General features: G+C 64.1%; 54 protein-coding genes and 1 pseudogene (1 of these 55 only partly in view). 36 read left to right on the plus strand and 19 right to left on the minus strand.

Annotation, left to right across the window (positions count from 1 at the left end):
• Positions 1–311: pseudogene (locus UP10_RS10430) on the minus strand (IS110 family transposase); the annotation flags it as partial.
• 257 nt (positions 312–568) lie between these two features.
• On the opposite strand from UP10_RS10430, the gene cnbZ reads away from it, so the two are divergent.
• The 8 genes from cnbZ to hemC all read left to right on the plus strand — a co-directional run bounded on the left by cnbZ (position 569) and on the right by hemC (position 8,089).
• Positions 569–1,318, plus strand: coding sequence for a 2-amino-5-chloromuconate deaminase CnbZ (gene cnbZ / locus UP10_RS10435; protein WP_044587269.1), 750 nt, complete (start codon positions 569–571; stop codon positions 1,316–1,318).
• A gap of 102 nt (positions 1,319–1,420) precedes the next feature.
• Positions 1,421–3,019 (plus strand): flavin monoamine oxidase family protein, encoded by a 1,599-nt coding sequence (locus tag UP10_RS10440; protein WP_044587270.1) that lies wholly within the window; start codon positions 1,421–1,423, stop codon positions 3,017–3,019.
• Complete coding sequence (locus UP10_RS10445; protein WP_044587458.1) at positions 3,019–3,423, plus strand: c-type cytochrome; 405 nt, start codon at positions 3,019–3,021, stop codon at positions 3,421–3,423. Before UP10_RS10440 ends, UP10_RS10445 begins: the two co-directional genes overlap by 1 nt.
• Before the next feature lie 101 nt (positions 3,424–3,524).
• The gene (locus tag UP10_RS10450; protein WP_044587271.1) at positions 3,525–4,025 is read left to right on the plus strand and encodes a RidA family protein; all 501 of its coding nucleotides are present in this window, start codon (positions 3,525–3,527) and stop codon (positions 4,023–4,025) included.
• A 117-nt stretch (positions 4,026–4,142) separates the two neighbouring features.
• Positions 4,143–5,564: a M20/M25/M40 family metallo-hydrolase gene (locus tag UP10_RS10455; protein ID WP_044587272.1), complete on the plus strand. Its 1,422-nt coding sequence runs from the start codon at positions 4,143–4,145 to the stop codon at positions 5,562–5,564.
• A 3-nt stretch (positions 5,565–5,567) separates the two neighbouring features.
• Positions 5,568–6,386, plus strand: coding sequence for an aspartate dehydrogenase (locus UP10_RS10460; protein ID WP_044587273.1), 819 nt, complete (start codon positions 5,568–5,570; stop codon positions 6,384–6,386).
• A gap of 5 nt (positions 6,387–6,391) precedes the next feature.
• A complete protein-coding gene (gene pncA / locus UP10_RS10465; protein ID WP_044587274.1) occupies positions 6,392–7,012 on the plus strand; it encodes a bifunctional nicotinamidase/pyrazinamidase in 621 nt (206 codons plus the stop codon).
• Between the two features lie 90 nt (positions 7,013–7,102).
• Entirely contained in the window at positions 7,103–8,089 is a 987-nt protein-coding gene (hemC, locus tag UP10_RS10470) for a hydroxymethylbilane synthase (protein WP_082077059.1), read from the plus strand.
• Positions 8,090–8,096: 7 nt separating this feature from the next.
• Here hemC and UP10_RS10475 read toward each other — a convergent pair whose 3' ends face one another.
• The 3 genes from UP10_RS10475 to UP10_RS10485 are packed head-to-tail and all read right to left on the minus strand — an operon-like array spanning position 8,097 to position 10,642.
• Positions 8,097–8,786 carry a DUF1045 domain-containing protein gene (locus UP10_RS10475; RefSeq protein ID WP_044587276.1) on the minus strand — a complete coding sequence of 230 codons (690 nt, stop codon included), beginning with the start codon at positions 8,784–8,786 and terminating at the stop codon, positions 8,097–8,099.
• A 21-nt stretch (positions 8,787–8,807) separates the two neighbouring features.
• Positions 8,808–9,980, minus strand: coding sequence for an alpha-D-ribose 1-methylphosphonate 5-triphosphate diphosphatase (locus UP10_RS10480; protein WP_044587277.1), 1,173 nt, complete (start codon positions 9,978–9,980; stop codon positions 8,808–8,810).
• Positions 9,977–10,642 (minus strand): LbetaH domain-containing protein, encoded by a 666-nt coding sequence (locus UP10_RS10485; RefSeq protein ID WP_044587278.1) that lies wholly within the window; start codon positions 10,640–10,642, stop codon positions 9,977–9,979. Before UP10_RS10485 ends, UP10_RS10480 begins: the two co-directional genes overlap by 4 nt.
• Before the next feature lie 184 nt (positions 10,643–10,826).
• On the opposite strand from UP10_RS10485, the gene phnC reads away from it, so the two are divergent.
• The 4 genes from phnC to phnE (UP10_RS10505) all read left to right on the plus strand — a co-directional run bounded on the left by phnC (position 10,827) and on the right by phnE (UP10_RS10505) (position 14,462).
• Positions 10,827–11,642 (plus strand): phosphonate ABC transporter ATP-binding protein, encoded by an 816-nt coding sequence (gene phnC, locus UP10_RS10490; protein WP_044587279.1) that lies wholly within the window; start codon positions 10,827–10,829, stop codon positions 11,640–11,642.
• 78 nt (positions 11,643–11,720) lie between these two features.
• Entirely contained in the window at positions 11,721–12,650 is a 930-nt protein-coding gene (gene phnD / locus UP10_RS10495; protein ID WP_044587280.1) for a phosphonate ABC transporter substrate-binding protein, read from the plus strand.
• 82 nt (positions 12,651–12,732) lie between these two features.
• Entirely contained in the window at positions 12,733–13,617 is an 885-nt protein-coding gene (gene phnE / locus UP10_RS10500; protein ID WP_044587281.1) for a phosphonate ABC transporter, permease protein PhnE, read from the plus strand.
• A complete protein-coding gene (gene phnE / locus UP10_RS10505; protein ID WP_044587282.1) occupies positions 13,614–14,462 on the plus strand; it encodes a phosphonate ABC transporter, permease protein PhnE in 849 nt (282 codons plus the stop codon). The genes phnE (UP10_RS10500) and phnE (UP10_RS10505) overlap by 4 nt, the downstream gene beginning before the upstream one ends.
• Positions 14,463–14,615: 153 nt before the next feature.
• On the opposite strand, the gene phnF is transcribed toward phnE (UP10_RS10505), so the two are convergent.
• Positions 14,616–15,341 (minus strand): phosphonate metabolism transcriptional regulator PhnF, encoded by a 726-nt coding sequence (gene phnF / locus UP10_RS10510; protein ID WP_044587283.1) that lies wholly within the window; start codon positions 15,339–15,341, stop codon positions 14,616–14,618.
• A gap of 105 nt (positions 15,342–15,446) precedes the next feature.
• Here phnF and phnG point away from each other — a divergent pair, with 105 nt between their 5' ends.
• Genes phnG through UP10_RS10555 form a run of 9 tightly spaced genes read left to right on the plus strand, consistent with a single transcriptional unit; the run spans position 15,447 to position 22,384 of the window.
• The gene (gene phnG, locus UP10_RS10515) at positions 15,447–15,908 is read left to right on the plus strand and encodes a phosphonate C-P lyase system protein PhnG (protein ID WP_044587284.1); all 462 of its coding nucleotides are present in this window, start codon (positions 15,447–15,449) and stop codon (positions 15,906–15,908) included.
• A 4-nt stretch (positions 15,909–15,912) separates the two neighbouring features.
• Entirely contained in the window at positions 15,913–16,521 is a 609-nt protein-coding gene (phnH, locus tag UP10_RS10520) for a phosphonate C-P lyase system protein PhnH (RefSeq protein ID WP_044587285.1), read from the plus strand.
• A 3-nt stretch (positions 16,522–16,524) separates the two neighbouring features.
• Positions 16,525–17,628 (plus strand): carbon-phosphorus lyase complex subunit, encoded by a 1,104-nt coding sequence (locus UP10_RS10525; RefSeq protein ID WP_044587286.1) that lies wholly within the window; start codon positions 16,525–16,527, stop codon positions 17,626–17,628.
• Positions 17,625–18,509 carry an alpha-D-ribose 1-methylphosphonate 5-phosphate C-P-lyase PhnJ gene (locus tag UP10_RS10530; RefSeq protein WP_044587287.1) on the plus strand — a complete coding sequence of 295 codons (885 nt, stop codon included), beginning with the start codon at positions 17,625–17,627 and terminating at the stop codon, positions 18,507–18,509. Before UP10_RS10525 ends, UP10_RS10530 begins: the two co-directional genes overlap by 4 nt.
• Positions 18,502–19,299: a phosphonate C-P lyase system protein PhnK gene (gene phnK, locus UP10_RS10535; RefSeq protein WP_044587288.1), complete on the plus strand. Its 798-nt coding sequence runs from the start codon at positions 18,502–18,504 to the stop codon at positions 19,297–19,299. The genes UP10_RS10530 and phnK overlap by 8 nt, the downstream gene beginning before the upstream one ends.
• An 8-nt stretch (positions 19,300–19,307) precedes the next feature.
• Positions 19,308–20,006, plus strand: a complete 699-nt coding sequence (phnL, locus tag UP10_RS10540; protein WP_044587289.1) for a phosphonate C-P lyase system protein PhnL — start codon at positions 19,308–19,310, stop codon at positions 20,004–20,006.
• 13 nt (positions 20,007–20,019) lie between these two features.
• On the plus strand, positions 20,020–21,174 hold the full coding sequence (locus tag UP10_RS10545) for an alpha-D-ribose 1-methylphosphonate 5-triphosphate diphosphatase (RefSeq protein ID WP_044587290.1): 1,155 nt from the start codon (positions 20,020–20,022) through the stop codon (positions 21,172–21,174).
• Complete coding sequence (phnN, locus tag UP10_RS10550) at positions 21,171–21,767, plus strand: phosphonate metabolism protein/1,5-bisphosphokinase (PRPP-forming) PhnN (protein WP_044587291.1); 597 nt, start codon at positions 21,171–21,173, stop codon at positions 21,765–21,767. Before UP10_RS10545 ends, phnN begins: the two co-directional genes overlap by 4 nt.
• Before the next feature lie 5 nt (positions 21,768–21,772).
• Entirely contained in the window at positions 21,773–22,384 is a 612-nt protein-coding gene (locus UP10_RS10555; protein ID WP_044587459.1) for a pyridoxamine 5'-phosphate oxidase family protein, read from the plus strand.
• 7 nt (positions 22,385–22,391) lie between these two features.
• Here the strand turns inward: UP10_RS10555 and UP10_RS10560 are convergent, their stop codons facing one another.
• Positions 22,392–22,997, minus strand: a complete 606-nt coding sequence (locus tag UP10_RS10560) for a TetR/AcrR family transcriptional regulator (RefSeq protein ID WP_044587292.1) — start codon at positions 22,995–22,997, stop codon at positions 22,392–22,394.
• 202 nt (positions 22,998–23,199) lie between these two features.
• Here UP10_RS10560 and UP10_RS10565 point away from each other — a divergent pair, with 202 nt between their 5' ends.
• Complete coding sequence (locus tag UP10_RS10565) at positions 23,200–24,444, plus strand: efflux RND transporter periplasmic adaptor subunit (RefSeq protein ID WP_044587293.1); 1,245 nt, start codon at positions 23,200–23,202, stop codon at positions 24,442–24,444.
• Positions 24,445–24,472: 28 nt separating this feature from the next.
• Positions 24,473–27,655, plus strand: a complete 3,183-nt coding sequence (locus UP10_RS10570; protein ID WP_044587294.1) for an efflux RND transporter permease subunit — start codon at positions 24,473–24,475, stop codon at positions 27,653–27,655.
• Between the two features lie 133 nt (positions 27,656–27,788).
• Here UP10_RS10570 and UP10_RS10575 read toward each other — a convergent pair whose 3' ends face one another.
• The 4 genes from UP10_RS10575 to UP10_RS10590 form a co-directional block, all read right to left on the minus strand.
• A complete protein-coding gene (locus UP10_RS10575) occupies positions 27,789–28,007 on the minus strand; it encodes a hypothetical protein (protein ID WP_044587295.1) in 219 nt (72 codons plus the stop codon).
• A 269-nt stretch (positions 28,008–28,276) separates the two neighbouring features.
• A complete protein-coding gene (locus UP10_RS10580) occupies positions 28,277–29,077 on the minus strand; it encodes an SDR family NAD(P)-dependent oxidoreductase (protein ID WP_044587296.1) in 801 nt (266 codons plus the stop codon).
• Between the two features lies 1 nt (position 29,078).
• Complete coding sequence (locus UP10_RS10585) at positions 29,079–29,633, minus strand: carboxymuconolactone decarboxylase family protein (protein ID WP_044587297.1); 555 nt, start codon at positions 29,631–29,633, stop codon at positions 29,079–29,081.
• 45 nt (positions 29,634–29,678) lie between these two features.
• Positions 29,679–30,629, minus strand: a complete 951-nt coding sequence (locus tag UP10_RS10590; protein WP_044587298.1) for a hotdog family protein — start codon at positions 30,627–30,629, stop codon at positions 29,679–29,681.
• Positions 30,630–30,832: 203 nt separating this feature from the next.
• Here UP10_RS10590 and UP10_RS10595 point away from each other — a divergent pair, with 203 nt between their 5' ends.
• The 4 genes from UP10_RS10595 to UP10_RS10610 all read left to right on the plus strand — a co-directional run bounded on the left by UP10_RS10595 (position 30,833) and on the right by UP10_RS10610 (position 37,681).
• On the plus strand, positions 30,833–34,303 hold the full coding sequence (locus UP10_RS10595) for an indolepyruvate ferredoxin oxidoreductase family protein (protein ID WP_044587299.1): 3,471 nt from the start codon (positions 30,833–30,835) through the stop codon (positions 34,301–34,303).
• A 136-nt stretch (positions 34,304–34,439) separates the two neighbouring features.
• A complete protein-coding gene (locus tag UP10_RS10600) occupies positions 34,440–34,871 on the plus strand; it encodes a hypothetical protein (protein ID WP_044587300.1) in 432 nt (143 codons plus the stop codon).
• A gap of 242 nt (positions 34,872–35,113) precedes the next feature.
• Positions 35,114–36,694 carry an alkaline phosphatase D family protein gene (locus tag UP10_RS10605; RefSeq protein ID WP_044587301.1) on the plus strand — a complete coding sequence of 527 codons (1,581 nt, stop codon included), beginning with the start codon at positions 35,114–35,116 and terminating at the stop codon, positions 36,692–36,694.
• A gap of 168 nt (positions 36,695–36,862) precedes the next feature.
• A complete protein-coding gene (locus tag UP10_RS10610) occupies positions 36,863–37,681 on the plus strand; it encodes an aldo/keto reductase (RefSeq protein ID WP_044587302.1) in 819 nt (272 codons plus the stop codon).
• 170 nt (positions 37,682–37,851) lie between these two features.
• Here the strand turns inward: UP10_RS10610 and UP10_RS42880 are convergent, their stop codons facing one another.
• The 3 genes from UP10_RS42880 to UP10_RS10625 form a co-directional block, all read right to left on the minus strand.
• Entirely contained in the window at positions 37,852–38,070 is a 219-nt protein-coding gene (locus UP10_RS42880) for a hypothetical protein (protein WP_082077048.1), read from the minus strand.
• 123 nt (positions 38,071–38,193) lie between these two features.
• Positions 38,194–39,432, minus strand: coding sequence for an aminotransferase-like domain-containing protein (locus UP10_RS10620; protein ID WP_044587304.1), 1,239 nt, complete (start codon positions 39,430–39,432; stop codon positions 38,194–38,196).
• A 73-nt stretch (positions 39,433–39,505) separates the two neighbouring features.
• Positions 39,506–40,048: a DUF3124 domain-containing protein gene (locus UP10_RS10625; protein WP_044587305.1), complete on the minus strand. Its 543-nt coding sequence runs from the start codon at positions 40,046–40,048 to the stop codon at positions 39,506–39,508.
• A gap of 58 nt (positions 40,049–40,106) precedes the next feature.
• Here UP10_RS10625 and UP10_RS10630 point away from each other — a divergent pair, with 58 nt between their 5' ends.
• The 4 genes from UP10_RS10630 (at position 40,107) to UP10_RS10645 (ending at position 45,493) form a co-directional block, all read left to right on the plus strand.
• Positions 40,107–41,834: a cation:proton antiporter gene (locus UP10_RS10630; RefSeq protein ID WP_044587306.1), complete on the plus strand. Its 1,728-nt coding sequence runs from the start codon at positions 40,107–40,109 to the stop codon at positions 41,832–41,834.
• Between the two features lie 130 nt (positions 41,835–41,964).
• Complete coding sequence (gene ribB, locus UP10_RS10635; RefSeq protein WP_044587307.1) at positions 41,965–43,041, plus strand: 3,4-dihydroxy-2-butanone-4-phosphate synthase; 1,077 nt, start codon at positions 41,965–41,967, stop codon at positions 43,039–43,041.
• 192 nt (positions 43,042–43,233) lie between these two features.
• Positions 43,234–44,448: an acyl-CoA dehydrogenase gene (locus UP10_RS10640; RefSeq protein ID WP_044587308.1), complete on the plus strand. Its 1,215-nt coding sequence runs from the start codon at positions 43,234–43,236 to the stop codon at positions 44,446–44,448.
• Between the two features lie 127 nt (positions 44,449–44,575).
• The gene (locus UP10_RS10645; protein WP_044587309.1) at positions 44,576–45,493 is read left to right on the plus strand and encodes an MBL fold metallo-hydrolase; all 918 of its coding nucleotides are present in this window, start codon (positions 44,576–44,578) and stop codon (positions 45,491–45,493) included.
• 111 nt (positions 45,494–45,604) lie between these two features.
• On the opposite strand, the gene UP10_RS10650 is transcribed toward UP10_RS10645, so the two are convergent.
• Positions 45,605–46,459 (minus strand): DUF1499 domain-containing protein, encoded by an 855-nt coding sequence (locus tag UP10_RS10650; RefSeq protein WP_044538287.1) that lies wholly within the window; start codon positions 46,457–46,459, stop codon positions 45,605–45,607.
• Between the two features lie 279 nt (positions 46,460–46,738).
• Positions 46,739–48,367 carry a fatty-acid--CoA ligase gene (locus UP10_RS10655; RefSeq protein ID WP_044587310.1) on the minus strand — a complete coding sequence of 543 codons (1,629 nt, stop codon included), beginning with the start codon at positions 48,365–48,367 and terminating at the stop codon, positions 46,739–46,741.
• Between the two features lie 76 nt (positions 48,368–48,443).
• On the opposite strand from UP10_RS10655, the gene UP10_RS10660 reads away from it, so the two are divergent.
• Complete coding sequence (locus UP10_RS10660) at positions 48,444–49,445, plus strand: extensin family protein (protein ID WP_044587460.1); 1,002 nt, start codon at positions 48,444–48,446, stop codon at positions 49,443–49,445.
• A gap of 122 nt (positions 49,446–49,567) precedes the next feature.
• Here UP10_RS10660 and UP10_RS10665 read toward each other — a convergent pair whose 3' ends face one another.
• Positions 49,568–50,263, minus strand: a complete 696-nt coding sequence (locus tag UP10_RS10665) for a L,D-transpeptidase (RefSeq protein ID WP_044538289.1) — start codon at positions 50,261–50,263, stop codon at positions 49,568–49,570.
• A gap of 358 nt (positions 50,264–50,621) precedes the next feature.
• Between UP10_RS10665 and UP10_RS10670 the strand changes: the two genes are divergently transcribed.
• Positions 50,622–51,599 carry a magnesium transporter CorA family protein gene (locus UP10_RS10670; protein WP_044587461.1) on the plus strand — a complete coding sequence of 326 codons (978 nt, stop codon included), beginning with the start codon at positions 50,622–50,624 and terminating at the stop codon, positions 51,597–51,599.
• Positions 51,600–51,784: 185 nt separating this feature from the next.
• Positions 51,785–52,006 (plus strand): hypothetical protein, encoded by a 222-nt coding sequence (locus tag UP10_RS10675; RefSeq protein ID WP_044587311.1) that lies wholly within the window; start codon positions 51,785–51,787, stop codon positions 52,004–52,006.
• A gap of 119 nt (positions 52,007–52,125) precedes the next feature.
• On the opposite strand, the gene UP10_RS10680 is transcribed toward UP10_RS10675, so the two are convergent.
• Together UP10_RS10680 and pdxH are read right to left on the minus strand one after the other, a co-directional pair.
• On the minus strand, positions 52,126–52,878 hold the full coding sequence (locus UP10_RS10680; RefSeq protein WP_044587312.1) for an SDR family NAD(P)-dependent oxidoreductase: 753 nt from the start codon (positions 52,876–52,878) through the stop codon (positions 52,126–52,128).
• Positions 52,879–52,945: 67 nt separating this feature from the next.
• Complete coding sequence (pdxH, locus tag UP10_RS10685) at positions 52,946–53,587, minus strand: pyridoxamine 5'-phosphate oxidase (protein WP_044587313.1); 642 nt, start codon at positions 53,585–53,587, stop codon at positions 52,946–52,948.
• Positions 53,588–53,692: 105 nt separating this feature from the next.
• Here pdxH and UP10_RS10690 point away from each other — a divergent pair, with 105 nt between their 5' ends.
• Positions 53,693–54,103: an RT0821/Lpp0805 family surface protein gene (locus UP10_RS10690; RefSeq protein ID WP_197086779.1), complete on the plus strand. Its 411-nt coding sequence runs from the start codon at positions 53,693–53,695 to the stop codon at positions 54,101–54,103.
• Positions 54,104–54,243: 140 nt separating this feature from the next.
• Positions 54,244–55,197, plus strand: coding sequence for a DnaJ C-terminal domain-containing protein (locus UP10_RS10695; protein WP_044587315.1), 954 nt, complete (start codon positions 54,244–54,246; stop codon positions 55,195–55,197).
• A gap of 377 nt (positions 55,198–55,574) precedes the next feature.
• Here UP10_RS10695 and UP10_RS10700 read toward each other — a convergent pair whose 3' ends face one another.
• Positions 55,575–55,833 carry the 3' end of an anti-sigma factor family protein gene (locus tag UP10_RS10700; RefSeq protein ID WP_044587316.1) on the minus strand. Its footprint extends 506 nt past the window's final position, so the window shows 259 of its 765 coding nt (coding positions 507–765); the start codon falls outside the window, past its right edge; it ends in the stop codon at positions 55,575–55,577.

The following is a 55,833-nucleotide window of genomic DNA, read 5'->3' on the forward strand; positions in this document are numbered from 1 at the left end:
GGCCGGCCCATCGCTTCACACAGCCCTTCCGCATCCCGCCCGTCGTTCTTGTTCCGCATCACGTAGGGCTTCACCAGCTGTGGGGCCATCAGCTTCACCTCATGGCCGAGCTTGCGGAGCTCCCGCGCCCAATATTGCGAAGCCCCGCAAGCCTCCATCCCGATCACGGTCGCCGGCAGTTTGCCGAAGAACTCCAACACCCGGTTGCGCGAAAGCTTCTTGCGCAGCACCGGCCGCTCCGACGCATCAACCCCATGCAGCACAAAAATATGCTTCGACGTATCCATTCCAATTCGGATAATCTCTCCCACGGACGGCTCCTTTGTCTGAGATTTGCAACAACCTCATTCTGGCACACTGATGCCGTAGGGGGCCGTCCACACCATCAACCACCGATGTCAATTGTTGCGTACTGTTGGAACGACGAGTCCTGACCACAACACCTGCTGCGGAGTATGGGTCCCGGCCTTCGCCGGGACGACGGATGGTGGCTGCGCCCTGTTTGACATCTTCGCGACGACCGCCTCCACTATCGCGACGCCATTCCCCGCTCACATCAAGAGGCGACATGACCAGCACCGTCGAAGCAGCCGACAGCGGCTATCGTTTCATGCCCGGCGTCAGCCAGTATTCCTGCGGCGTCAGTGCGCTTCCCGGTTTTGCTATCGAGCGCGTCAGGTTCTTTGAACCGGTGCCGCTGAAGGCGGGCTTCGCCAAAATTGCCGAGATACTCACGGCCGCGGGGCGTCCGCTCACGGCTTTCGGCGCCTGCGAATTGCGCTCGCCGGCGCCGTTTACCGAGGAAGGTTTCAAGGCGTTCAACGACATCTACATCAAGACATTGATCGAATGGGGCGTGATGCGGGACGGCATCAATCCGGTGGCGCGCAGCAATGTCTGTCCGAAGATCGATCCGCCCAAGGAGCCGTGCTTTCACGCCTTCTCGTACACGGTGCCGGCGAAGGACGCGCCCACAAGCTTCGTCGTGGCCGGCAGCGGAGAATCGGTTGAGGGCAAGGCCAATTACCGCGACCACATCGTAGCATTCGGCGACACTAGCCCGGCCGGCATGCTGGCCAAGGCGAAATCGGTGCTGGACGAGATGGAACGCCGGATGAGCGCATTCGGCGGGACGTGGAAGGACACCACCGCAGTGCAACTCTACACCGTGTACGACGCCTATCCGGTGCTCGAAAGCGAACTCGGTCGCCGCGGCGTGTTCCGCAACGGCCTGACCTGGCATTTCGACCGGCCGCCGGTGGTCGGGCTCGACTACGAGATGGATTGCCGGCGCGTGCATCGCGAGCGTGTGGTCTGATGCATCAAAAACGCGTGTGGGTGCACGCGGAAGCGTGCGGCCTTTCTTGACAGCGGTCGCGTCAACCGTTTCCCTCTCCAAGCGATCAATGAGGCTGGGTGGATGCCGGTGCAGAACGGACCTGTGATCAAGCGGCGAGACCTGCTCGCGCTGATCGGTACCATCGCCGGAAGTTCGGCGATGTATCATGCGATGACGAGCCTCGGCTTCGCATCCGAATCCGCCTACAAGGGGCCGCTCAAGCTCGCGGGCGATCCGAAAGGCGCCTCCGTGCTGATCCTCGGCGCGGGGCTTGCGGGCATGACGGCGGCGCTGGAACTGCGCAAGGCCGGCTACAAGGTCCAGATCCTCGAATTCAACAGCCGCCCCGGGGGCCGCAACTGGACGATCCGCGGCGGCGACAGTTTTACCGAGCTCGGCGGCTTCAAGCAAAATTGCGAGTTCGAGCAGGGGCTCTACCTCAATCCGGGCCCGTGGCGGATTCCCTACCACCATCGCGCGCTGCTCGATTATTGCCGGCGGCTCAATGTAACGCTGGAACCCTTCATCCAGCTCAACCACAATGCCTATCTGCACGCGGGCCGCGCGTTCGACGGCAAACCGCAGCGCATCCGCAGCATCAAGGCGGATTTCCAGGGCCAGGTGTCGGAGCTGCTCGCCAAGGTCACCCAGCAAGGCAAGCTCGACGAAACGGTGACCAAGGAAGATCAGGAAATCCTGTTGCAGTCGCTGCGGGCCTGGGGCGCGCTCGATCGCGACTACAAATACAATGCCAATCTCGGCTCCGCCGAGTTCCGCGGCTATAGCCGCGATCCCGGCGGCGGGCTGACCGCCGATCCGCTACCGAGCGATCCGATCCCGCTGTCGGCGATCCTGCGGTCGCAGGTGTGGCGCTATCTGCAGGCTTTTTCCCGCTACAATGTCCAGACCACCATGTTCCAGCCGGTTGGCGGCATGGACATGATCGGCAAGGCCTTTGCACGCGAGGTCGGCGATCTCATCCGCTATAACGCCAAGGTGACACAGATCCAGCAGAATGGGTCCGGCGTCACCGTGAGCTATGTCGACACGACCAATCCATCCGCTGTGCAGCAGGCCACCGCCGACTGGTGTGTCTGCACCATCCCGCTGCCGATCCTGAGCCAGTTGCCGCTGGACGTCAGCGCGCCGATGCGGAATGCGATCGAGTCCTTGCCCTATGCCGCCTCGGTGAAGATCGGGCTGCAATTCAAGCGCCGCTTCTGGGAGGAGGACGAGGCGATCTATGGCGGGATCAGCTTCACCGACCTGCCGATCCGGCAGATTGCCTATCCGAACTACGGCTTCAACCGCGCTGGCCGCGGTATTCTGCTCGGCGCCTACCTGTTCGAGGGCGCCAATGCCTACGAATTCACGGCGATGACGCCGGCCGAGCGCGTCGCCAGTGCCGTCGAGTTCGGTGCCAAGATCCATCCGCAATACAAAGCGGAGTTCGAGACCGGCGTTGCGGTGGCCTGGCATCGCGTGCCGTTTACGCTCGGCTGCGCCGGCGAATGGACCGAGGCCGGGCGCACGCAGCATTACCGCAATCTCTGCCAAATCGATGGCCGCATCGTGCTGGCGGGCGAGCATGCCTCCGATTTGCCGGCGTGGCAGGAGGGCGCGATCCTGTCCTCGCTCGACGCCATCACGCGGCTGCACGAACGCGTGGTGAAGACATGATGATGCGAGCCAGCATATCGGCGGTTGCCGCACTGACGCTGCTGTCAGCGACCGCAGCGACCGGACAGGACAATGCGAGCCGACGCACCTTCAGTTCCGGCTACCGCTTCGTGGAAATGACCGGTGAGGAACTGTTCGCCAATGTCTGCCAGGGCTGCCACATGCCTGACGCGACTGGGGCGACCGGGGCGGGGACGTATCCATCGCTGGCCGGCAACAAGACCCTCGAGGCCGGCAGCTACCCGATCTTCCTCATCGTCAACGGCCGCCGCGGCATGCCGGCGTTCGGCGACATGATGAACGATGGCCAGGTCGCCGCCGTTGTGAATTATGTGCGGACGCATTTTGGCAACGATTTTCAGGACGCGGTGACGGCCAAGGATGTCCAGGACGCCCGCCACTAGATGTGGCATTTTCGGTCATTCCGGGTTCGCGCTACGCGCGCCCCGGAATGACGAGCGAACGAAGGGTGTCACACTCGCTGTGATCAAGTAATGGGGGAATCATGAAGCTCGCAAACATCGTACTGGGGGCCGTGCTGTCGGCCGCGACGACGGCCGCCGCTGCGGACGTGATCCGCCATCCGATCCCGAACTCGACATTTCCGATCGCGCAGGCCGTGACCGTCACCGGCAACGCCACCACCGTTTATGTTAGCGGCCAGGTGCCGCCTGTTATCAACAAGGATGCCGATCCGGCGAGCCCGCAGGCCTATGGCGACACCAAGACCCAGACCGTCGGCGCGCTGTCCCGCATCAAGGGCATCCTGGAAGGTCAGGGGCTCGGCATGGGCGACGTCGTCAAGATGCAGGTGTTCCTGGTTCACAACGCGTCGGCGCCGATGGATTTCAAGGCCTTCATGGAGGGCTACACCCAGTTCTTCGGCGGCAGCCAGCCGAACCTGCCGGCGCGCTCGGTGGTCGGGGTCGCCGCGCTCGCCAATCCCGGATTCCTGGTCGAGATCGAGGTGGTCGCGGCAAAGGATGCGAATAAGGATGCCAAATAGCGGGTGTGAAACAGCGGAGCTTGTGCGCGCAAATTGAAGGTCTCGCCGTCTTGCCAAAGCAGGTGCCGCCTGTTCTGAATTCGATCGGACGAAGTCATGGAATTTCGGGAGAGCAGGATGTCGCACAAAGCCCGAAGGACGTATCGATCGCTGCTGCTGTCGGCGGTGTTTGGTCCGGTGCTGCTGGCCACGGGCGCTGCGGCGGAGGGGCTGACCGAGCAGCAGCAGTTCGCGCGTAGCATCTATCAGGAGCTCGTCGAGATCAACACGACCACCGCGACCGGCGATACGCAGAAGGCGGCGGAGGCGATGGGAGCCCGATTGCGCGCGGCCGGCTTCTCCGACGAAGACGTCCACGTGTTCTCGCCGGCGCCGCACAAGGGCGATCTGGTGGCACGGCTGCACGGCTCCGGCGCGCGCAAGCCGATCCTGCTGGTCGCCCATATCGACGTCGTGCCGGCTCTCCGCGAGGACTGGTCGTTCGATCCGTTCAAGCTCACCGAGCAGGACGGCTATTTCTACGGCCGCGGCTCCAGCGACGACAAATTCATGGCCGCCTCCTTCGTCACCAACCTGATCCGCTACAAGAAGGAGGGCTACAAGCCCGATCGCGACATCATCGTGGCGCTGGAGACCGACGAGGAGACCGGTGATTCCAATGCCGTCGGCATCCAGTGGCTGATCAAGAACCACCGTGATCTGATCGACGCCGAGTTCGCCTTGAACGAAGGCGGCGGTGTCGGCCTGAAGAACGGCAAGGCGATCCGCAACAGCGTGCAAACCAGCGAGAAGGTCTCGACCGGCTACAAGCTCACGGTGAAGGACCGCGGCGGCCACTCGTCGCTGCCGCGCAAGGACAATGCGATCTACCGCCTCGCCGAAGGTCTGGTGCGCCTCTCCAACTACGACTTCCCGCTCAATCTCAACGAGACGACGCGGATCTATTTCGCCAAGACCGCCGAGATCGAAAGCAAGCAGAACGCCGACGATATCCGCGCCATCCTGGCGCCGCAGCCGGATCCGGCGGCGCTGGCGCGGTTATCCGCGAATCCCGGCTACAACGCCCAGCTCCGCACCACCTGCGTCGCGACCATGCTGCAAGGCGGCCACGCGCTCAACGCGCTGCCGCAGGTTGCGACCGCGGGGGTGAATTGCCGGGTCCTGCCCGGCGAGTCGATCGAGGGTGTTCAGGCCCAGATCGAGCGCGTGCTCGCCGACAAGCAGATCGAGGTGAGCGGGGGCTCGGCCAAGCCAAGCCCGCCGTCGCCGCTGAACGAGGAGATCATGGGATCGATCGAAAAGCTGTCGAAGGAATTCTGGCCCGATGCCGCGGTCGTCCCGGTCATGAGCACCGGCGCGACCGACGGCCTGTTTCTGCGCAATGCCGGGATTCCGACCTATGGCCATTCCGGGCTCGGCTCCGACGTCGATGACAACAGGAACCATGGCAAGGACGAGCGCGTGCTGGTGAAGTCGTTCTACGAAGGGCAGGAGTACCTCTATCGCCTGGTCAAGGTACTCGCCGGAGGCAAGTCGTAGGCGATGGCCGACATCAGACCCAGCACCCGTGTGGCGGTGGCCGGCCTCGGCGCGATCGGCACCGACGTGGTCAAGGCACTCGATCAGGGTATCGAGGGCCTGACGCTGGTCGCGGTGTCGGCGAACAACCCGGAGAAGCATCGCGGCTGGGTTGCCGAGCTCAAGTCTGCACCGAAGCTGGTGCCGATCGAGGCGCTGGCCGAGGTCGCCGACATCGTTGTCGAATGCGCGCCGAGCAAGGTGGTTCGCGCGATCGTGGCGCCGGTGGTCGAGCGCGGCAAAGCCGCCGTGGTGCTCAGCGTCGGCGCGCTGTTGCAGAATATGGACCTCATCGATCTCGCCAAGGCGCATGGCGGCCAGATCATCGTGCCGACCGGCGCGCTGATCGGGCTCGATGCGGTCACCGCGGCCGCTGAAGGGACGATCCATTCGGCGAGGCTGGTGACGCGCAAACCGGTCGTGGGGCTGCTCGGCGCTCCGCATCTGGTCGAGAACAACATCCAGATCGAAGGGATCACCGAGCCGCTGCGGATCTTCGAAGGCAGCGCGCGCGACGCCGCAAAGGGCTTTCCGGCCAATCTCAATGTCGCGGTGGCGCTGTCGCTCGCCGGCATCGGACCTGACCGCACCCGGGTCGAGATCTGGGCCGACCCAACGGTGACGCGCAACACCCACCGCATCGAGGTCGATTCCGATTCGGCGCGCTTCACGATGACGATCGAGAACATCCCCTCGGAGAACCCGAAGACCGGCCGCATCACCGCGCTGTCGGTGATCGCCTGCCTGCGCAAACTGCGCGCCAGCTTGCGGATCGGAACGTAAGCGCGATGAAGGTGCAGCCTGACGACCTCTTGCTGATCATCGATGTGCAGAACGACTTCTGTCCAGGCGGTGCGCTGGCGGTCGCCGACGGCGATACAGTGGTGCCGGTCGTCAACCGGCTGGCGGAGCGGTTCGACCATGTCGCGCTGACCCAGGACTGGCATCCCGCGGGCCACAGCTCGTTTGCGACCTCGCATCCGCCAGCCGCGCCGTTTTCCTCCATCACGATGCCCTACGGCCCGCAGACGCTGTGGCCCGACCATTGCGTCCAGGGCACGTCAGGCGCCGCGTTTCACCCGCAGCTCGCAGCCGACAAGGCCGAGCTCGTGATTCGCAAGGGATTCCGCGCGGCGATCGATTCCTATTCGGCGTTCTTCGAGAATGACCTGAAAACGCCGACTGGTCTGGCGGGCTATCTTCGGGAGCGCGGCCTGAAGCGCATCGTCATGGCAGGGCTCGCGACCGATTACTGCGTGCAGTATTCGGCGCTCGATGCGCGGCGGCTCGGCTTCGAGACCGCCGTCGTGATGGCCGGTTGCCGCGCCATCGATCTCGCCGGCTCGCTTGCAACAGCCACCGCGGCCATGACGGAGGCCGGCGTCGTGCTGCTCGACGACATCGCTTGAGCAGGGCTTGGTTAGGGGCAAAAACCGTTGTTATGACTGGCCTTTTGCTTTAATCCCCAGCCGTTGACGGTCATTCGCAGCGGAGACTTCGTGTCGGGACAGGCTTTACGGATTGGCACGCGGAAAAGCGTGATGGCGCTGGCGCAGACCGACGAGGTCGCGCGGCTGCTGCGCGCCTCGGCGCCGGACCTTGCCGTCGACGTCGTCAAGTTCGAAACCCGCGGCGACCAGGACCAGACCAGCAAGCTGCTGCGTCACGGTGGTAAGGGCGGCGCCTTCGTCGCCGAGATCCGCGATGCGATGCGATCAGGCACGCTGCAGGCGGCGATGCATTCGCTGAAGGACGTGCCGGGCAACGAGGAAACGCCGGGTCTCGTCATCGCGGCGATGCTCGCGCGCGACGCCGCCAACGATTCGCTGGTGCTGCGGCCCGGCCTGTCGCTCGAAACCTTCCGCGCCTCCCGCGGCAAAGGTCTAAAAATCGGCACCAACGCGGTGCGCCGCGCCGCCTATCTGCGCCGGCTGTTTCCCGAAGCGACAGTGATCCATTATCGCGGCGCCGCCGACACGCGGATCGCAAAGCTCGATCGCGGCGACAAGCAGCGGCTGCCTGGCGGCGGTGAGGTCGGGCCGGCGGATGCGCTGGTGATGGCGCGCTCCGGCCTCGAGCGCATCGGCATGACCGCGCGCATCGCGCATGATTTCACTGTCGACGAGATGTTGCCGGCCGTTGGCCAAGGCATCGTCGCGGTCGAATGCGTCGACACTGACTGGGCGACGCGCATGCGGCTGGCTGGAATCGACGACGCGCAGGCGCGGCTCAGCGCTGAAGCCGAACGCGAGGTGCTGTGGGTGCTCAACGGCCATTGCAATTCGCCGATCGCGGGCCACGCCACGCTTGTCGGCCATGAGATGACGCTGCGCGCGTCCGTGCTCGACGAAACCGGAGACCGCTTCATCGAGGTCGTCAGGTGCGGCGCCGCGGATCGCCCGCGCGAACTTGGTCGCGCAGTGGGACTCGAACTGCTCGACAAGGGTGCCGCCGAGATCATCGCCCGCAGCCGGCCGGACGAGTAGCGCGCTGTTACGAACGCAGCGGCCAGCTGCCGATGATCCGGAAGCGCGAGGCGCCGTCGTCCTGCCTGAACAGCGCGATGCGGTCGATCGCGAGCGTCGTGAGGCCCGTCGCAGCAAACCGCTCCCGCAGCGCCGCCACGATCGGACCGCGCCGCTCGTCGCTCAGCCGTCCGGTCAGTGTCATGTGGAAGCGGAACTCCTCCATCACGTAGGGATAGCCCCAGCGATCGAGATAGTCGCACTGCCGCGCGGTCAGCTTCGCGGGATTGCGCCGCGCGCGGTCTTCCGGAGAGAGCGGAGCGCGGAAGGCGTCGAAATCTCTGACGCAGTCGGCGGCAAGCTGCTGAAGCTCGGCCGAAGGCTTCGCCGGTATAACGGCGATGAAGCCGCTGATGGCGTCGACCACCGGCTCGATCACCGGAATGCGCCTGATACGGCCGGCGAAGGCGGCGCAGGCGTCGACGAGGTTGGCTTCGCGCTTGCCGTCGGCCAGCGACATCGGCGCCTTCAGCGTGGCGTGGAAGCCGTATTTGCGTGGGTCCTGTGTCACCTCGCGCCAGTCGGGCGCGACCCCATCGGGGAACGGCAGGTCGTCACCCGATGCGGCATCGTAGCCGAGCAGCGTCGAACCGAAACGGTGCAGGACGCTGTCAGACGACGATGCGTAGTAGATCGCGTAGCGCGGATGATTTGCCATGACCGCCAGAATAGAGCCGCGTTACGCCGTCGCAACCGTCTTGCGCGACGCGAGCGAATGAACCAGGCGGCCGGCATCCGTCAGATGCACCAGCCGTCCGGCGGCGATGACGGCGACGGCGCGTGGCCGCAGCGGCACCTTGTCGTCGACGATGATGATATCGGCGCGGCGGCCGGCGGCCAGCACGCCGCGATCGGCGAGGCCGGCGGCACGCGCCGGCGCCGACGAGATCAGGTCCCAGGCCCTGGCGAGCGGCAGCGTGCCGTCGGCGGCGAGGCGGAATGCTGCCAGCAATTGCGCCGGATAATAATAGTCAGACGCCAGCACCGAGCAGAGGCCCTTCGCGATCATGTCGGATGCTTTGGTCCAGCCGGTGTGGCTGCCGCCGCGCACCACATTGGGGGCGCCGAACACGATGAAGTCGCCGGCATCAGCGGCGTCGCGGGCTGTCTCCTCATTGACGGGGAATTCGGCGATCGTGACACCCAGTGTGCGGAAGTCCTGACGCATGGCGGGGCTGTTGTCATCATGCGAGAGCATGCGGACACCGGCCGCGCGCGCGGCAGCGGCCAGGCGCGCGATCGAGGCAGGCACATCGGGGCGGCGGGCGGCGACCTGGTCGAGCAGCTCATTGACGGCTTCGATCGAGAGCCCGGCGCGTTCGGCGAGGCGGCTGCGCTTGTCCGGCTTCACATTGCTGTGGTCGTTGAACGCGAACAGGTCGATGCGGCCCTCGGTGAGCCATTCGGTGATCTCGGCCTCGGCTTCGAGATTATGGGTCTCGTGGCGCAGATGGAAGCGCGTGTCAGCGGCAAGCTGAGGCCGCAACGCCTCGATCGTATCCAGCAATGTCCGCGCATTGTCAGCGCTACGCAGGCCGGGCTCCCACGACCAGGTCGTGCCATGGAAGACGGTGGTGATGCCGTTGGCGATCGCCTGCCGGTCGCTGTCAACAAGCGCGACGTCGGTCGGGAAGTCGACGCCGGGGCGCGGCATCATCTGGCGTTCGAAGGCGTCGCCGTGCAGGTCGACGATCCCAGGCAGCACCAGGAACCCCTTGGCATCGATATGGAGCGCGGCGCGGCCCTGTTCGGCGTTGAGTGCGTCGATGTCGCGGCCGGCGATCCGCAGCGAGGTCTCGGTGAACGCGCCGTCAACCAGCGCGCGTCCGCCTTCGATGAAAATGTCAGTCACGATCCGGCACTCCGAGTCTTGTCTTGTGATTGGGCCACAGCTTCGGCCTCGTTTTTGTCGAGGAAGTCTTCCACCGAAAGGTTGCGAAAATCGGGCAGGGCACGGCGAAGCGTCTCATGATCCCAGTCCCACCACGCCAGCGCAGTGAGACGGTCGGCAACCGCTTCCGAAAAGCGCCGCTTGATCGGTCGTGCCGGATTTCCGCCGACGATGGTGTAGGGTGGCACGTCCTTGGTCACAACAGCGCCGGCAGCAATGACCGCGCCGGTGCCGACGTTACGTCCGGCCAGCACCACCGCGCCGTGACCGACCCAGACGTCATGGCCGATATGCACGTGGTGCGCACGTCGCCAGTTAAAGAAGTCGGTGTCGTCGCTCTCGCCGGGAAAATAGGCGCTGGCGCGGTAGGTAAAATGCGCCTGCGTGGCGCGGTGCATCGGATGATTGCCGGGATTGATCCGGGTCATCGCCGCGATCGAGCAAAATCTTCCGATCGTGGTGTAGGTGATCTGGCTGTCGTTCACGACATAGGAATAGTCGTCCATGCTGACTTCGAGCAGGATGGTGCGTGCGCCGACCTCGGTATAGGTACCGAGCTTGCTCTCGCGCACCGATGCCGTCGGATCGATGGTCGGGACGACCGAGAGTGTTTTTCCGGCCATCAGGGCCTCCACAAATCATGGCTTCCGGGAGATGCGCTCGTCATCACGGTGCATGATGACAGCAGCATGACGTCACGATGACAACCATAGTGGTGTGGACGATCGCCGCACCGCAGCAGTACGTCACATAACTGTTAAACACCGGGGATAGCGATGGCCTGACAGGACGCGTTTGGAGCATTGCATGCTGGTGGTTGAAGGTTTGACGTGCCGCTTCGGCACAAAAGCCGCGGTCGACAACGCATCATTCTCGATTGCGCCGGGTGCTTTCGTCGGCGTGATCGGCCGCTCCGGCGCCGGCAAGTCGACCTTGCTCCGCATGATCAACCGCCTCGCCGATCCCACCTCCGGCCGTATCCTGTTCGAAGACGTCGACGTGACCTCGCTGCATGGCAAGGCGCTGCGGCAATGGCGGGCGCGCTCGGCGATGATCTTCCAGCAGTTCAATCTGGTCGGCCGGCTCGACGTCCTGACCAACGTGCTGATGGGGCGCCTTGCCAATATCCCGTCCTGGCGATCGCTGGCGCAGATGTGGCCGGAGCAGGACCGGGCGCTTGCGATGTCCGCGCTCGAGCAGTTCGATATCGCCCAGCTTGCGGCGCAGCGCGCCGACCAGCTCTCCGGCGGCCAGCAGCAGCGCGTCGCGATCGCCCGCGCGCTGGTGCAGGAGCCGGACATCATCCTCGCCGACGAGCCGATCGCTTCGCTTGATCCGCGCAACACCAAGATCGTGATGGACGCGCTGCTGCGTATCAACAAGCACTTCGGCATCACGGTGCTCTGCAACCTGCATTCGCTCGATCTGGCGCGTACCTATTGTGATCGCTTGATCGGCATGGCCGCGGGCCGCGTGGTGTTCGACGGGGCGCCCGCGATGCTGACCGATCAAATCGCGCGTGAGCTGTACGACCTTGAGGCCAATGACGTCATGGGGACGGCGCCGCTGCCCGCACCCGATGGCGCAACCGCTCCGGCGCTCGGCACCGCAGCCGCGGCCTGAGCGTCGCGCACTTCCGATTCCAGACGGCCGGGCATTTTGCCCGACCCAACAGGCGTAACCACCACAAGAGGGTTTATTATGATCACTCGTCGCATCGTTCTGGCCGGCGCAGCCGCGCTGGCGTTCGCCGGCTCGGCTTCGGCCTCCGACTGGAAGACCAAATATCCGGAAATCACCTTCGCCGTGATCCCCGCCGAGAACGGCTCGGGCGTGACCGAGCGCTACGGCGCATTCGTGGACTATCTGTCCAAGGAACTCGGCATCAAGGTGAACCTGCGCGTCGCCAACGACTATGCGGCCGTGATCGAAGGCCAGCGCGCCGGCAACATCCAGATCGGCTATTACGGCCCGGCGTCGTTCGCGCGCGCCCGTCTCACCGGCGTCAAGACGGATGCCTTCGTGATCGACGTCAACGCCGACGGCTCGAAGGGCTATTATTCGGTGTTCTACGTGCTCGCCAAGAGCCCGTACCAGAAGATCGAGGACCTCAAGGGCAAGAATCTCGGCCTTGTCGACCCGAACTCGACCTCCGGCAACAACATGCCGCGCTTCAAGCTGAACCAGATGGGTATCGATCCGGACGCCTATTTCTCCAAGGCGATCTTCACCGGCAGCCATGAGAACGCCGTGCTGGCGCTGGCGCAGGGCACCGTCGACGTCGCCGCCAACTGGTGGAACGCCGATGACGACTCCAACCTCACCCGCATGCTTAACAAGAACATGGTGAAGTCGAGCGACGGCACGCCGCTCAAGAAGGAAGACTTCCGCATCATCGTGAAGTCCGACCTCATCATCAACTCGCCCTACGCCTATCTCGAGAGCCTTCCGGACGACATGAAGGCCGCGATCAAGCAGGCGTTCCTCGATGCCGCCAAGAAGGATCCGGAAGCGTACAAGAAGCTCTCCGACGGTAAGAACCTGCCGTGGCAGCCGATCACCAACGCCGATTACGACAAGACCATCGAGCTGATCAAGTTCGTGGACAATCTGCGCAAGAAGGCGTCCTGATCGATCGCCGCAAACGAATTGGGCCGGGTTGGATAACCCGGCCCTTTTCCGTTCAACCCTTAAGGCAGATCGGCCCGCGTCGATGGCGACCGCCATATCTATTCTTCCGGCCCAGCAACTTGCGGTGCTGAATGACGCCTATCGCAAGGCGGTGGCGCGCAAGCGGCTGAAGATGACGATCGCCGCTGCGGTGTTTTGTGCAGCGCTGCTGATTGCCGCTATTGGCGCCGAGGTGAACCTGCGCACGCTGTTCACCTATTTCGGCAATTTCATCAGCTATTTCGACCGCATCCTCACGCTCGATTCCGGCGCGCGGGTCTGGACCGATCCGGCCGAGTGGTTCTGGGGCTGGAAGAAGTGGCTGCGGATGCTCGGCGAGACGTTGCTGATCAGCTATGTCGGAACGCTGATCGGTGCGGTGTTCGCCTTTGCGCTGAACTTCTTCGCCGCGCAGAACACCTCGCCTTCGCGGTGGTTGCGCTTCGCGGTGCGTCGTCTGCTGGAATTCGCCCGCACCGTGCCCGGCATCGTATTCGCGTTGATCTTCGTCATCGCCTTCGGTCTCGGACCGATGGCCGGCGTACTCGCGATCGCGATCCATTCGACCGGCGCGCTTGGAAAACTGTTCGCCGAGATCGTCGAGAACGCGGACATGAAGCCGGTCGAGGGCATCCGTTCCACCGGCGCGAGCTGGCTGTCCTGCATGCGCTTTGCCGTGCTGCCGCAGGTCGTGACCGGCTATGCCAGCTATGCGCTGCTGCGATTTGAGGTCAACGTCCGCGAAGCGTCTGTGATGGGCTTTGTCGGCGCCGGCGGCATCGGTCAGGAGTTCGTGGTCGCGATCCGCAAGTTCTACTATTCCGATGTCAGCGCCATTCTCGTCACCATCATCGTCACGGTCTTCATCATCGATATCTCGACGGGTTGGCTGCGCAGCCGGCTGTTCGGCAAGGAGGCGCGCCGATGAGCCAATTACCGAAGCCGGACACTGAGCAACTACGCGCGAAATATCCCGATGTCTTCGCCCGGCCAGCCTCGGCGCGGCTGGCGATGCCGGCAATGATCGCAGCCGCGCTCGCGATCTTTGTGTTCGGGCTGGTCGATCTCGACTTTTCGGCATCGAAGCTGATTTCGGGGGTGAGCCAACTCGGTTGGATCACCATGATGATGATCCCGCCGAATCCGGGCTCATCGTTTCCGCTCTATATGCAGGCACTCGGCGAGACGCTGTCGATTGCGCTGCTCGGCACCACGCTCGCCGCGATCCTGGCGCTGCCGGTGAGCCTGCTGGCGGCGCGTAACATCATTCCTTCGAACCTGATCCGCTTTCCGGTGCGCCGCTTCCTGGATTCGATCCGCGGCGTCGATACGCTGATCTGGGCACTGGTCTGGATCAACGTCGTCGGCCTCGGCCCGTTCGCCGGGGTGCTGGCGATCATGGTGTCGGACTTCGGTGCGTTCGGAAAGCTGTTCTCGGAGGCGATCGAGGGCGCCGACCGCAAGCAGGTCGAGGGCATCCGCGCCTCCGGCGGCAGCGTGCTGCATGAAATCCGTTTCGGCCTGCTGCCGCAGGTGTTGCCTGTTATTGCGGGGCAGGTGCTCTATTTCATCGAGTCGAATACGCGTTCGGCCACCATCATCGGCATCGTCGGCGCCGGCGGCATCGGCCTGCAACTGGCCGAGCAGATCCGCGTGCTGGAGTGGCAGAAGGTGTCGTTCCTAATCCTGATGATCCTGATCGCGGTCGCCGCGATCGATTTCATCTCGAGCAAGCTGCGCTTTGCGATCATCGGACAACGGGCGGTGGCCTAGAGAGTCACCTCGCCCCGCACTTGCGGGGAGAGGTCGGATTGCGAAGCAATCCGGGTGAGGGGGCTATCCCCGTATTCAAATCCATCGAGTTTGCGGAGGCAGCCCCTCACCCCAACCCTCTCCCCGCAAGAGCGGGGCGAGGGAGAAATCACCTCAACTGTTCTCCACCAGAAACTCGACGCGCTCCGCGGCAAAGCGCGAGCGCTTGGTGACCAGCGGCTTGTCCGCGGGATCCACGTCGGTGGAAACCACCACCAGCACCGGGCGGCCCAGCGCGAGATCGAGCCGCGCGGCGTCGGTGGCGTCGGCAATCGCCGCGGTGATCCGGGTCGAGGAGCGCCGGTAATCCCTGACGCCGTAATGCGCCAGCAGCTTGGTCATCGAGCGGACATTGGCGAACACGCTGCCGGCATCGGGAAACCGTTCGGCTGACAGCCAGGTGGTGGAGACGCAGATCGGCGTGCGGTCGGCGAGCCGCACTGACTCGATCCGGATCAGTGGAGCGCCGATCTTGAGCCCGAGTTCGCGCGCGATCTCGCGGGTGGCGACGTCGTCGCCGGCATCGATCAACTGGCCGCGCGGCTCGTGGCCGCCGGCGCCGACGATCTCGGAAAACCGCGTGCGTGAGCGCAGCGGATAGGCGAGGCGCTGGGCCTCGACATAAGTGCCGCTGCCGCGCTCGGCGCGCACCAGGCCGCGTTCGGCGAGCGCTGCGAGCGCGCGCCGTACCGTGTGGCGGTTGACGCGATAGGTCTCGGCGATCTCCACCTCGCCGGGCAGCTTTTCGCCCGCGGCAAAGCGACCGTCGGCGATGCCGCGCTCGATGCCATCGGCGACTTGCCGCCACAAGGCGACGCCGGAACTCTCCTGCATGCTCATGCCGCGGTGATACCTAGAAATCGTCGATTTGTCACGAAACAGTCATGGCGTTCCGCTATCAAGTTGTCTAGTATCATAGACAACTTGATTCAGGCAAGGTTGCTCATGGATTCGATGGTGCGGAACAGCAAAGAGGCGCAGCGCAAGGCCGCGATGGCGGTGCTGGCGCATTCCGGCGCTACCGAGATCGCGGGACGGCTCGCTGATATCACGGTGCCGGCGCATGAGAACCTGCGCGAGCCGGAGAACGGGCTCGTGATGGTGCGCGGCCGGATCGGCGGCGACGGTGCGCCGTTCAATCTCGGCGAAGCGACGGTGTCGCGTGCGGCGGTGCGGCTTGCGACCGGCGAGGTCGGCTTCGGTTACACGCTCGGCCGCGACAGCGAGAAGGCGCAGATGATCGCGCTGTGCGACGCCATGGTGCAGTCGGCGGACTTGTCCGGCGAGGTGGAGGCGAAGGTGATCGCGCCGTTGCGCGCTGTCATGATCACCGAACGGAGCCGCAAGGCCGCGGAGACGGCGGCGACGCGGGTCGATTTCTACACCATGGTGCGCGGTGAGGGGTGATGTGATGACGACATTTGCCGAACTGCCCGCAGGATTTGCCGACAAGGTGTTGTCGGCCCAATCGACCTTCCGCTCGGTGATGGACGCGATGGCGCGCCCGGGCAGCGTCCAGCGCATCACCGCCACGGCGGGAACGCCCGCCGGCATGATGCGCGGCTCGGCTGCGATCGCGCTGACGCTGTTCGATCACGATACGCCGATCTGGCTCGATGCCGCGATGTCGACGACCTCTGATGTCGCCAGGTGGCTCAAGTTCCATACCAGCGCGCCCGTGATTGCGGATTCGTCGATCGCCAACTTTGCGCTGATCGGCGATGCGGGAAGTCTGCCGGCGCTCGATCGTTTCGCATTCGGCAGCAACGAATATCCGGACCGTTCGACCACGCTGATCCTGCAGGTCGACAGCCTGACGCAAGGGCCGACCTTCGAATTGAAGGGCCCGGGCATCGATGGCACTGCGCTGTTGCAGGCGATGATCCGGCCGCGCGATCTGTTCGAGCGGCTCACCATCAACGAAGCCTTGTTTCCGCGCGGCATCGATGTCGTGCTGGTCCATGACGATGCGATTGTCGCGATCCCCCGCACCACGCGGCTGATCACAAGCGGAGCGTAAGCGATGTATGTAGCCGTCAAGGGAGGCGAACGCGCCATCGAGAACGCCCACCGCCTGCTCGCGCATGAGCGGCGCGGTGACCGCGATGTGCCTGATATGTCGCTGGCGCAGATCGCCGAACAGCTCTCGCTCGGCGTCGACCGCGTCATGACCGAGGGTTCGCTCTACGATCGCGAGCTTGCGGCGCTTGCGATCAAGCAGGCGCGCGGCGACATGATCGAGGCGATCTTCCTGGTCCGCGCCTTCCGCGCCACGCTGCCGCGCTTCGGCGCCACCGAGCCGGTCAACACCGGCGAGATGCAGGTGCAGCGGCGGATCTCCTCGACCTTCAAGGACATTCCGGGCGGCCAGATCCTGGGGCCGACCTTCGACTACACCCACCGCCTGCTCGATCCGCAGTTGGCCGAGGGTTTTGTTCCGGAGCAACCGATGACGTCGGAGGCATCGCAGGCGGCGACGCCGCGTGTCACCGACATCCTCGGTCGCGACGGTCTGATCGAGACATCGCCGCAGGCGGAGGCCGATGCTCCGGTCGGCGACCTCACGCGCGAGCCGCTGAATTTTCCGGCCGATCGTGACCTGCGGCTGCAAAACCTCGCGCGCGCCGACGAGGGCTTTCTGCTCGCGCTCGGCTATTCCACGCAGCGCGGCTATGGCCGTAACCATCCGTTCGCCGGCGAGATTCGTTTCGGCGAGGTCGAGGTCGAGTTCTTCGCCGAGGACGCCGGCTTTGCCGTGCCGCTCGGCGCGATCGCGTTGACCGAGTGCCAGATGGTCAACCAGTTCAAGGGCTCGGCGACCGAGGCGCCGTGCTTCACCCGCGGCTACGGGCTTGCCTTTGGGCAGAGCGAGCGCAAGACGATGTCGATGGCATTGGTCGACCGCTCCTTGCGCGCGCGCGAGCTCGACGAAGAAGTCACCGCGCCGGCGCAGGACGAGGAGTTCGTGATGTCGCACTCCGACAATGTGCAGGCGACCGGCTTCGTCGAGCATCTGAAGCTCCCGCATTATGTCGACTTCCAGTCCGAACTCGGCCTGTTGCGCAAGCTGCGTCAGGAGTTCGCCGAGGCCAACGAGGCTCCCGAACTGCAGGAGGCCGCGGAATGAACGCGCCAACCTATAACTTCGCCTATCTCGACGAACAGACCAAGCGGATGATTCGCCGCGCGATCCTGAAGGCGGTCGCGATCCCCGGCTACCAGGTCCCGTTCGCCAGCCGCGAAATGCCGATGCCCTATGGCTGGGGCACCGGCGGTGTGCAGGTGACGGCCGCGATCCTCGGCCCCGACGATGTGCTGAAGGTGATCGACCAGGGCTCCGACGACACCACCAACGCGATCTCGATCCGCAAATTCTTCGGCAAGACCGCCGGTGTCGCGACCACGACCGCTACTGCGGACGCGACCGTGATCCAGACCCGGCATCGCATTCCCGAGGCGCCGCTGCATGCGGGGCAGGTGCTGGTCTATCAGGTGCCGATCCCCGAACCCCTGCGCTTCCTCGAGCCGCGCGAGACCGAGACCCGGCGCATGCATGCGCTTGCCGAGTATGGCCTGATGCATGTCAAGCTGTACGAGGACATCGCCCGCTTCGGCCACATCGCGACCGCCTACGCCTATCCGGTGAAGGTGAACGCGCGCTATGTGATGGACCCGTCGCCGACGCCGAAGTTCGACAATCCGAAGATGGACAATTGCCCGGCGCTGCAGCTGTTCGGTGCCGGCCGCGAGAAGCGGATCTACGCGATCCCGCCGCACACGTCCGTGGTGTCGCTGGATTTCGAGGATCATCCGTTCACGCGCTACCGCTTCGATGCGCCCTGCGCGCTGTGCGGCGCGGACAATTCCTATCTCGACGAGATCGTCACCGACGACAACGGCGGGCGGATGTTCGTCTGCTCCGACACCGATTTCTGCGAGCAGCGTCAGGCGGCCGGCCATCACGGCACCGAAAGCGCGGCGCCGCACAAGGAGAAGGCGCATGTCTGAGTCGTTCAGTCTCGACAACGCCCAGCCGCTGCTGGTTGCCGAGGGGCTTGCCAGGAACTACGGCCATATCGCGGCTTGCCGTGAGGTCTCGTTCGCGCTCTATCCGGGCGAGGTGCTGGCGATCGTCGGCGAATCCGGTTCGGGCAAGTCGACGCTGCTGCAGCTGCTGTCGGCACAGCTCGCGCCGAGCGCCGGGCGCGTGTCCTACCGGATGCGCGATGGCGTGCTGCGCGATCTTGCCGAACTCGGCGAAGCCGAGCGGCGTTTTCTGTTTCGCACCGATTGGGGTTATGTGCACCAGGATCCGGCGCAGGGGCTGCGCATGGCGGTCTCGGCCGGTGCCAATGTCGGCGAGCGGCTGATGGCTGTGGGGTGGAATCACTACGGCCGGATCCGCGACACCGCCTCGAACTGGCTCGAGCGGGTCGAGATCGATGTCGGCCGCATCGACGATGCGCCCAAGACCTATTCCGGCGGCATGCGGCAGCGGCTGCAGATCGCGCGCAACCTCGTCACCGAGCCGCGGCTGGTGTTCATGGACGAACCGACCGGCGGCCTCGACGTCTCCGTGCAGGCGCGCCTGCTCGATCTGATGCGCAACCTCGTCAGCGAACTCGGGCTTGCCGCCATCGTCGTCACCCACGATCTTGCGGTCGCGCGGTTGCTGTCGCACCGCGTGATGGTGATGAAGGGCGGCCGTGTCATCGAGACCGGTCTGACTGACCAGGTGCTTGACGATCCCCACGAGCCCTATACGCAACTGCTCGTCTCCTCGATTCTTCCGGCATGAGGCCACCGATGACCGCGATGATCGAACTCGCCAACGCCGAAAAGACCTTCACGATGCACTTGCAGGGCGGCATCGAACTGCCCGTGGTGCGCGGCGTCTCGTTCCACGTCGAACCGGGCGAATGCGTGGTGCTATCGGGCCCGTCGGGCGCCGGCAAATCCTCGATCCTGAAGATGATCTTCGGCAATTACCGCTGCGATGGCGGCCGGATCGGCATCCGCCACCATGGCACGGTGATCGATCTCGCCACCGCCGAGCCGCGGCAGGTGCTGAGCGTGCGGCGCTCGACCATCGGCTATGTCAGCCAGTTCCTGCGTGCGGTGCCGCGGGTGGCGACGATCGATGTCGTCGCCGAGCCTCTGATCGTCAACGGCGTGACGCGCGAAGAGGCTCGCGACCGTGCCGCCCGTCTGCTACACCGGCTCAATATTCCGGAGCGGCTGTGGGCGCTGCCGCCATCGACCTTCTCCGGCGGTGAGCAGCAGCGCGTCAACATCGCGCGCGGCTTCATCTCGGATCTGCCGATCCTGCTGCTGGACGAGCCCACTGCCTCGCTCGATGCCGCCAACCGTGCTGTGGTGGTTGAGCTGATCGCCGAGAAGAAGACCAAGGGCGTCGCGATGGTTGCCATCGTCCATGATGACGAGATCCGCCATCTGATCGCCGACCGCATCGTCGACGTCACCTCGTTCGCCGCTGCTGCCTGAAGGACTGTGTGAAATGACTGCCAAGCAAGACACCATCATCGGCAACGCCCGCCTCGTCCTCGCCGATCGCGTGATCGAGCAGGGCTGGGTGGCCATGTCGGATGGCAAGGTTGCGGAATTCGGCGAGGGCAGGGCGCCGGAAGCGGCTGAGGATGCCGGCGGCGACCTCGTGATGCCCGGGCTGATCGAGCTGCACACCGACCACCTCGAGATGCACTATGTGCCGCGGCCCAAAGTGTTCTGGAATCCGATCGCCGCCGTGATTTCCTATGATGGGCAGCTTGCGACCTCGGGCATCACAACGGTGCTGGATTCGCTCCGGGTCTGGCGCGAGGACGGCGCCGAGGACGTCGACGGCCGCGCCGGCGTGCTGGCGGCGGCGATCTCGGCGGCGCGCGTGGAGAACCTGCTGCGCGCCGATCACTTCCTGCATCTGCGGTGCGAGATCCCGATGCCCTCGGTGGTAGAGGAGGCAAAGGAGCTGATCGATCGTCCGGACGTTCGGCTGATGTCGCTGATGGACCACACCCCGGGCCAGCGCCAGTTCCGCGACGAGGTCAAACTGCGCGACTACTACCGTGGCAAGAGCGGCGGCCTGACCGATGCCGAGCTCGACGTCATGTTCGCACGCCGCTTCGCCTATCAGCAGCAATACGCCGTAGCCAACACGCGCGCGATCGTCGCGCTGGCGCAGCAATACGGGATTCCGCTGGCAAGCCACGACGACACCACGGACGAGAACGTGACCGACGCGATCAAGGACAAGGTCGCGGTCGCGGAATTCCCGACCACGATGGAAGCCGCGCGCGGGCTGCACGCCGCCGGCATCGACATCCTGATGGGCGCGCCGAACGTCGTGCGCGGCGGCTCGCATTCCGGCAATATCGCGGCCGTCGATCTTGCCCAGGAGGGAATGCTCGACATCCTGTCGTCGGACTACATCCCGTCGAGCCTGTTGATGGCGGCGCTGCAATTGCCGCAGCACGTGCCGGCGATTGATCTCGCCTCGGCGGTCCGTACCGTGACCAAGACGCCGGCCGAAGCGGTGGGGCTCTCCGATCGCGGCGAGATCGCGGTCGGCCGACGCGCCGATCTGATCCGCGTGCATGTCGCGCGCGACCTGCCGGTCGTGCGCAGCGTCTGGCGCGAAGGAGGGAGGGTTGCATGACTGAAGCCCCCGTCATCGCCGCGCAGCGCGTCACCGCGATTGGCCCGGGACGGCTGGTGCTGGTGGTCGGTCCGAGCGGCGCCGGCAAGGATACGCTGTTGGGGCTGGTGAAGACGGCCTGTGCCGACGACCGCAATATCGTGTTTCCGCGCCGCCTGATCACTCGCGCGGCTTCGGCGTCGGAAGACAATGAGGAAGTCAGCGCCGATGCCTTCCAGCAAGCGCTCGCTAACGGCGACTACGCCATGCACTGGGAAGCGCATGGGCATCGCTATGCGCTGTCGCGGTCGATCGACGACGAGATTCGCGCCGGGCGCAGCGTGATCGCCAACGTCTCGCGCACGGTGATATCGGCCGCGCGCCGCAACTACGTCAATGTCGTGGTGGTCTTGATCACGGCGCCGCCGGACGTGCTCGCGGCGCGGCTTGCGGCGCGGGCGCGCGCCAGCGACGGCCAGCTCGCGCATCGGCTGGCCCGCAGCGTTGACGAGACCGCGGCCGTGCCTGACGTCACGATTGTCAATTCCGGCAGCGCCGAATTCCACGGGCGACAGCTTATCCGCATCATCGAAGGCGAGCACTGGGAGAAATGACCCGCATGTCGGCGATTGAATCGATCGAGCAGCTTGAGGCGATCTACGGTTTCCCGAATGACGCCTCGACGGTGAAAGTCGCGGATCGCGTAACGCCGGCCTACCGCGTGCTGATCGAAAAATCGCCGTTCGTGTCACTGGCGACCTCGGGCCCCGAGGGCCTCGACTGTTCGCCGCGCGGCGACTTGCCCGGTTTCGTGCGCATCCACGACGACAAGACGCTGATGATGCCGGACCGCCGCGGCAACAATCGCTGCGACTCCTTGCGCAACATCGTGCGCGATCCCCGCATCGCGCTGCTGTTCCTGATCCCGGGCTCCGGCAGCACCCTGCGCGTCAACGGCCAGGCCTATGTATCGGCCGAGCCGGAGCTGCTGGCGTCCTTCAAGGTGGACGGCAAGGCACCACGCACGGTCATCGTGATGACTGTCGAGGAAATGTACTTCCAGTGCGCCCGCGCCATCGTGCGCTCTGATCTGTGGAATCCCGAGAAGCGGGTCGATCCGAATGCGCTGCCGACGCCAGGCCAGATCCTCGCCGAGATGAGCGAGCACACGGTCGGCGGCGAAAAATACGATCGGGAATGGCCCGAGCGCGCGCGGCAGACGATGTGGTAGCGGCGCGTTACAAGTCGCTCTTAGATTGCTCTTCGAATGCCTTCAACGACACTGCCGCGATCTGGCGCAACGCCTCGCGGTCGGCGCCCGAGGAGGCCATCACGCACATGCCTGATGTGACGGCGGAGAGATAGCGTGCAAGCCCCGCCGGATCGGCGTTGTCGCCAAGGTCACGTTCGGCCTTGGCGCGGACGAAACGTTCGCGCAACTGGTCTTCGGTGTGGTTGCGGCGCGCCGCTAGCTCGAACGGAACATTCGCCGAGCCCGTGCCGCAGGCCAGTCCCCCCTGGACCAGCAGACAGCCGGGCGGGTTGGCAGGGTCGGTCTGGGCGTCCGCGTGCTCCATCAGAAATCGTTCGGCGACATCGCGGGCGGTCGGCGCACCCAGGACTTCTGCCATCCAGGCGTCGCGCCTCTCGGTGTAGCGGTCGAGCGCGGCCTTCAGCAGGCCTTCCTTGCTGCCGAAGGCGGCATAGAGGCTCGGCGGATTGATGCTCATGGCTTCGGTCAGCTGCGCGATCGTGGCGCCCTCATAGCCGTGCCGCCAGAACACTTCCATTGCCCGGTCCAGCGCGGCGTCTGCGTCGAATGCGCGGGGGCGTCCCATACCCATTTCGTTTCTCCCTAAGCCCGGGTGCCGCTTCTATGGCGGATTTTCCGCAAGCCTATCCTGTTGTTAGACGTGGTCTTTTTCCCAGACTTCCAATTTCCCCAACAATCCAATAATAAATTCATAGCGTCCGATACATAAGTATCTTGCGAACCGGCGTCCAGCTCCACATCTGTAGCGAACACTACACATCTGGAGCGCGTGAATGCCCTCGTCAACCCAAAATCCCCGTTCCGGCCGATTCCGACGTGTTATCGGCGGTATTGCGATCCTTGGCGCCCTCGCGGTGGCCGGTTCGATCACGACCGGCCGCTATTTTTATGCAGCGCAAGCGACCGGCGCCGCCACAGCGCCTGAACCGGCGGTCCCTGTGACCGTTGCGGTCGTCCAACCGCGCCCGACCACGCTGTTTGAGGAGTTCTCGGGCCGGCTCGAAGCCGTCGACCGCGTCCAGCTGCGGCCGCGGGTCGCCGGTGCGATCCTGGCGACCAACTTTACCGAGGGAGCGCTGGTGAAGGCCGGCGACGTCTTGTTCAAGATCGATCCCGCCCCCTACGCCGCCGAGGTCGACAAGGCCCAGGCCCAGCTCGAGGCCGCCAAGGCCCGCGTCGTGTTCACCACCAGCGAGGTCGAGCGCGGCGCCGCGCTGGTCGGCAACAACGTGGTGACCAAGCGCGATTACGACCAGCGCGACAATGCCAATCGCGAGGCAATTGCCAACGTCAAGGCGGCCGAGGCGACACTGCAGACCGCCAGCCTCAATCTCGACTACACCGAGGTGCGCGCGCCGGTCGATGGGCGGGTCGGCAAGATCGAGATCACCGTCGGCAATCTCGTCGCCGCAGGGACCGCGTCGCCGGTGCTGACCTCGCTGGTCTCGGTCAACCCGATCTATGCGAGCTTTGATGCGGACGAAGAGGTGGTGCTGCGTGCCCTGAATTCGATCGCCGATGCCTCCGGCAAACGCGGCAATCTCGACCAGATCCCGGTCGAGATGGCGACCTCAGGCGGCACCAGCGCCAAGGGCCACATCCAGCTCATCGACAACCAGGTCAACGGCCAGAGCGGTACCATCCGCGTCCGCGCGGTGTTCCGTAACGACGACAGCCGGCTGATCCCCGGGCAGTTCGCGCGGGTGCGGATGGGCCAGCCGCAAGCGCAGACGCTGGTCATGATCGATGAACGTGCCGTTGGCACCGACCAGGACAAGAAGTTCGTCATGGTCGTCGGCGACGACAGCCGCGCGGTCTATCGGTCGGTGACGCTCGGCGGCGCGGTGGAGGGGCTGCGTATCGTGACGTCAGGCCTGAAACCGGGCGATCGCATCGTCGTCAACGGCCTGCAGCGCGTGCGCCCCGGCGCTCTCCTGAAGATGGAAGTCGCCGAGATGGGCGCGCGCGGTATCCAGCGGGCATCAGTAGAGAACAACCAGCACACCGCGCAGCGCTGAGCATTCTGCTGCGCCTGGGGGCATCACCATGAATCTCTCAAAATTCTTCATCGACCGGCCGATCTTCGCCGGCGTGCTGTCGATCCTGATCTTCCTGGCCGGCCTGATCTCGCTGCTGGCGATGCCGATCTCGGAATATCCTGATGTGGTGCCGCCGTCGGTCGTGGTTCGTGCGACCTATCCCGGCGCCAATCCGAAGGTGATCGCCGAGACGGTCGCGACCCCGATCGAGGAGCAGATCAATGGCGTCGAGGGCATGCTCTATATGTCGAGCCAGGCGACCACCGACGGCGCGATGACGCTGACGGTGACCTTCCGCCTCGGCACCGACCCCGACAAGGCGACGCAACTGGTGCAGAACCGCGTCCAGCAGGCCGAGCCGCGCCTGCCGGCCGTGGTACGCCAGCTCGGCATCATCACCAAGAAGAGCTCGCCCGACCTCACCATGGTCGTGCATCTGCTGTCGCCGAACAATCGTTACGACATGACATATCTGCGCAACTACGCGGTGCTCAACGTCAAGGACCGGCTGGCGCGGATCGACGGCGTCGGCGACGTCCAGATCTATGGCGCCGGCGACTATTCGATGCGGGTCTGGGTCGATCCGCAAAAGGCCGCTGAACACGGCTTGACCGCGAGCGACGTCGTGCGCGCGATCCAGGCGCAAAACGTCGAGGCTGCCGCCGGCGTGGTCGGCTCCTCGCCGAGCGTCAAGGGCATCGACCTGCAGCTCTCCGTCAATGCCGAGGGACGGTTGTCGACCGAGGAGCAGTTCGGCGACATCGTGGTCAAGACCGGTTCGCGGGGCGAAGTAGTGCGGCTGCGCGATGTCGCGCGGATCGAGCTCGGCGCCTCCGAATACGGCCTGCGCTCGCTGCTCGACAACAAGCAGGCGGTCGCGCTTCCGATCTTCCAGGCGCCGGGTTCCAATGCGCTGCAGATTTCGGACAACGTCCGCGCCACGATGGCCGAGATCAAGAAAAACATGCCGGAAGGCGTGTCCTACCAGATCGTCTACGACCCCACGCAATTCGTGCGCTCGTCGATCGAGGCCGTGATCCACACGCTGCTGGAGGCGATTGCGCTCGTCGTGCTGGTCGTGATCCTGTTCCTGCAGACCTGGCGTGCCTCGATCATTCCGCTGCTCGCCGTCCCGGTATCGATCGTCGGTACTTTCGCGGTGATGCATCTGTTCGGCTTCTCGATCAACGCGCTCAGCCTGTTCGGCCTGGTGCTGGCGATCGGCATCGTGGTCGATGACGCCATCGTCGTGGTCGAGAATGTCGAGCGCAACATCGAATCCGGCCTGTCGCCGCGCGAGGCCACCTACCAGGCGATGCGGGAGGTGTCGGGGCCGATCATCGCGATCGCGCTGGTGCTGATCGCGGTGTTCGTGCCGCTTGCCTTCATCTCCGGCCTCACGGGGCAGTTCTACAAGCAGTTCGCGCTGACGATCGCGATCTCGACCGTGATCTCCGCCGTCAACTCGCTCACTCTGTCACCGGCGCTGGCGGCGCTGCTGCTGAAGGGCCATGACGAACCGAAGGACCGGTTGACCCGGATCCTCGACAAGGGGCTCGGCTGGTTCTTCCGCGGCTTCAACCGCGTCTTCACGCGCTCCTCCGAGAACTACAGCCGCAGCGTCTCCAAGGTCATCTACGGCAAGGCCGCGGTGATCGGCCTCTATGTGGTCCTGGTCGCTGTGACCGGTGTGTTGTTCAAGCTGGTGCCGAGCGGCTTTGTGCCGGGTCAGGACAAGCAATATCTCGTCGGTTTCGCGCGATTGCCGGATGGTGCCACGCTTGACCGCTCCGAGGAGGTGATCCGCAAGATGAGCGACATCGCACTGACGCAGCCCGGCGTCGAAAGCTCGGTGGCGTTTCCCGGCCTGTCGATCTCCGGTTTCACCAACTCCTCCAATGCCGGCATCGTGTTCTCGACGCTGAAGCCGTTCGATGAGCGCAAGAGCGCTACGCTCAGCGGCGTGGCGATCGCGGCCGACCTGAACAAGAAATATGCCGGCATCCAGGAAGCCTTCATCGCCATGTTCCCTCCGCCGCCGGTCAACGGTCTCGGCACCATCGGCGGCTTCAAGCTGCAGATCGAGGACCGCGCCGGCCTTGGCTATGAGGCGTTGAACGGGGCGACCACGGCGTTCATGGCCGCGATGCAGAAGGCGCCGGAGATCGCCGGCGTGTTCTCGAGCTTCCAGGTCAACGTGCCGCAATTGTTTGCCGACATCGACCGCACCAAGGCGCTGCAACTCGGCGTCCCCGTAACGGAAGTCTTCAACACGCTGCAGATCTACCTCGGCTCCTACTACGTCAACGACTTCAACAAATTCGGTCGCACCTATTCGGTCTACGTCCAGGCCGACGCGCCGTTCCGCGCGCGCGCCGACGACATCAGGCAGTTGAAGGTGCGCTCGTCTTCAGGCGACATGGTGCCGTTGTCGGCGTTGATGAAGATACGCCAGAGCGCAGGGCCCGAGCGCGCGATTCGCTACAACGGATTCCTGTCGTCCGACATCAACGCGGCGGCCGCGCCCGGCTATTCCTCCGGCCAGGCGCAGGAGGCCGCGACGCGGATTGCTGCGGAAGTGCTGCCGCCCGGCTTCGCCTTCGAATGGACCGACCTGACCTACCAGGAGTTTATCGCCGGCAATTCCGGGATCTGGGTATTTCCGCTCGCGATCCTCCTGGTGTTCCTGGTGCTCGCCGCGCTTTACGAGAGCCTGGCGCTGCCGCTCTCGATCATCATGATCGTGCCGATGGGCCTGTTGGCCGCGATGTTCGGGGTCTGGCTCTCGAAAGGCGACAACAACGTCTTCACCCAGATCGGCTTGATCGTGCTGGTCGGACTGTCGGCCAAGAACGCGATCCTGATCGTCGAATTTGCCCGCGAGCTCGAATTCGCCGGGCGCTCGCCGGTCCGGGCCGCGATCGAGGCCAGCCGGTTGCGCCTGCGGCCGATCCTGATGACCTCGATGGCGTTCATCATGGGCGTGCTGCCGCTCGTGCTGTCGACCGGTGCGGGCTCGGAGATGCGGCGCGCGATGGGTGTCGCGGTGTTCTCCGGCATGATCGGCGTCACGATCTTCGGCTTGTTCCTGACGCCGGTGTTTTATGTGCTGCTGCGCGCCGCCACCGGCATGAAGCCGTTGACGCAGCACGGCGCGGCGACAATTCCGGGAAGGGCACACGCGGCATGATGCCGCGAGCTAGAGCGTTTTTGAGCGAAGTGGGAACCGGTTCGCATGAAGAAAACGCGTCAAAACAAGAATCGAGAGTTTCAGTTCTGATTCCATCAGAACTGAAGCTCTCGTTCATGAACTTCTCGAAAGGTCAGGCTGCAAGGTCCAGCAGCAATTGCGAGGAGCCGCGGACCAGCACCTTGCGGCCGGCAGGCGTTAACACGAACGAATCGCCCCGCATCGCTACATAGCCGAGCGTAATCAGGCTTTCGACCGCAAACCGGCCCAGTTTTGAAGGATTTTCTGCGGGAGCCCGCAAGGCCTTCAAGGCATCCCACTGATCTGGCCTTAGTTCGAGTTCTTCGTTCATGGGTCTTGGCACTTTCCGTAGTGTTTTCCAGCGAAACGGTAACCGGTTCGCTGGAGAAAACGCGCCAAACGACGCGTTTGCATTCATAGGGTGCCAGATACCCAGTGCAGATGAATTTCGTGCGACCACAACGAGTCAGGATTTCGATTTATGTGGACGCGCCGTCACATCGTCGTGTCATTGGAATGCTTCAACTTTTTCGAATCGTGAAGTGCATCGACGCGTGATGTCGTCACAGACATTAATCGCTTGAAAGCTAATCACATGGGTTAACCGCGCCGCACGCTTGCGCCACCATCGACCGGCAACGTGACACCGGTGATGAAATTGGCTTCGTCGGATGCGAGAAACAGTGCGGCGTTGGCGACGTCCCAGCCGGTGCCCATTTTGTGACGCAGCGGCACCTTGCTGTCGCGCTCGGCCTCGACCTCGGCGCGGCTCTTCTTGAACTCGCGGGCGCGGGTGTCGACCGCCATCGGCGTGTTCATCAGTCCGGGCAGGATCACGTTGGCGCGAATGCCGTATTGCGCATTCTGGTAGGCGAGCTGCTCAGTGAAGGCGATCATCGCCGATTTCGTCGCCTTGTAGGCCACGTAAGGATAGGTCGTGATCGCGGCCATCGACGAGATGTTGATGATGGAGCCGCGCTGCTGCTGCCGCATGATCGGGATCACATGCTTGGCGGCCAGGATACAGCTCTTCAGATTGATCGCGACGCAGCGATCGAACGCCTCCTCGGTGATGTCGAGCAATTCGGCGTCGCCGCCGGACAGGCTGACGCCGACATTGTTGTGCAGGATATCGACGCTGCCCCAACGCGTATGCGCATCGGCCACCATGGCCTTGATGTCGGCATTTTTGGTGACGTCGGCCTTGAAGGCGACCGCGGCGCCGCCCTTGGCCGTAATCAAATCGACGGTCTCCTGGGCCGAGTCCAGATTGTGATCGACACAGAGCACCCTGGCGCCTTCGCGCGCGAAGGTCAGCGCGGTGGCGCGGCCATTACCGATGCCCTCGCCGGGGCTCTGGCCGGCGCCGACGACGATGGCGACACGATCTTGCAGCCGCATCTCACTTCACTCCCTGTAACGGGTACTGCTGCAGGACCTCTTTGTAATAAGGTTCGTTGTCGATCTTCATCGTCGCGAGCACGCGGACCACGGCGCAGTAGAACGCGATGGTCAGCACCAGATCGGTCATGTGCTCGTCGGAGAGGTGCGTCTTGATCTCGGCGAAGGTCGCATCCGACATCGCAAGCTCGCGGACCATCTCGCGGGCGCCCTTGAGGATCGCCTTGGCGAGCGGCTCGAGCTTCGACGGTGTGCCGTCAGTTTCCGCCATCAGACCCTGGATGTCCTCGTCGGTGACGCCGAACTCCTTGCCGATCTTCACATGGTGGGTGAATTCGTACTCCGATTTCTCCAGCCAGCCGACCTGCAGGATCGCGAGCTCGCGCAGCCGTGGGTCGAGCTTGCTCTTGAAACGGATATAGCCGCCGATGCCGTTGAAGGCGCGGGCCATATCAGGTGAATTCACCAGCAGCTTATGCAAATTGGTGTTGCGCTTGAGCATGTCGCGATATTCAGGGGCGACCTGATCGGCTTCGAGATAGGGCAGGCGGGCCATTGTTGTTGTCCTTGGTTCGGCGGCTTGCGGGGATTCGGCTGTTCTTCAGCCGTAAAGCGCTTTGTACTCGCTGTCATAGTTGGCGTAGGACTGCTTCATGCTTGCGCCATTGAGCAACATGGTCGCGACCACAGTGTTGTCGGCATCGAGCACTGTCGTGCGCACCCACATGCTCTCGGTGCGCTTGCTGCCGGAGAGCGCGACGACCTCGCGCTCGGCCCAATAGGTCTCGCCCGGGAACAACGGTCCGCGCAGAAGGCGGATCTCCTGATCCGCGAACAGTCTGACCGCCGGGCCGCGGACCGGCAGCCGGTCCTCGCGCGCGCGGTACTGAAACAGCACGCTGAGCATCTCCATCGGGATGATGGCCCGCCCCCAGGGATTATACTCCTGCGAATAGTAGTTCGTGGGTTCGGTGATCACCTTCAGCTTGTCGGCCAGCGAAAACGGATAGAGGTCGCCCATGTTCTGGTCGAAATCCATTTTGATCGCCTGGCGCGGTGTCTTCATGCCGACCTTGATGTCGGCGAGGATGACCGGGTCGGTCAGCGGCTTCAATTCGCCGAGCCGGTGGCTGAGCGCGGTCTCCGTACCGTCGCCGTCAATGGACGCGGTGCCGCGCAAGATCTCGGTGCCGTCGCGCTTGATCATTCCGATCGCGCAGGCGGTCTGGCCCGGTTTCGGCTTCTCGATCTGGGCCTGCACCTCTTCGCCTTCGAAGACGGGGTTGCGGTAATGTGCGGACAGGCATCCAGTCATGAACCAGGCCCGGCCCCAGATCCGCTCGCACAGCGGCGCGAACTGGCTGAAGTGCGTGGGGCCCTCGATCGTCCCACCCTGGAAGCCGAGCTTCTTCGCGGTTGCATCGTCGTGAATCGAAGCGTGGGAGTCGTAGACTTGGGCCTGCAGCATCTGTTTCGGGCTGCGGCAGGGACCCACCAGCAGATCGCCGTTCTCCAGTATTTCCGTTGTGAACGCGGTTTCGACTGTAATCATCCCTAGTCTCCCTTTGACCGCCAAGGTTTCAAAGAAGGCGCCGTTCGGCAAGGGCTTGCGGACGCAACACCGAGATATGTGCTGCGGCCATGGAACAGGGCTGTTCATGCATAGCAAAACCAGTGCATGCTGATGCATGATCATGTGCAGATAATGAGACCGGTTCGGACCGGCGCGGCACATACGGGACGGGAGCCTGACTGATGGCGTTGATGGAAGTTGGACTGGACGACAAGTACCGGTTAGACGCGAAACGAATCTTCCTCTCCGGCACCCAGGCGTTGGTCCGTTTGCCCATGTTGCAGCGCGAACGCGATCGCGCGCAGGGGCTGAACACCGCAGGCTTCATCTCCGGCTACCGCGGCTCGCCGCTCGGCATGTATGACCACGCGCTGTGGCGCGCGAAGTCTTTCTTGAAGGAGCACGACATCGCCTTCGTGCCGGGTCTCAATGAGGATCTGGCCGCGACCGCGGTGTGGGGCAGCCAGCAGGTCGGCATGTTCCCGGGCGCCAAGGTCGATGGCGTGTTCGGCATCTGGTACGGCAAGGGACCCGGCGTCGATCGTTCGCTCGATGCGCTCAAGCATGCCAATTCCGCAGGCACCTCGCCGAACGGCGGCGTGATCGCGCTCGCCGGCGACGACCATGGTTGCCAGTCCTCGACCCTGGCCCATCAGAGCGAGCAGGTGTTCGCCTCGGCGCTGATGCCGGTGGTCAATCCGGCGACGCTGCAGGACTATCTCGATCTCGGTATTCTGGGTTTTGCGTTGTCACGCTATTCCGGCTGCTGGGTCGGCTTCAAGGCGATCTCGGAGACGGTCGAAAGCTCGGCCTCGATCGTCAGTGATCCCGACCGCATCAAGATCATTATGCCTGACGATTTCGAAATGCCGCCGGGCGGCCTTTCGATCCGCTGGCCGGATCCGTCGCTCGAGGCGGAGCGGCGCCTGCACGGTCCGAAGATGGACGCCGTCGCCGCCTTCACCCGTATCAATCGCTTCGACCGTATCGTGCTGGATTCGAAGCCGGCGCGGCTTGGCATCATGGCGACCGGCAAGGCCTATCTCGATCTGCGCCAGGCGCTCGCTGACCTCGGCATCACGGACGCCGACGCGCAGGCGCTGGGCCTGCGCATCTACAAGGTGGCGCTGACCTGGCCGCTCGAACAGAACGGCGCGCGGGCCTTCGCCGAGGGCTTGCAGGACGTGCTCGTCGTCGAGGAGAAGCGCGGCTTCATCGAGGACCAGCTCATCCGCATCCTCTACAACATGGACGCGTCAAAGCGGCCATCGGTGGTCGGCAAGCGTGACGAGAGCGGCGCGCCGCTGCTGCCGAGCGAAGGCGAGCTGACGCCGACCATGGTGGCGGCTGCCGTGGTGGCGCGGCTGCGGAAGCTCGGTCACCGCAGCCCAATGCTGGAGCAGCGGCTTGCCAAGCTCGAGGCGTTCGACCGTCCGGCGGAAGGCACCGGTGCCGTCAAGCTGGCGCGCACGCCGTATTTCTGCTCGGGCTGCCCGCACAACACCTCGACCAAAATTCCGGAGGGCAGCCGCGCGATGGCCGGCATCGGCTGCCACGGCATGGCACTGTCGGTGCCGAACCGCCGCACTGCTACGATCTCGCATATGGGCGCGGAGGGCGTGAACTGGATCGGGCAGGCGCCGTTCACCGACGAACAGCATGTGTTCCAGAACCTCGGCGACGGCACCTACACCCATTCCGGGCTGTTGGCGCTGCGCGCCGCTGGCGCCGCCGGTGTCAACATCACCTACAAGATCCTCTACAACGATGCGGTTGCGATGACCGGCGGCCAGCCGGCCGAGGGCGGTTTTTCGGTGTCGCAGATCGCCCATCAAGTCGCGGCTGAGGGAACAAAACGGCTCGTGGTCGTCTCCGACGAACCGGACAAATATCCGGCAAACTATTTCCCCGCTGGTGTCACCGTGCATCATCGCCGCGAGCTCGATGCCGTGCAGCGCGAGCTGCGCGACATCAAGGGCCTGACCGTCCTGATCTACGACCAGACTTGTGCCGCCGAGAAGCGCCGCCGCCGCAAGCGCGGGCTCTATCCGGATCCGCCGAAGCGCGTCTTCATCAACGAGCGCGTCTGCGACGGCTGCGGCGATTGCTCGGTCGCGTCGAACTGCGTCTCGGTGCAGCCGCTGGAGACCGAGTTCGGTCGCAAGCGCCGCATCGACCAGTCGAACTGCAACAAGGATTTCTCCTGCGTCGAAGGGTTCTGCCCGAGCTTCGTGATCGTGCAGGATCCCAAGCTGCGCAAGGCTGACCGCACCGCGGCCGATCCCAAGGCGCTGTTCGCCGATCTGCCGACGCCACCTGCAACTTCGCTCGCCGCTCCCTACAACATCCTGATCACCGGCATCGGCGGCACCGGCGTCATCACCATCGGCGCGCTGCTCGGCATGGCCGCGCACGTCCAGGGCCTGGCCTGTTCGACGCTCGACTTTACCGGTCTGTCTCAGAAGAACGGCGCCGTGATGAGCCATGTCCGGCTCGCGCCGGCCACCGACATGCTCACGACTGTGCGCATCGCGCCCGGCAACGCCAATCTGATCCTCGGTTGCGATCTCGTCGTCGCCACCAGCGTTCCGGCGTTGAGCCGGGCCGAACGCGGCGTCACCCGCGCCGTCGTCAACGCGGACTTGCTGCCGACCGCAAGCTTCGTGATCGACCCGGATATCGATTTCGAAGCCGGTGCGATGCGCGATGCGCTCAATGGCGCGGTGACGCCTGGCGATCTCGACATTCTCGATGCCACAGGTCTCGCGACCGCACTGATGGGCGACAGCATTGCGACCAACTCGTTCATGCTCGGCTTCGCGTTCCAGCGCGGCGCGATCCCGCTGTCGCTCGAAGCCATCCTGAAGGCGATCGAGCTCAATGGCGCAGCGATCGAGATGAACAAGACGGCGTTCTCGTGGGGGCGGCTTGCTGCGCACGATTTGCCGCGCGTTGTCAGCGCCGCGCGCTTCAAGAGCGGAGGCGCTACGCCCGTGAAGCGGTCGCTGGACGAGGCCATCGCGCTTCGTGCCAAAACCCTCGTCGACTATCAGGACGAGGCTTACTCAAAGCGCTATCTCGCCGACGTCGCGCGTGTGCGCGCCGCCGAGTCCACGGCGGCTCCCGGCTCGCAGGACCTGACCGAGGCCTTCGCAAAGGGCCTGTTCAAGCTGATGGCCTACAAGGACGAGTACGAGGTCGCGCGGCTCTATTCCGATGGTGAGTTCGCGCGGGCGCTGAAGGAGCAGTTCGAGGGCGATTCCGGGCTCAAGGTGCTGCTCGCGCCGCCACTGCTGGCGCAACGCGATCCCGTCACCGGGCATCTGCGGAAGCGCGAATTCGGCCCATGGGTGTTCAAGTCGTTCGGTCTGCTGGCGCGGCTGAAGGGCTTGCGCGGCACCGCGTTCGACATCTTCGGCTACACCGCAGAGCGGAAGATGGAGCGTGCATTGCCGGTCGACTATGCGGCGATGATCCTGCGTCATCTCGACGGCAAGACGGTCGATCTGCCGCGCTTGACCGCGCTGGCCAGGACGGCCGATCTCGTGCGCGGCTATGGCCACATCAAGGAAGCCGGTGTCGCTCGCTACCGCGCCGAATGCGCGCGGCTGGAAAGCGCGATCGGCCAGCCGGTGGCGCAGGCTGCCGAGTAGCGCGGAGGGGCCTTACGGGAACCTTCCGCTGAAGTCATGGTTGACTGGTAACCCTGCCCGCAGCATCGGTTGGATTTGCGCGGCCGGGTTCCTACATGATCGATGTTCCCTTTGAGTGATTTCAGGAGGCCGTTTCATGGTCCTGAAAAGTGCTTTTGTTGCAGCCGTTTGTACCGTGCTCCTGGCGTTGGGTGGCGTGGCGTTCGCTGACGAGTACCGACCGAGCGAATTCTTCGGCCTCGATCTGTCCACGGCCGTGCTGTCGCCGAAGCGGCTCGGTCCGCCGGCGCAGTTTGAGCCGGTGGCGGTCGAGGCGAATTCCGAGCGTCGCAATGACGCGCAGGCGAGCGTTGAGCCAAAGGTCGTGCAGCCGCAGGTCAAGCTGCGGAAGCCGGTGCGTACGACCAGGGTGATGGCGCCGGCTGAGCAGCCGCGCAAGATCGCGCGCGTTCCCGCGCGTGCAAAGCTCGCGCGGCGGCATACCAACCCGCTCGATGCGGAAGCACGCGATATCCGGATCCAGACCTGGCCGTGCAAGTCCGGCGGTATCTGTGGCTGGCGGCGGTGAGGCGCTCAGATTAGACCCGTCATCCTGAGGTGCGAGCGGAGCGAGCCTCGAAGGATGCGCGGCCACATCGGGCCGTGCGCCCTTCGAGACGGCCGCTTCGCGGCCTCCTCAGGGTGACGGGTTCGGCTTCGAGCGCTCGGCTTTCGGGCCCTCCCGAGAGTCATCCCGCTGTCGTAAAACCGTAAGCCGGGAGTCAAGCAGCGCAGGCAAAACCTTCGTCGTGATTCGACGAAGGTCTTTCGATGGCGATAGCGATTTCCGCGCGGATGCGAGGTCTCACCCGGCGTCAGCTCCTGGTACGCTCGGCGTCTACGGCCGCGTTGGCGGGATTGGGCTCTCTTGCACGACCTTATCTCAGCCGTGCCGCGGATCGCCCGCAGATTGCCGGCATCCAGTCCGGCGACGTCGCCTCTGATTCCGCAGTGATCTGGGCGCGCGCCGATCGCGCGGCGCGGATGCAAGTGGAATGCTCCACCACCGAAAGCTTCGCGAATATCCTGCGCGCGACGTCGACCGACGCGCTGCCCGACCGCGACTTCACCGCAAAACTGCTGCTCGATGGTCTCCCGCCCGGTCAGGATATCTTCTATCGCGTGCGCTTCGACGATCACGATGGCGTCGCCGGCGAGAGCCGCGTCGGACGTTTTCGCACCGCGCCGGTCGATCGGCGTTCGGTCTCGTTCGTCTGGTCCGGCGATGTTGCGGGTCAGGGCTGGGGTATCGATCCCGCGCGCGGCGGCATGCGCAGCTACCGTACCATGCTGAACGAGCGCCCCGATTTCTTCATCCATTCCGGCGATCACATCTATGCCGACTGCACGGTGCCGTCGAAGCTGGAACTCCCGAACGGCGAAGTCTGGCGAAACATCGTCACTGAGGAAAAATCCGTCGTCGCGCACAGCCTCGACCAGTTTCGCGGCAACTACAAATACAACTGGCTCGACGATAATTTCCGCGCCTTCCATTCGGAAGTGCCGATGTTTGCGCAATGGGACGATCACGAGGTGGCCGACGACTGGTCGCCGATCGGCACTACTGATGCGACGGGCTACGATCAGGATGGGACGTCACAGCTGGTGGCGCGGGCGCGCCGCGCCTTCCACGAATTCATGCCGATGCGGCTGATGCCGGAGCGCGACGGCCGGGTCTATCGCAAGATCGCCTATGGGCCGCTGCTCGACGTGTTCGTCATCGACATGCGCTCCTACCGCGATTCCACCTGGAACAAAGAGGGCGATCCGGACCAGACGTTCATTCTCGGCCAGAGCCAGCTCGCCTGGCTGAAGCGCGAACTGGTGGCGTCGGATGCGACCTGGAAGGTGATCGCGGCGGATCTGCCGATCGGCTTGATCAGCCTGGATGCGGTCGCGCTCGGCGACGGGCCGCCCTCGCGGCGCGAGCACGAGATCGCCGATTTGCTGTCATTCATGAAACGCGCCGGCATCCGCAACACAGTGTGGCTTACTGCTGATATGCACTACACTGCCGCGCATCACTACGACCCGAACCGCGCGGTGTTCCAGGATTTCGAGCCGTTCTGGGAATTCGTCTCCGGCCCGTTGCATGCAGGCACCTGGTCGCCGGGCGAACTCGACAACACCTTTGGTCCCAAGTCGATGTATCAGAAGGGCTGCAGCGCCGAGCAGGGAGACAACCTTGCGCCGTGCTTCGGGCTGCAATTCTTCGGCCGCGTCGACATCGACGGCAAAACCTCCGTGATGACGGTGACGCTGAAGGACGTCGACAACCACGACCTCTGGTCGGTCGATATCCCGCCACGGCCGGACGCGCGGCCCGGCCAGATCATGGCGCAGCACATCTGAGCGACCAATTTCAGTCGCGACATCTTGATGGCGGATATCTTGCCCTGTCGGCGGATTTGCAGGCAAGTTACGCACCGGCAGCCCTGCCATTTCATCACGTCCCGCAATCGATTGTTCGTGTGACGCCGCTGATCCCCCCAGTGGCCTGCATCTCTTCAGGAGTTATCCATGGAAAATCTGCAAACACAGGGCATCAGCGTGCCCCGGCTGGGGCTCGGCACCTTCCGCATGCAGGGGGATGCCGGCCGCGCGGCGGTCGAGAGCGCGCTCGGGCTCGGCTACCGGCATATCGACACCGCCGAAATGTACGCCAATGAGGAGCCGATCGGGGCCGCGATCGCAGCTTCCAAAGTGGCGCGCAAGGATTTGCACGTGACCACGAAGGTCTGGCACGAGAATCTGGCGCCCGATGCGATCCGAAAAGCCTTCGACACCAGCCTGAAGAAACTGCGTCTCGACCACGTCGACCTCTATCTCGTGCACTGGCCGTCGCGGAGCATGAACCTGCCGGCCGTCTTCGAGACGCTGATGAAGCTGAAGGAGGAGGGCCGCACCCGCGCGATCGGCGTTGCGAACTTCACGACGGCGTTGTTGAAAAAAGCGGTCGAGGACATCCAGGCGCCGATTGCCTGCAACCAGGTCGAGTATCACGCGATGCTGGACCAGACGCCGCTGCGAAAATATCTCGCCGCGAAATCGATCCCGCTGGTCGCCTATTGCCCGCTGGCGCAGGGACGGTTTGCCACCGACGAGACGCTGACGAAGATCGGTAGGAAGCATGATGCGACCGCAGCACAAGTGGCGCTGAAATGGCTGCTCGACCAGGACGGCGTCGTGGCGATCCCGAAAGCCTCGCGTGCCGAAAGCCAGCAGGCCAATCTCGATGCGTTGAAGGTCAAGCTCGACGATGACGACCGCAAGGCGATCGCCGCGCTGCCCAAGGACAAGCGCTGCGTCAATCCGGGTTTTGCACCTGATTGGGATTGACGTTGTAGGGTGGGCCAAGGCGCTCTTGCGCCGTGCCCACCAATGCTTGCACGGCTGGTGATGGTGGGCACGCTTGCGCTTTGCCCACCCTACAAATTGGCGCCACCGAAAAAGAAAATGGCTCCGTGAGGAGCCATTTTCCGTGGTGTCGTTCGTTCGTGGCAATGCCGTTAGTGGCGATGCCTTCGCATCCCCATCATCCGGTCGAGATGGTGGTGCCGGTCACCGTGCCAGCCGCGATCATGGCGCATCTCGGCGCGGGCGTCCCGGCCGCGATCTCCATGATGGTAGCCGCCGTGTTTAATCATGACGGTTTCGGCGCTGGCAATCGACGGCACCGCAACGGCAAGCGCGCCGAGCGCCGCAAGAATCAAACCAAACTTCTTCATCTCTTGTCCTCCTCAATTGAGCGAGAATGAAACAGCGCAGCGATGGGAACGTTCCTGGGAAATCGGAAGAGTTTTCTGAACGGTTGTTCAGGGACGGTATTTTCGGCTTGCGTGGATGGATCCCTACACCCGCTTCTCCACGTTGCTGCTTCGCGCCGGCACGCCGAACTCCTTGCGGCACACCTCCGCGAGCACGGCGACGCCCTCGCGGATCTGCTGATGTGAGGGGCTGGCGAAGCAGAGCCGCAGCCGGCTGCCGGAATGGGCCTTGCTGGTCGACCATTCCGGTCCCGGATTGATCGAGACGCCGGCGGCCAGCGCCGCCTGATAGAGTTTCAGCGTGTCGACATTGTCGGGCAGCTTGACCCAGAGGAAGATGCCACCTTTCGGCGCTTCGAACTCGGCCGCGGTGCCGAACTGCTCGTTCAATGCCTCCATCAGCGTGTCGAGTTTTGCACGCAACCCTCGCGTCAGCCTGGGCACGTGGGTGGCAAAATGTGGCGTGCAGTACTCGGCGAGCACCATCTGCTCCAGCGCGCCGGAGCCCGCGTCGGTCTTTAGCGCCAGCATCCGTGACATCATCTCCCAGGGCGCGACGATGAAGCCGACACGTAGCGCCGGCGCGATCGACTTGGAGAACGAGCCGATATGGATTACGCCGCCATGCTTGCTCATGGCGTAGATCGCCGGCGGCCGCTCGCCGCTCCAGATCAGATCGGCATAGCAATCATCCTCGAAGATCGGCACGCCGTATTCCTGCGAAAGTTTCAGCATCTCGGCGCGGCGGCTTTTGGGCAGGATCGAGCCGGTCGGGTTTTGTACGGTCGGGATCGTGTAGATGTATTTCGGCGTGACGCCGCGCCGCTTGTGATCGGCAAGCGCGGCGGCCAGCGCGTCGATCCGGATGCCTTCGCCATCGAGGGGAATGCCGACCGCGTTGACGCCGAGCCGCGTCAGCCGGTTCAGCGATCCCTGATAGGTCTCCTGCTCGATCAGCACCGTGTCGCCCTTGGCAAGCAGCGTCTGATTGACCAGATCGAGCGCCTGCAGCGAGCCTGATACGATCATGATCTCATCCGGCGTGCAGGCAATGCCGGCGTCGCGCTTGAGCTTCTCGCGCAGGAATTCGCGCAAGGGCATATAGCCCTGCGGCCCGTGGGCGAGGTTGTAGGTCGCGAGATTCCGGCCGTCGCGCCTCAGCACGGCACTGACCGCCTCCAGCAGTCCGTCGACCGGGACCTGCTCGGGATCGTTGTTGCCGCCGACGAAGCTGTATTTTGCAAGCCCGGTCCACCGCGCGGCCGGCGCGGGCAGGCCGGCCGGAAGCAGGGGCGCAAAGTCGAACTGGGGTGAGGTGGCCATGGCTGTTTCGCTCCGTCTTGTTTTTCGTTGAGAAGGCCTGTTGCGGCCATTCTTGAGTTAGTTCTTGCCTAAGTTAGTTCTTGCCGACCAATTTGACCGGCCGGCCTTGACTGATGAAGGCATAGTGTCCGGCGCCGACGCCGCCGACCATCAGCGCCTCCACCACCGGTTCCGCAATCTCGTTCGTTGCCGTCCAATCGACCACGAAGTTGGCGCCGGTGCCGCCGCGGGTATCCGTGGTGGCGATGAATATCTCGACGGTCGAGAACGGTTTTAGTGCGACCGGAGATTTGAGGTAGCTCTCCACCATCTTGCCTGCTGTGTCGAAATAGGCGATCCGCTTCAGCACCAGCGGCTTGGTCTCGGATGCGTTGTGCACGCTCAGGGTTACCGAGAAATCGGCCCTGAGCTTGCCCTGGCTCATCGCCACGCTGGAATAGACCGGCACATAGAATGCTCCTGACACGGTGAGAGGCTCCGAGGGCACCGTGGTCAGCGAATTCGCAAAGTTCTGCTCAAGTGATCCGGCGGATTGTGCGACGGCGTCGCCGATGTGCGTGGCGAGCAGGCAGGCGAGAACACCCAAAAAAATGCCGCCTGCGCGGATGTGACACATTGCTTGGTTGATCCTCACGCTCTTCCCCCTAGGTTGCAGCTACAGGAAATCTTGACGCATGCACGAACTCATTCGCGATATCACGCTCTGCATCCTGTTTGCCTGGGGGCTCGGGCTGTTGGCCCATTTCTCCCGGCAACCGCTGATCCTGGCCTACCTTATCGCCGGCTTTTTCATTGGTCCATTCGGCATGGGCTGGGTCAAGTCCCAGGAGTCGATCAGCGTCATCTCCGAGCTCGGCCTGATCTTCATGCTGTTCATGATCGGGCTGGAAATCGACCTGAAGAAGATCGTCCGTGCCGGCAAGGTGATCCTGTTCGCCGGCGCCGGCCAGCTGCTGGGCGGCTGCCTCATCGGTATCCTGTTCTTTGCGGGAGTAGGGCTATCGATCGGCGGCGGCAAGTTCGACGCGCTCTATCTCTGCATCGCCTGCGCGCTGTCCTCGACCGTCATCATCGTCAAGGTGCTCTACGAGAAGCGCGAGCTCGATACGCTGCCGGGGCGGATCACGCTCGGCGTATTGGTATTGCAGGACATCTTCGCGATCCTGTTCCTCGCGGTGCAGCCGAGCCTCGACAATCTGCAGATCAGCGTGGTGCTGCTGTCGATCGCCCGGGTCGCGGTGCTGGTCGCGACCGCGCTGGTGCTGAGTCGTTACGTGCTGCCGCGTCTGTTCCACCAGATCGCGCGCCGGCCCGAATTGGTGCTGCTCGGCGCGCTGGCCTGGTGCTTCCTGATCGGCGAGATCGCCGAACGGCTGCATTTGTCGCGCGAGATGGGCTCGCTGGTCGCCGGCGTCTCGCTGTCGACCTTCCCCTATGCGCTCGACGTCACCGCGAAGGTCACGACGCTCAGGGACTTTTTCATCACGCTGTTCTTTGTCGCGCTCGGCATGACGATCCCGATTCCGGGTCTCTCGGTGATCGGGCTTGCGCTCGTGATCGCGGCGTTCACGGTGGCAAGTCGCCTGGTGACGACGTTTGCACCGCTCTATCTGATGAAGCAGGGCCTGCGCGCTAGCTTGCTGCCGGCGATCAATCTGGCGCAGGTTTCCGAATTCTCGCTGGTGGTGATCCAGACCGGGGTTGCCGCCAATCACATCGCGACCGAAACCGCGAACGCGGCCTCGTTCGCCTTCGTGGTGCTGGCGGTGCTCTCGACCTTCGCGATGGGCCGCAGCGACCAGATCGTGCGCGGCCTGATCGGTCCCCTGAAACGGATCGGCCTGCGCGACCTCGATCAGGTTCGGGAGGGTGAAAGCGGGCAGGAGGGCGGTCACGGCGAGATCAGGCGCATCGTCATCCTCGGCTTTTTTCGCGCGGCGAGCGCGCTGCTCAGCCAGATCGAGCGGCAGAACCAGTCGCTGCTCGAGCAGATCAGCGTCATCGACTTCAACCCGCTGGTGTTCCGCACGCTCTCGGATCGCGGCCTGCACGTGATCTATGGCGATATCAGCAATGTCGACACGCTGGTGCATGCCGGCATCGGCAATGCCGAGATCATCATCCTGAGCGTGCCGGATTTCCTGCTGGTCGGCGCCAACAACGAGAAGCTGGTGCGGCACGTCCGCAACCTGAACCCGTCCGCGAAGATCGTCGCAACCGCGGATCTGCTGGCCGATGTCGACGACCTCTATGCTGCCGGCGCCAACTACGTGACGGTGACCCGGATCAGCGACGCCGGCGAGCTCTATACCGTGATCGAGGCCGCCGACGCCGGCCTGCTCGACGACAAGCGTGCCGAGATCGACGTCCAGCTCAGCGACCGGCACGAGGTGTTGCCCTAAGGGCTTGGCGGCGACCCGTGCCACCGTCCTGGTATGCCTGCTGGACGCATGGCGGGTTGCATAATGATACTGGCGCGCGGTTCGGAACCCGGCTAATCCACTGCCTGCAAATAAATGAGATGTCAGGACAATGGCCGATACGATCCAGGAAGTGCTGCAAGCCTTTGCGAGGGGCGAACTCGTTGTCGTCACCGACGATGACGATCGGGAAGGCGAGGGCGATCTGATTGTCGCGGCGTCGTTCTGCACGGCGGAGAAGATGGCCTTCATCATCCGCCACACCTCGGGCATCGTCTGTGCGCCGATCACGAGCGAGGACGCGCGGCGGCTGCGGCTCGATCCGATGGTGGCGCACAACGAGTCCAACCACACCACGGCCTTCACCGTGTCGATCGACTACAAGCCCGACGGCGGCACCGGCATTTCGGCCGAGGAGCGCGCCTCCTGCTGCCGCGCGCTCGCCAATCCCAATGCCGGCGCCAACGACTTTGCGCGCCCCGGCCACATCTTCCCGCTGATCGCGCGCGACGGCGGCGTGCTGTTGCGCTCCGGCCATACCGAGGCCGCGGTCGACCTCTGCAGGCTGTCTGGCCTGCCGCCGGTCGGCGTCATCAGCGAGCTGATGAACGACGACGGCACCGTGATGAAGGGCGCGCAGGTCGCGAATTTCGCCGCCACTCACAAGCTCAAGCACGTCACGATCGCTGACATGATCGCCTATCGCCAGGCGCGCGAGAAGCTGATCGAGCGTGTCGCGACCTTCACCACCGAGAGCCCGATCGGGCCGCTGCAGGGCTATGCCTACCGCTCGCCGTTCGACGAGATCATGCATGCCGCCTTCGTCTATAACGGCATCGGCGACGGCAAGAGCGTGCTGACACGGCTGCACAAGCCCAACATCGTGAAGGACCTCTTCACCGGCCCGGCGCGGATGGAAGCCGTGCTGCGGCAGTTCAAGACGGCCGGCCGCGGCGTGCTGGTGTATTTACGCGATGGCGCCGCCGGCGTTCCGGTCCAGCCCGTCGGCGAGGCGAAGAGCGCGGAGGCCGACCGCAACAAGCAGTGGCGCGAGGTCGGTGTCGGCGCGCAGATTCTGCGCGATCTCGGCGTCACCTCGATCCGCCATTTGACGTCGTCGGTGCACGACTATAAGGGCCTGTCCGGCTTCGGCATCGAGATCCTGTCCAACGAGAAACTCGAGACTTAGTAATTGTCATTCCGGGGCGATGCGTGAGCATCGAACCCTCAGGTGCGCAGTTGCGCACCGAGAATCTCGAGATTCCGGGTTCATCGCTGCGCGATGCCCCGGACTGACAATGATCCCAATTCAATTGCGCTTTGCAGCATAGCGCTTTAATTTATCCGCCAAATTCTGAAGACAGATGCGAAAGGAAGTTTCATGAGCGTGCGCCCCCAGGCCAAGGACAAACCGGCTGCGGCCAGCTTCCAGTGGGATGATCCATTCCTGCTCGACGACCAGTTGACCGAGGACGAGCGCCTGATCCGCGACACTGCGCGGGCCTATGCGCAGGACAAGCTGGCGCCGCGGGTCACCAAGGCCTATCTGGACGAGAAGACCGACCGCGAGATCTTCAACGAGATGGGCGAACTCGGCCTGATCGGCGTCACGCTGCCCGAGGAATATGGCTGCGCCCATGCGAGCTACGTCGCCTATGGCCTGGTGGCGCGCGAGATCGAGCGCGTCGATTCCGGCTATCGTTCGATGAACTCGGTGCAGACCTCGCTGGTGATGTATCCGATCTACGCCTATGGCGACGAAAACCAGCGCAAGACATATCTGCCCAAGCTTGCGACCGGCGAATGGGTCGGCTGCTTCGGCCTGACCGAGCCGGACGCTGGTTCCGATCCTGGCGGCATGAAGACCCGCGCCGAGAAGGTCGCCGACGGCTACAGGCTCAACGGCAGCAAGATGTGGATTTCGAACGCGCCGATCGCCGACGTCTTCGTGGTCTGGGCCAAATCGGCCGCGCATGACAACCAGATCCGCGGCTTCATCCTGGAAAAGGGTATGAAAGGCCTCTCGGCGCCGAAGATCGACGGCAAGCTCTCGCTCCGCGCCTCGATCACCGGCGAGATCGTGATGGACAATGTGGTGGTGCCGGAAAGCGCGCTGCTGCCCAACGTTTCCGGTCTCAAGGGGCCGTTCGGCTGCCTCAACCGCGCCCGCTACGGCATCTCCTGGGGCGCGCTCGGCGCCGCCGAGGACTGCATGCACCGCGCCCGCCAATACACGCTCGACCGCAAGCAGTTCGGCCGGCCGCTCGCCGCCACCCAGCTGGTGCAGAAGAAGCTCGCCGACATGGAGACTGAGATCGCGCTCGGCCTGCAGGCCTCACTGCGCGTCGGCCGCCTGATGGACGAGGGCAAGATGGCGCCGGAGATGATCTCGATCGTCAAGCGCAACAATTGCGGCAAGGCGCTCGACATCGCCCGCGTGGCGCGCGACATGCACGGCGGCAACGGCATCCAGATCGAATATCACGTGATGCGCCACGCCGCGAACCTGGAAACCGTGAACACCTACGAGGGCACCCACGACGTCCACGCCCTGATCCTCGGTCGCGCGATCACCGGCATCCAGGCGTTTTCGTAAATCCTTGCATCGTCATTCCGGGGCGCGCGAAAGCGCGAACCCGGAATCTCGAGGTTCTCAGGTGCGCAATTGCGCACCATAGTTCGTCCTGCGGACGCCCCGGAACGACGTTGGAGTAGTCACCCCCATGGCCGACAACGACGACATCCCGTTCAACCGCGACTTCCCGCTGAAGCCCGGCGTGGTCGAAGAAATCCGCCCCGGCGTGCGGCGCGTCCTCTGCAACAATCCGAGCCCGTTCACCTTCACCGGCACGGTCAGCTACATCGTAGGCACCGGCAAGGTCGCGATCATCGATCCCGGTCCCGATGACGAGGCGCATGCGAAGGCGCTGCTCGATGCGGTCAAAGGCGAGACCGTGACGCATATCCTGGTCACCCACACCCATCGCGACCATTCGCCGAACACGCCGCGGATCAAGGCTGCGACCGGCGCGCCCGTCTATGCCGAGGGCCCGCACCGCGCCTCGCGGCCGCGCTTCGAGAGCGAGAAGCACAATCCGGAATCCGGCGCCGATCGCGATTTCCGCCCCGACGTGCAGATCAAGCACGGCGACGTCATCGAAGGTGCAGGGTTTGCACTGGAAGCGGTCGCCACCCCCGGCCACACCGCCAATCATCTGGCGTTTGCCTGGGGCGAGCGCAGCATCAACTTCGTCGGCGACCATGTGATGGGTTGGTCGACCTCGATCGTGGCGCCGCCCGACGGCTCGATGATCGACTACATGGCCTCGCTGGAGCGGCTGGAGCAGCGGCCCGAGCAACTATACTTCTCAGGCCATGGTCCGGAGATTCCGGAAGGCCCGCGCTTCGTCCGCTTCCTGACGCGTCATCGCCGCGCGCGCGAGACCTCGATCCTGCATCGGCTCGGCAAGAGCGAGGCCGACATCCCGACCATGGTGCGCGCGATCTATATCGGCCTCGATCCGCGGCTCGCCAATGCCGCCGGCTATTCCGTGCTGGCGCATCTGGAGGATCTGGTTGCGCGCGGGATCGTGGCGACGGACGGCGATCCGGTGATCGGTGGGACGTATAGATTGGCGTAGGGGGCGGAGCTCTACCCAAACGTCATTCCGGGATGGTGCGTGAGCACCAGACCCGGAATCTCGAGATTCCGGGTTCATCGCTGCGCGATGCCCCGGAATGACGCTGGCGCGTCATTTCTTCACCGTCTTGGCCGCCGGTGCCTTCGGCGCGGCCGGCGGCTTCTTTGCCGGCTTGGCGTTGTCATTGTCGACCGCGGTATTGATATCGTCGATCAGTTTCTTCACCCGTGCGGCATTGCTGCCGAGATCGGTATCGAAATAGCGCGAGGCGGAGCGGATATCGACCCGCGAGTCGTCGCCGTCGGTCGTGACCCGGATCGAAATGTCCTCGCGGAAACCCATGATCGGCGTCCGCGCCACCGCCTCGATCCGGCCGATGCGGCGCGGCAGCTGCGGCGCGCGCTCGTCGATGACCAGCCATTTGCGGCGGTTGACCAGCCGCAGCGTCGCCTCATAGGCGCGGTCGACCGGAACCTCGAGTTCGACGGTCTCGATATCGGGGTAGGCGAGGCGCTGCCGCTCAGCCGAATAGAGGCCGGCATAGGCGGCCGGATTGGTGCCTTCGCCGGTACGCAACCGCGCCAGCGCCTCGAACTTCGGCGGGTCGATCGGATCGGTGGTGATGTCGTAGATCCGCGGCAGCTTGCGGTACTGATAGGTCAGGTAGGCGGGGTAGGCGAGCACGACGACATCGATCATCAGTGCGAGCAGGATCCGGCCCATGCCGCGGGTGCCGTTCTGCCAGATCGCGGCGAAGGCAGCGAGGCCGACCAGCATCGACAGGCCGGCGCAGCCCAGCGCGCCGAAGAACGTCATTAGCGCCGGCTTCACCTCGAGGAAGCCGAAGCGGACGATGATGATCGAGACCGCGACCGCGACGACGGAGAAGATGGCGAGGTTGCGCGACCAGGTGGCGAGACCGGACACGGGCTCCTGCTGGTAGGGAGCGGAAAACCTGCGCGCCATCGTCGAAAAATCTGCCGGTTGCAATGTGCCGGGCGACCAATGCCGCCGAGACCTGCCCGTGTGAGACCATGGACCTGCGGCAAATTCAAGGGAATATGGGCAGTCTTCACCCTCCCCTGGAGGGGGAGGGTCGACGCGAATGAAATGAGCGGCGGGGTGGGGTGACGGTCTCTCCGCGTCCAACAGTACCGATGTGGAGAGATCACCCCACCTCGGTTCCCATTCCGCTACGCTCCATGCGAACCGATCCTCCCCCTCCAGGGGAGGATAAGAAAGCCGTCACGCCGCAGCGGTCGGGAAGCTGTAGTCTTTGAACTGGTCGCGCAGCGCGGTCTTGAGGATCTTGCCGGTCGCGGTGTGCGGAATGCCGTCGACGAAGGCGACATCGTCGGGCATCCACCATTTTGCGATCTTGCCGTCCATGAACTTCAGGATGTCCTCGCGCGTGGCATTCTGGCCCTGCTTGAGCTGCACGATCAGAAGCGGCCGCTCGTCCCATTTGGGGTGATGGACGCCGATCACCGCGGCTTCCGCGACCGCCGGATGGCCGACGGCAAGGTTCTCGAGATCGATCGACGAAATCCATTCGCCGCCGGACTTGATCACGTCCTTGGAGCGGTCGGTGATCCGCATATAGCCGTGTTCGTCCATCGTCGACACGTCGCCGGTGTCGAAAAAGCCTTCCTCGTCGAGGATGTTGGCATCGACCCGGAAATAGGCCTTTGCGATCGCGGGGCCAGAGACCTTGAGCCGCCCGAAGGTCTTGCCGTCCCACGGCAGCTCCTTGCCGGCATCGTCGGTGATCTTCATCTCCACGCCGTATGGCGGGTAGCCCTGGGTCTGCAGGATGTCGAGCCGTTCCTCGCCGGTGCGTGTGTCGAACGGCGGCTTCAGGGTCGCGAGGGTGCCGAGCGGGCTCATCTCGGTCATGCCCCAAGCGTGGCGCACCTGGCTGCCCATGTCGAGGAAGGTCTTGATCATCGAGCGCGGCATCGCCGAGCCGCCGCACACCACCATCTGCAAATCCGGCAGCTTGAGGTTGTTGGCGGCCATGTGCTGTAGAAGCATCAGCCACACCGTCGGCACGCCGGCGGTGTGGGTGACCTTCTCGGTTGAAAGCAACTCATACACCGACGCGCCGTCGAGCTTCGGGCCGGGCATCACGAGCTTGGTGCCCATCGAAGGCGCGGAGAAGGCGATTCCCCAGCTGTTGGCATGGAACAACGGCACCACCGGAAGCATTGTGTCTGCGGCGGAAGTGCCGAGCGCGTCCTTCGAGTTGGCCATCAACGCATGCAGCACGTTGGACCGGTGCGAATAGAGCACGCCCTTGGGATCGCCCGTCGTGCCCGACGTGTAGCACATCGCCGCCGCGGTGTTCTCGTCGAAGGTCTTCCACTGGAACTTGCCGTCGGACGCCGCGATCCAGTCCTCATAGGCGACCGCGTTTTTCAGCGTGGTCTGCGGCATATGCGCCTTGTCGGTCAGCACCACGTAGCGCTCGACGCTCGGCAGCTGGCCTGCGATCTTCTCCAGCACCGGAACGAAGGTGAGGTCGGTGATGACGATGCGATCCTGGGCGTGGTTGACGATCCAGGCGATCTGTTCCGGGAACAGCCGCGGATTGACGGTGTGGCAGATCGCGCCGATCCCCATGACGCCGTACCAGACCTCGAGGTGGCGCCAGGTGTTCCAGGCGATAGTGGCGACGCGGTCGCCGAGCTTGATGCCATCGCGTTCCAGGCTCTGCGAGACTTTCAGTGCGCGGGCGTGGATTTCGGCGTAGTTGGTGCGATGAATCGGACCTTCGACCGACCGGGTCACGACCTCCTGCGTGCCGTGATATTTCGCGGCGTGCTCAATAATCTTGTGACACAGCAACGGCCAGTCTTGCATCAAGCCAAGCATACGCACACTCCTCCTCGATCCTCGCGCATGATCCACCGGCATCTTGGGCGGCCGGTAGTGACATCACGGAATTGACATGAACTGTAGCGCGGAGAAAGCAAGCCGAAAATGGGCTGATGGCGCGTTTCGCCGCGGGGGCGCGGCAATGGTTACCGCTGCCATGGCCCTGCTCTGGCTTGGCATGCAGGCCGAGCCGGCGGAGGCGGCGCGCCGGCCGGTGGCCTTTCCCTGGGATGACCTGTTTGGCCGGCCGACGAAGCCGCGGGCCACCGCGCGCCACGTGGTGCCGCTGCCCAAGCCCCGCCCGGCCGAGGCACCGGCGGCGACCGAGGAGCCTGCAGCCGAGACGCAGGCGCCGGCCGGGACGGCCGGCCCTCCGGAGACCGCCAAACCCGCCGAGGCAGTGAAGCCTGCCGAGCCCCCGGCGCCTGCCGCGGCTCAGCTCTCGGCCTGTCGGCAGGCGCTGACCGAGGAGATCGCGATCGCGCCAAGCATTCCCGACATCCATGGTGCCGGCGGTTGCGGCGGCGAGGATCTGGTGCGGTTGGAAGCGATCGTGTTGCCGGACAAGCGGAAGGTCGCGGTGACGCCGGCGGCGATCCTCCGCTGCAAGATGGCAGCCGCAATCGCCGACTGGGTTCGATCCGACATCGCACCGATCGCGCAGGGGCTGGGGAGTACGATCAGCGGCCTCGACAATTTCGACTCGTTCGAGTGCCGCGGCCGCAACCGCGTCGTCGGCGCACTGCTCTCCGAGCATGGCCGCGCCAATGCGCTCGACGTCCGCGCCTTCAAGCTCGCCAATGGCACGTCGATCTCGCTGACCGATCGCAGCGTGCCGCGCGTCTTGCGTGCGAGCGTGCTGCGTTCGGTCTGTGCGCGTTTCTCCACCGTACTCGGCCCGGGCTCGGACTGGTACCACGAGGACCACATCCATCTCGACCTGATGGAACGGCGCAGCAATTACCGGATCTGCCAGTGGAACGTGTACGACCCGTTGCCGCAGACGGCACCGCTGTTGCCGGCCGAACGCCCGGAGGAGGCGCCGCCGCGGGAGGTGGCGAAGAAGGGCGAATAGGGAATGGCGAATAGAGCAGTGGCTGCTCTCCCTTTCTACTTGCTACTCGCCAGCATACGCGACCAACGAAAAAGCGCCGGCAAAACCGGCGCTTTTGAATGCGTTCGTGATAGCCTGACGGATCAGTAGGCCGTGGCTCCGGCGCCCGTGTTATTGCCGCCGCCGCCTTGCAGCGCCATCTGCGAATTGTACGGCGAGTCGCCGTGCTTCGGCTCCAACACCACCACAACAGTGCCGATCTTGACACGGTTGTAGAGGTCGATGGCATCCACGTTGGTCATGCGGATGCAGCCCGAGGAGATCGAGGCGCCGATATATTCCGGCTGGTTGGTCCCGTGAATGCGGAACAGCGTGTCCTTGCCGCCCGAGTAGAGGTACATCGCACGCGAGCCCATCGGATTGTCCGGACCCGGTGCCACGAAGGTGGGAACGCCGAGGCGGGAGATTTCGCCGGGGGTCGGATGCCAGGCCGGCCACTCGGTCATGCTGCCGACCTTGGCGATGCCGGACCAAGCCATCGCTTCTTCGCCGACGGTGATGCCGTAGCGGATCGCCTTGCCGTCATTCAGCACGTAGTAGAGGTAGTGGTTGTCGGAATCGACCACGATCGAGCCCGGGACTTCCTTGCGGTGATATTCGACGATGGCGCGACGGAACGGCTCAGCGACCGGCGTCTGGACGAAGCTGCTCTTGGCCAGCAGTTCCTTGTCGTGCGGCTTGAAGGTCGAGGTGTTGGTTGCCTCATAGGTCGTGGCCTGCATACAGCCCGACAACATCAGGCCCGCGGCCAGAATTCCGAAAGTAACTTTGAGCGACATGATACGGTCCAATCGAAAACCCGCGCCCTAAAGCGCCATTATTGCGCCCCAAACGCCACGATTCCAGTAATGGCATTATCGCCGAAACCCCTCATTATTCCCAGCGTTTAGATGCCCCTCCCGCGCTGCGGGACATGCTCTGTGGCTTTTTTGCCGCAAGTTTCTGGTGCCGGGCCGAATTTTGTGCAAACAGGCAACGGTCGCCGAACTGGCGCCACGTCACCGCCACCTGGCCGCCACAAATATGGATGCCCGGTTAATCCGCCGGTCATGAAGCGCTTGCCAGAATCGCGCTAAGTCCCAAGGACCTGTCTGTCGCTTGCCTCCCTGCCTGCCCGCCTGTTTCGTGGAGTTCCTGATGCTATCGGTGTTCGTCCCTTCCGATGTCTCGCTCAAGAAGGCCGCCGTGGGCGACCTCGCGGCACTGCCCGATACCGCGGTCTGGGTCGATCTGGTGAACCCGACCGGGGAGGAGGACCGGGCGGTCGAGAGGCTGGCAGGGATTGCAGTTCCGACCCGGGAGGACATGCAGGAGATCGAGATTTCCAGCCGCCTCTATATCGAGAACGGCGCGCGCTACATGACGGCGACGCTGATGTGTCAATCCGACACCGACATGCCGCGCACGACGGCCGTCACCTTCATCCTGTCGGGCCACCGGTTGGTAACGGTACGTTACGACGCACCAAAACCGTTCGCGCTGGTCGAGAACAAGCTGGCGCGGGCCTGCGCGCCTGGGATCACCGGCGAGATGGTGCTGGTCGAGTTGCTCGATGCCGTGATCGACCGCTGCGCCGACATTTTGGAACGCGCCGGCGCTGACGTCGATCAGGTCTCCCACGACATCTTCGAGCCCGAAAGCGAGCGCCACGGCCACGCCAAGCAATATTCGCAGATCCTGATCCAGATCGGCCGCAAGGGCGATTTGACATCGAAGGTCCGCGAGAGCCTGGTCTCGATCGGTCGCGTCGTGACCTTCCTCTCAGCGGTCATGGAAGGCATGAAATGGTCAAAGGACATGCGCGAGCAACTCAAGACCATGCAGCGTGACGTGGCCTCGCTGACCGACCACGCGTCCTATCTCTCCAGCAAGATCACCTTCGTGCTCGATGCCATGCTCGGCGTCGTCAATCTCGAACAGAACAACATCATCAAGCTGTTCTCGGTGATGGCTGTCGTGTTGATGCCGCCGACGCTGATCGCCTCGATCTACGGCATGAATTTCAAGGTGATGCCGGAACTCGAATGGGCGCACGGCTATCCGCTGGCGCTGATCATGATGCTGGCTGCGGCGATCGTGCCGTACTGGCTCTTCAAGTGGAAGAAGTGGCTGTAGATAGCGTTTTCGAGCGAAGTGGATACCGGTTCGCGTGAAGAAAACGCGTCAAACAAGAATCCGGGGCGTCACGTTTTGGGATTGGGGCGGCTGCCTCATTTCCTCTGCTAAAATTTGAGCGTTGCGCTGAACGTTTGGGCGAAACTTGTCTGCGATAACGCCCGCCTCGAAGCCGGAGGACAGCAATGGTTGAGAAAATCATAACGCCACGGCGTAACGTCATCGATTTTGCGCGCTATCAACAGGACCGCGCAGGAGGCAAGGTACAGGCGATCTCGCCGAGGCTTTGCCGCTACTGTGACGCTGCGTTGCTCGATGGTGAGAACGAAGACGAATGCTCCAGCGCGTTGAACGACATCGCGCTGCAGCCGCTTGAGAAAAAGCCGCGCAGGTTCTACGCGGATTAGGGGCAGCAGCCTCGTTGCCTCATTGCACCTGCAGTGGAAGCAATCCGGACAGACGGCCGCGGCGGCGGCCGGGATCGCTTCGCAGCAACCTTCCCCCGCAATGACGGCCTATCCAACTCTCAGACGTGCTGACCACCGTTAATGTGGATTTCCGCACCGTTCACGTAAGAGCTGGTTTCCGTACAGAGAACGTAAATGATCTTGGCAACTTCGTCCGGCGTGCCGAGGCGATGCATCGGGATTTGCTGCTCGACGATTTTCTCGGTGCCGGGCGACAGGATCGCGGTGTCGATCTCGCCCGGCGCGATCGAATTGACGCGAACGCCGACGCGGCCGAAGTCGGACGCCATTTCCCGTGTCAGCGAAGCAAGCGCCGCCTTCGAGGTCGCGTAAGCGACGCCGGCGAATGGATGCACGCGCGAGCCCGCGATCGAGGTGACGTTCACCACCGCGCCTTTGGCGTGCTGAAGCTCATCGATCAACCCGCGGGCCAGCATGATCGGTGCGAAGAAGTTGACGCGGAACACGTGCAGCCATGTCTCGACATCGGTGTCCATGGTGCCGAGCCGCGCGCCACCTGGTCCCTTCGGCGAGATCGCCGCATTGTTGACCAGCGCGTGCAACTCGTCGTTCACCAGCCGTTTGCGGATCTCCGAGATCGCGCGAACCGTGTCGTCATGGTCGCCGAAATCGACCTCGATATGATCTTCCGGTCCCGCGCCCCAGGGGCAAATTTCCGGAAAGGCATGCCGCGAGCAGGTGATGACGCGCCAACCGGCGGAGGCAAACCGGATGGCAGTGGCGTGGCCGATGCCGCGGCTGGCGCCAGTGAGGAGCAGGGTACGGCGCGGCGCGTTGGACGGAGGGGACATTGCTTCTTTCAGGTTGGCTTCTTTCAGGTCGGCGTCTTTCGGGTCGGCGTCGTTCAGGCTGTGATCATCACGGATAGAGCCGGACCTTGGACCAGGTCGGACCCGCGCCGTCGTGGCGGAATTCGATGCGGTCGTGCAGGCGGTAGGGACGGTCGTGCCAGAACTCGAAGCATGAGGGTGTGATGCGCCAGCCGCTCCAGCCCGGCGGGCGCGGCACCTCGCCGATCAGATGTTTCGCCGTGACCTTGGCGATCGCCTGTTCGAAAGCAAACCGGCTTTCCAGCGGCTGCGACTGCTTGCTGGCCCAGGCGCCGATCTGCGCCTGTTTCGGCCGGGTGGCGAAATAGGCGTCGGCCTCGGCCTCGCTCACCGGCGTGACGGCCCCGCGGACGCGGACCTGCCGGCGCAGCGATTTCCAGTGAAACAGTAAAGCCGCCTTAGGATTTGCGGCCAATTCGCGGCCTTTGGCGCTGGCAATATGGCTGTAGAAGACGAAGCCATCGGCATCAAAGCCCTTCATCAGCACCATCCGGACGTCGGGCAGGCCGTCGGCATCGACGGTCGAGAGCGCCATCGCGTTCGGATCGTTCGGCTCGGACTTGACCGCTTCCGCAAACCATTCGCCGAACAGGGCGAACGGATCCTCCGCTGCGGTAAAATCACCCGATGTTAACGGTGCCGGGTGTTTGATGGAGGTCGTGTCGGTCATGTCAGGGGTTCCGATTTGCATTCGCCCGCGTCCCAGAACGCGTTATCAGCCCTATATAGGACATGGGCGCGCGTTGGCATATCGGCGATCCGCCCCGCGGGCGCGGTGGTTACATTGATTCTCATCGGCGTCGGTGCGGGCGGCTGCAGCCTGTCGCGCAACGATGCTTTCGCCAAGATGGACGACAAGGATGTGACGGGATCGATCAGCCCGACCAAGGCGAACGCGCAGTTGCCGTCCGAGGGCGATCTCGCCTTCGCCCGCAACGCCGCTTCCGACGTCCTCACCAAGGGCGACAAGGACGCCAGCCAGCCCTGGGAGAATCCCGAGACCGGCGCGCGCGGCTCGGTGACGCCGCTGGCCGAGGCCTATTCGGGCGAGGACGGCCGGACCTGCCGGGACTTCCTTGCGAGCTACGTCAATGGAGCCACCGAGAGCTGGCTGCAGGGCGCCGCTTGCAAGGGTGGACAGGGACGGTGGGAAATTCATAGTTTGAAGCCGTGGAGAAAGTCCTGAGCGGCCGGCCAGCGGCGTCCGTAACTGAATTGGGACGCCGGACCAGTTGCAAAAATGCCACTGAGCCCCCAGATGTAAGCGAAGTGAGCCCAATGGGTTCCGAATTCAGGACTGTTTTTCCCATAAAGGAGACGTGACGGATGCGCGACCCCTATGAGGTCTTGGGGGTGCAGCGGAGCGCCAGCGCCGCGACGATCAAGAGCGCCTATCGCAAGCTCGCCAAGAAGCATCATCCCGACAGCAACAAAAACGACCCGAAGGCGGCTGACCGCTTTGCGGAGCTCAACACCGCCAACGAGATCATCGGCGACGAGGACAAGCGCAAGCAGTTCGACCGTGGCGAGATCGATGGCGACGGCAAGCCGCGCTTCCAGGGTTTTCCCGGCGGCGGCGCGGGTGGCCGTGCCGGTCCTGGTGGATTCGAGTCCCACACGTTCCGCGCCGGTCCGGGTGGCATGGCTGGCGGCGGCTTCGAGGACATTCTCAACAGCATGTTCGGCAACGCCAATCGCGGCGGCGCCCGCACCGGGCGCGCCAGCCCGTTCGAGTTCGAGGGTGGCGGGGTCGGGGTCGACCTCGACCTTTCCGTCGCCATGACTGTCACGCTGGAGGAGTCGGTCAATGGCGGCGAGAAGCGCGTCCGGCTGCCGACCGGGCGCGAGCTCAACGTCAAGATTCCCGCAGGCGTCACCGCCGGCCAGCAGATCCGGCTGAAGGGGCAGGGCGAGACCGCGCAGGGTCATCCGCCCGGCGATCTCCTGATCACGATCTCGATCGCGCCGCATCCGTTCTTCAAGGTCGACGGCAACGATCTCAGGGTCGATCTGCCCGTGACGCTGTACGAGGCGGTGCTCGGCGGCAAGGTTCGCGTGCCGACGCTTGGCAGCGCGGTCGAATTGTCGATCCCGAAAAATACCTCGAGCGGCCGCATTTTCCGCCTCAAGGGCAAGGGTCTGCCGAAGGCAGGCGTATCAGGCGATCTCTACGTCACCACCCGCATCATCCTTCCCGACGGGAACGATGCCGACCTCGAGGCATTGATGCAAACGTGGCGCGATCAACACCCCTACAATCCGCGCAGCGATCTCGGCTGACCGCCGAAAACGCGCTCGAGATGCGAAACTGAGCTGCCCCGGACTTTGCCGGGGTAGACAGACAGCATTGTGAGCGCGTCAAAGGATGACAGGCCGTCGGTCCCGATTCTGCGGCGCGCAGATGTCGGGACGGCGGAGAGAGAAGTGCGGCCTCGAGAGGGGGACCAGCGCGGTACCAAACCCCAATCGAGGCCGCGTGCGCCGATCGGCGGATCGGGCGCGGATCATATTCGCGTGAGCATCCGGTGCGATATTGAGACGCGCCAATGTCGCGATTCGAAATTTTCAATGTCGGAATTGGGACGCTGAGTGAGGCTGGATTCACTCACTGCAATTGCATGCGTCCGGAGCGGCAGATTCCCGTAGAATTACGGGCATCATCCGCCGCTCTTTTCCATCTGGTCGTAGACCGCCTGCGCGACCTGGGTCAGACGCCCGCGGTCGCTGCCGCCTGAGACCACATAGGCGACGCCGCGGTCGGCCCAGAACAGCGCGCCATCGCTGCCATGGACAGAGTAGCGCATCTGCGTCGCCTCGGTCTCCGCCTTTGCGGTGTAGACCGTGAAGCGTTCGCCGGACGTGCTCTCATACATCAGGAACGATGCCGGCCCGCTCGGTCCGGGCAGCAGCCGGCCG

Source organism: Bradyrhizobium sp. LTSPM299 (assembly GCF_000938235.1).
Classification (GTDB): domain Bacteria; phylum Pseudomonadota; class Alphaproteobacteria; order Rhizobiales; family Xanthobacteraceae; genus Bradyrhizobium.

Excerpts from the sequence above, each read along its gene's own strand:
- cnbZ (WP_044587269.1), top strand. The coding sequence starts at position 569 with ATGACCAGCACCGTCGAAGCAGCCGACAGCGGCTATCGTTTCATGCCC.
- UP10_RS10440 (WP_044587270.1), top strand. The coding sequence starts at position 1,421 with ATGCCGGTGCAGAACGGACCTGTGATCAAGCGGCGAGACCTGCTCGCG.
- UP10_RS10445 (WP_044587458.1), top strand. The coding sequence starts at position 3,019 with ATGATGCGAGCCAGCATATCGGCGGTTGCCGCACTGACGCTGCTGTCA.
- UP10_RS10450 (WP_044587271.1), top strand. The coding sequence starts at position 3,525 with ATGAAGCTCGCAAACATCGTACTGGGGGCCGTGCTGTCGGCCGCGACG.
- UP10_RS10455 (WP_044587272.1), top strand. The coding sequence starts at position 4,143 with ATGTCGCACAAAGCCCGAAGGACGTATCGATCGCTGCTGCTGTCGGCG.
- UP10_RS10460 (WP_044587273.1), top strand. The coding sequence starts at position 5,568 with ATGGCCGACATCAGACCCAGCACCCGTGTGGCGGTGGCCGGCCTCGGC.
- pncA (WP_044587274.1), top strand. The coding sequence starts at position 6,392 with ATGAAGGTGCAGCCTGACGACCTCTTGCTGATCATCGATGTGCAGAAC.
- UP10_RS10475 (WP_044587276.1), bottom strand. The coding sequence starts at position 8,786 with ATGGCAAATCATCCGCGCTACGCGATCTACTACGCATCGTCGTCTGAC.
- UP10_RS10485 (WP_044587278.1), bottom strand. The coding sequence starts at position 10,642 with ATGGCCGGAAAAACACTCTCGGTCGTCCCGACCATCGATCCGACGGCA.
- phnC (WP_044587279.1), top strand. The coding sequence starts at position 10,827 with ATGCTGGTGGTTGAAGGTTTGACGTGCCGCTTCGGCACAAAAGCCGCG.
- phnD (WP_044587280.1), top strand. The coding sequence starts at position 11,721 with ATGATCACTCGTCGCATCGTTCTGGCCGGCGCAGCCGCGCTGGCGTTC.
- phnE (WP_044587281.1), top strand. The coding sequence starts at position 12,733 with ATGGCGACCGCCATATCTATTCTTCCGGCCCAGCAACTTGCGGTGCTG.
- phnE (WP_044587282.1), top strand. The coding sequence starts at position 13,614 with ATGAGCCAATTACCGAAGCCGGACACTGAGCAACTACGCGCGAAATAT.
- phnF (WP_044587283.1), bottom strand. The coding sequence starts at position 15,341 with ATGAGCATGCAGGAGAGTTCCGGCGTCGCCTTGTGGCGGCAAGTCGCC.
- phnG (WP_044587284.1), top strand. The coding sequence starts at position 15,447 with ATGGATTCGATGGTGCGGAACAGCAAAGAGGCGCAGCGCAAGGCCGCG.
- phnH (WP_044587285.1), top strand. The coding sequence starts at position 15,913 with ATGACGACATTTGCCGAACTGCCCGCAGGATTTGCCGACAAGGTGTTG.
- UP10_RS10525 (WP_044587286.1), top strand. The coding sequence starts at position 16,525 with ATGTATGTAGCCGTCAAGGGAGGCGAACGCGCCATCGAGAACGCCCAC.
- UP10_RS10530 (WP_044587287.1), top strand. The coding sequence starts at position 17,625 with ATGAACGCGCCAACCTATAACTTCGCCTATCTCGACGAACAGACCAAG.
- phnK (WP_044587288.1), top strand. The coding sequence starts at position 18,502 with ATGTCTGAGTCGTTCAGTCTCGACAACGCCCAGCCGCTGCTGGTTGCC.
- phnL (WP_044587289.1), top strand. The coding sequence starts at position 19,308 with ATGACCGCGATGATCGAACTCGCCAACGCCGAAAAGACCTTCACGATG.
- UP10_RS10545 (WP_044587290.1), top strand. The coding sequence starts at position 20,020 with ATGACTGCCAAGCAAGACACCATCATCGGCAACGCCCGCCTCGTCCTC.
- phnN (WP_044587291.1), top strand. The coding sequence starts at position 21,171 with ATGACTGAAGCCCCCGTCATCGCCGCGCAGCGCGTCACCGCGATTGGC.
- UP10_RS10555 (WP_044587459.1), top strand. The coding sequence starts at position 21,773 with ATGTCGGCGATTGAATCGATCGAGCAGCTTGAGGCGATCTACGGTTTC.
- UP10_RS10560 (WP_044587292.1), bottom strand. The coding sequence starts at position 22,997 with ATGGGTATGGGACGCCCCCGCGCATTCGACGCAGACGCCGCGCTGGAC.
- UP10_RS10565 (WP_044587293.1), top strand. The coding sequence starts at position 23,200 with ATGCCCTCGTCAACCCAAAATCCCCGTTCCGGCCGATTCCGACGTGTT.
- UP10_RS10570 (WP_044587294.1), top strand. The coding sequence starts at position 24,473 with ATGAATCTCTCAAAATTCTTCATCGACCGGCCGATCTTCGCCGGCGTG.
- UP10_RS10575 (WP_044587295.1), bottom strand. The coding sequence starts at position 28,007 with ATGAACGAAGAACTCGAACTAAGGCCAGATCAGTGGGATGCCTTGAAG.
- UP10_RS10580 (WP_044587296.1), bottom strand. The coding sequence starts at position 29,077 with ATGCGGCTGCAAGATCGTGTCGCCATCGTCGTCGGCGCCGGCCAGAGC.
- UP10_RS10585 (WP_044587297.1), bottom strand. The coding sequence starts at position 29,633 with ATGGCCCGCCTGCCCTATCTCGAAGCCGATCAGGTCGCCCCTGAATAT.
- UP10_RS10590 (WP_044587298.1), bottom strand. The coding sequence starts at position 30,629 with ATGATTACAGTCGAAACCGCGTTCACAACGGAAATACTGGAGAACGGC.
- UP10_RS10595 (WP_044587299.1), top strand. The coding sequence starts at position 30,833 with ATGGCGTTGATGGAAGTTGGACTGGACGACAAGTACCGGTTAGACGCG.
- UP10_RS10600 (WP_044587300.1), top strand. The coding sequence starts at position 34,440 with ATGGTCCTGAAAAGTGCTTTTGTTGCAGCCGTTTGTACCGTGCTCCTG.
- UP10_RS10605 (WP_044587301.1), top strand. The coding sequence starts at position 35,114 with ATGGCGATAGCGATTTCCGCGCGGATGCGAGGTCTCACCCGGCGTCAG.
- UP10_RS10610 (WP_044587302.1), top strand. The coding sequence starts at position 36,863 with ATGGAAAATCTGCAAACACAGGGCATCAGCGTGCCCCGGCTGGGGCTC.
- UP10_RS42880 (WP_082077048.1), bottom strand. The coding sequence starts at position 38,070 with ATGAAGAAGTTTGGTTTGATTCTTGCGGCGCTCGGCGCGCTTGCCGTT.
- UP10_RS10620 (WP_044587304.1), bottom strand. The coding sequence starts at position 39,432 with ATGGCCACCTCACCCCAGTTCGACTTTGCGCCCCTGCTTCCGGCCGGC.
- UP10_RS10625 (WP_044587305.1), bottom strand. The coding sequence starts at position 40,048 with ATGTGTCACATCCGCGCAGGCGGCATTTTTTTGGGTGTTCTCGCCTGC.
- UP10_RS10630 (WP_044587306.1), top strand. The coding sequence starts at position 40,107 with ATGCACGAACTCATTCGCGATATCACGCTCTGCATCCTGTTTGCCTGG.
- ribB (WP_044587307.1), top strand. The coding sequence starts at position 41,965 with ATGGCCGATACGATCCAGGAAGTGCTGCAAGCCTTTGCGAGGGGCGAA.
- UP10_RS10640 (WP_044587308.1), top strand. The coding sequence starts at position 43,234 with ATGAGCGTGCGCCCCCAGGCCAAGGACAAACCGGCTGCGGCCAGCTTC.
- UP10_RS10645 (WP_044587309.1), top strand. The coding sequence starts at position 44,576 with ATGGCCGACAACGACGACATCCCGTTCAACCGCGACTTCCCGCTGAAG.
- UP10_RS10650 (WP_044538287.1), bottom strand. The coding sequence starts at position 46,459 with ATGGCGCGCAGGTTTTCCGCTCCCTACCAGCAGGAGCCCGTGTCCGGT.
- UP10_RS10655 (WP_044587310.1), bottom strand. The coding sequence starts at position 48,367 with ATGCTTGGCTTGATGCAAGACTGGCCGTTGCTGTGTCACAAGATTATT.
- UP10_RS10660 (WP_044587460.1), top strand. The coding sequence starts at position 48,444 with ATGAACTGTAGCGCGGAGAAAGCAAGCCGAAAATGGGCTGATGGCGCG.
- UP10_RS10665 (WP_044538289.1), bottom strand. The coding sequence starts at position 50,263 with ATGTCGCTCAAAGTTACTTTCGGAATTCTGGCCGCGGGCCTGATGTTG.
- UP10_RS10670 (WP_044587461.1), top strand. The coding sequence starts at position 50,622 with ATGCTATCGGTGTTCGTCCCTTCCGATGTCTCGCTCAAGAAGGCCGCC.
- UP10_RS10675 (WP_044587311.1), top strand. The coding sequence starts at position 51,785 with ATGGTTGAGAAAATCATAACGCCACGGCGTAACGTCATCGATTTTGCG.
- UP10_RS10680 (WP_044587312.1), bottom strand. The coding sequence starts at position 52,878 with ATGTCCCCTCCGTCCAACGCGCCGCGCCGTACCCTGCTCCTCACTGGC.
- pdxH (WP_044587313.1), bottom strand. The coding sequence starts at position 53,587 with ATGACCGACACGACCTCCATCAAACACCCGGCACCGTTAACATCGGGT.
- UP10_RS10695 (WP_044587315.1), top strand. The coding sequence starts at position 54,244 with ATGCGCGACCCCTATGAGGTCTTGGGGGTGCAGCGGAGCGCCAGCGCC.